Annotated in this window: 39 protein-coding genes (1 of these 39 only partly in view); 27 read left to right on the forward strand and 12 right to left on the reverse strand. The window is 69.9% G+C overall.

Features of this window, described 5'->3' with window-relative positions:
* From ACWDR4_RS07510 to ACWDR4_RS07550, 9 genes are all read left to right on the forward strand, one after another.
* Positions 1 to 822, forward strand: the 3' end of a protein-coding gene (locus tag ACWDR4_RS07510) for a hypothetical protein (RefSeq protein WP_450405062.1). The gene continues 1,887 nt to the left of window position 1, outside the view; 822 of the gene's 2,709 nt are visible here — the last part of the coding sequence; the start codon falls outside the window, past its left edge; the stop codon is at positions 820 to 822.
* Positions 819 to 3,035 carry a hypothetical protein gene (locus ACWDR4_RS07515; RefSeq protein ID WP_450405065.1) on the forward strand — a complete coding sequence of 739 codons (2,217 nt, stop codon included), beginning with the start codon at positions 819 to 821 and terminating at the stop codon, positions 3,033 to 3,035. The genes ACWDR4_RS07510 and ACWDR4_RS07515 overlap by 4 nt, the downstream gene beginning before the upstream one ends.
* Positions 3,032 to 4,978 (forward strand): hypothetical protein, encoded by a 1,947-nt coding sequence (locus ACWDR4_RS07520; protein ID WP_450405068.1) that lies wholly within the window; start codon positions 3,032 to 3,034, stop codon positions 4,976 to 4,978. The genes ACWDR4_RS07515 and ACWDR4_RS07520 overlap by 4 nt, the downstream gene beginning before the upstream one ends.
* A 272-nt stretch (positions 4,979 to 5,250) precedes the next feature.
* A complete protein-coding gene (locus tag ACWDR4_RS07525; RefSeq protein WP_450405070.1) occupies positions 5,251 to 6,609 on the forward strand; it encodes an alpha/beta fold hydrolase in 1,359 nt (452 codons plus the stop codon).
* Between the two features lie 351 nt (positions 6,610 to 6,960).
* The gene (locus tag ACWDR4_RS07530) at positions 6,961 to 7,371 is read left to right on the forward strand and encodes a hypothetical protein (RefSeq protein ID WP_450405073.1); all 411 of its coding nucleotides are present in this window, start codon (positions 6,961 to 6,963) and stop codon (positions 7,369 to 7,371) included.
* A gap of 399 nt (positions 7,372 to 7,770) precedes the next feature.
* The gene (locus ACWDR4_RS07535) at positions 7,771 to 7,974 is read left to right on the forward strand and encodes a cold-shock protein (RefSeq protein ID WP_450405076.1); all 204 of its coding nucleotides are present in this window, start codon (positions 7,771 to 7,773) and stop codon (positions 7,972 to 7,974) included.
* Positions 7,975 to 8,248: 274 nt separating this feature from the next.
* A complete protein-coding gene (locus tag ACWDR4_RS07540; protein ID WP_450405078.1) occupies positions 8,249 to 9,766 on the forward strand; it encodes a DEAD/DEAH box helicase in 1,518 nt (505 codons plus the stop codon).
* Positions 9,767 to 9,826: 60 nt separating this feature from the next.
* Entirely contained in the window at positions 9,827 to 10,117 is a 291-nt protein-coding gene (locus ACWDR4_RS07545) for an SCO5918 family protein (protein WP_450405080.1), read from the forward strand.
* Positions 10,118 to 10,772: 655 nt separating this feature from the next.
* Positions 10,773 to 11,111 carry a MerR family transcriptional regulator gene (locus ACWDR4_RS07550; RefSeq protein WP_450405083.1) on the forward strand — a complete coding sequence of 113 codons (339 nt, stop codon included), beginning with the start codon at positions 10,773 to 10,775 and terminating at the stop codon, positions 11,109 to 11,111.
* A gap of 220 nt (positions 11,112 to 11,331) precedes the next feature.
* On the opposite strand, the gene ACWDR4_RS07555 is transcribed toward ACWDR4_RS07550, so the two are convergent.
* Positions 11,332 to 11,799, reverse strand: a complete 468-nt coding sequence (locus ACWDR4_RS07555; protein ID WP_450405086.1) for an NUDIX hydrolase — start codon at positions 11,797 to 11,799, stop codon at positions 11,332 to 11,334.
* Complete coding sequence (locus ACWDR4_RS07560; protein WP_450405089.1) at positions 11,792 to 12,475, reverse strand: DUF5919 domain-containing protein; 684 nt, start codon at positions 12,473 to 12,475, stop codon at positions 11,792 to 11,794. The genes ACWDR4_RS07555 and ACWDR4_RS07560 overlap by 8 nt, the downstream gene beginning before the upstream one ends.
* A 398-nt stretch (positions 12,476 to 12,873) precedes the next feature.
* On the opposite strand from ACWDR4_RS07560, the gene ACWDR4_RS07565 reads away from it, so the two are divergent.
* Together ACWDR4_RS07565 and ACWDR4_RS07570 are read left to right on the forward strand one after the other, a co-directional pair.
* Entirely contained in the window at positions 12,874 to 13,242 is a 369-nt protein-coding gene (locus tag ACWDR4_RS07565) for a hypothetical protein (protein WP_450405092.1), read from the forward strand.
* Positions 13,243 to 13,992: 750 nt separating this feature from the next.
* Complete coding sequence (locus ACWDR4_RS07570) at positions 13,993 to 14,358, forward strand: hypothetical protein (RefSeq protein ID WP_450405094.1); 366 nt, start codon at positions 13,993 to 13,995, stop codon at positions 14,356 to 14,358.
* Positions 14,359 to 14,483: 125 nt separating this feature from the next.
* On the opposite strand, the gene ACWDR4_RS07575 is transcribed toward ACWDR4_RS07570, so the two are convergent.
* Positions 14,484 to 16,079, reverse strand: coding sequence for a carbohydrate-binding protein (locus ACWDR4_RS07575; RefSeq protein WP_450405096.1), 1,596 nt, complete (start codon positions 16,077 to 16,079; stop codon positions 14,484 to 14,486).
* A 290-nt stretch (positions 16,080 to 16,369) separates the two neighbouring features.
* Here ACWDR4_RS07575 and ACWDR4_RS07580 point away from each other — a divergent pair, with 290 nt between their 5' ends.
* Complete coding sequence (locus ACWDR4_RS07580) at positions 16,370 to 17,251, forward strand: calcium-binding protein (protein ID WP_450405097.1); 882 nt, start codon at positions 16,370 to 16,372, stop codon at positions 17,249 to 17,251.
* A gap of 109 nt (positions 17,252 to 17,360) precedes the next feature.
* Here the strand turns inward: ACWDR4_RS07580 and ACWDR4_RS07585 are convergent, their stop codons facing one another.
* From ACWDR4_RS07585 to ACWDR4_RS07595, 3 genes are all read right to left on the reverse strand, one after another.
* Positions 17,361 to 17,576, reverse strand: coding sequence for a hypothetical protein (locus ACWDR4_RS07585; protein WP_450405100.1), 216 nt, complete (start codon positions 17,574 to 17,576; stop codon positions 17,361 to 17,363).
* Positions 17,577 to 17,753: 177 nt separating this feature from the next.
* Positions 17,754 to 19,514 carry a lysyl oxidase family protein gene (locus ACWDR4_RS07590; RefSeq protein ID WP_450405103.1) on the reverse strand — a complete coding sequence of 587 codons (1,761 nt, stop codon included), beginning with the start codon at positions 19,512 to 19,514 and terminating at the stop codon, positions 17,754 to 17,756.
* 205 nt (positions 19,515 to 19,719) lie between these two features.
* Positions 19,720 to 21,402 (reverse strand): sigma-70 family RNA polymerase sigma factor, encoded by a 1,683-nt coding sequence (locus tag ACWDR4_RS07595; RefSeq protein WP_450405104.1) that lies wholly within the window; start codon positions 21,400 to 21,402, stop codon positions 19,720 to 19,722.
* 158 nt (positions 21,403 to 21,560) lie between these two features.
* Between ACWDR4_RS07595 and ACWDR4_RS07600 the strand changes: the two genes are divergently transcribed.
* From ACWDR4_RS07600 to ACWDR4_RS07660, 13 genes are all read left to right on the forward strand, one after another.
* Positions 21,561 to 21,974, forward strand: a complete 414-nt coding sequence (locus ACWDR4_RS07600) for an SsgA family sporulation/cell division regulator (protein ID WP_450405107.1) — start codon at positions 21,561 to 21,563, stop codon at positions 21,972 to 21,974.
* Between the two features lie 86 nt (positions 21,975 to 22,060).
* Positions 22,061 to 22,801: a response regulator transcription factor gene (locus ACWDR4_RS07605; RefSeq protein ID WP_450405110.1), complete on the forward strand. Its 741-nt coding sequence runs from the start codon at positions 22,061 to 22,063 to the stop codon at positions 22,799 to 22,801.
* Positions 22,802 to 22,881: 80 nt separating this feature from the next.
* Entirely contained in the window at positions 22,882 to 24,291 is a 1,410-nt protein-coding gene (locus tag ACWDR4_RS07610; protein ID WP_450405186.1) for a sensor histidine kinase, read from the forward strand.
* Between the two features lie 202 nt (positions 24,292 to 24,493).
* Positions 24,494 to 25,834 carry a DUF3500 domain-containing protein gene (locus ACWDR4_RS07615; protein ID WP_450405113.1) on the forward strand — a complete coding sequence of 447 codons (1,341 nt, stop codon included), beginning with the start codon at positions 24,494 to 24,496 and terminating at the stop codon, positions 25,832 to 25,834.
* A gap of 257 nt (positions 25,835 to 26,091) precedes the next feature.
* On the forward strand, positions 26,092 to 26,310 hold the full coding sequence (locus ACWDR4_RS07620; RefSeq protein ID WP_369030124.1) for a hypothetical protein: 219 nt from the start codon (positions 26,092 to 26,094) through the stop codon (positions 26,308 to 26,310).
* A 75-nt stretch (positions 26,311 to 26,385) separates the two neighbouring features.
* Positions 26,386 to 28,620: an MMPL family transporter gene (locus ACWDR4_RS07625; RefSeq protein WP_450405117.1), complete on the forward strand. Its 2,235-nt coding sequence runs from the start codon at positions 26,386 to 26,388 to the stop codon at positions 28,618 to 28,620.
* Between the two features lie 284 nt (positions 28,621 to 28,904).
* Complete coding sequence (locus ACWDR4_RS07630) at positions 28,905 to 29,906, forward strand: SGNH/GDSL hydrolase family protein (protein ID WP_450405118.1); 1,002 nt, start codon at positions 28,905 to 28,907, stop codon at positions 29,904 to 29,906.
* A 23-nt stretch (positions 29,907 to 29,929) separates the two neighbouring features.
* Positions 29,930 to 30,538, forward strand: coding sequence for an SDR family NAD(P)-dependent oxidoreductase (locus ACWDR4_RS07635; protein WP_450405121.1), 609 nt, complete (start codon positions 29,930 to 29,932; stop codon positions 30,536 to 30,538).
* Between the two features lie 180 nt (positions 30,539 to 30,718).
* Positions 30,719 to 33,019, forward strand: a complete 2,301-nt coding sequence (locus ACWDR4_RS07640) for an MFS transporter (RefSeq protein WP_450405123.1) — start codon at positions 30,719 to 30,721, stop codon at positions 33,017 to 33,019.
* A gap of 223 nt (positions 33,020 to 33,242) precedes the next feature.
* The gene (locus ACWDR4_RS07645; RefSeq protein ID WP_450405125.1) at positions 33,243 to 34,055 is read left to right on the forward strand and encodes a YceI family protein; all 813 of its coding nucleotides are present in this window, start codon (positions 33,243 to 33,245) and stop codon (positions 34,053 to 34,055) included.
* A gap of 170 nt (positions 34,056 to 34,225) precedes the next feature.
* The gene (locus ACWDR4_RS07650; RefSeq protein WP_450405127.1) at positions 34,226 to 34,951 is read left to right on the forward strand and encodes a hypothetical protein; all 726 of its coding nucleotides are present in this window, start codon (positions 34,226 to 34,228) and stop codon (positions 34,949 to 34,951) included.
* Between the two features lie 94 nt (positions 34,952 to 35,045).
* Complete coding sequence (locus tag ACWDR4_RS07655; protein WP_450405130.1) at positions 35,046 to 35,648, forward strand: YdeI/OmpD-associated family protein; 603 nt, start codon at positions 35,046 to 35,048, stop codon at positions 35,646 to 35,648.
* Positions 35,649 to 35,697: 49 nt separating this feature from the next.
* Positions 35,698 to 35,958, forward strand: a complete 261-nt coding sequence (locus ACWDR4_RS07660) for a hypothetical protein (RefSeq protein WP_450405133.1) — start codon at positions 35,698 to 35,700, stop codon at positions 35,956 to 35,958.
* Positions 35,959 to 35,997: 39 nt separating this feature from the next.
* Here ACWDR4_RS07660 and ACWDR4_RS07665 read toward each other — a convergent pair whose 3' ends face one another.
* Positions 35,998 to 36,912 carry an NAD(P)-dependent oxidoreductase gene (locus tag ACWDR4_RS07665; protein ID WP_450405136.1) on the reverse strand — a complete coding sequence of 305 codons (915 nt, stop codon included), beginning with the start codon at positions 36,910 to 36,912 and terminating at the stop codon, positions 35,998 to 36,000.
* A 34-nt stretch (positions 36,913 to 36,946) separates the two neighbouring features.
* Positions 36,947 to 37,951, reverse strand: a complete 1,005-nt coding sequence (locus ACWDR4_RS07670) for an RNA-guided endonuclease InsQ/TnpB family protein (protein WP_450405138.1) — start codon at positions 37,949 to 37,951, stop codon at positions 36,947 to 36,949.
* A 298-nt stretch (positions 37,952 to 38,249) separates the two neighbouring features.
* On the opposite strand from ACWDR4_RS07670, the gene ACWDR4_RS07675 reads away from it, so the two are divergent.
* Complete coding sequence (locus ACWDR4_RS07675; protein WP_450405140.1) at positions 38,250 to 41,375, forward strand: beta-N-acetylglucosaminidase domain-containing protein; 3,126 nt, start codon at positions 38,250 to 38,252, stop codon at positions 41,373 to 41,375.
* Positions 41,376 to 41,502: 127 nt separating this feature from the next.
* On the opposite strand, the gene ACWDR4_RS07680 is transcribed toward ACWDR4_RS07675, so the two are convergent.
* The 4 genes from ACWDR4_RS07680 to ACWDR4_RS07695 all read right to left on the reverse strand — a co-directional run bounded on the left by ACWDR4_RS07680 (position 41,503) and on the right by ACWDR4_RS07695 (position 44,422).
* Positions 41,503 to 41,790, reverse strand: coding sequence for an SCO5918 family protein (locus tag ACWDR4_RS07680; protein WP_235476686.1), 288 nt, complete (start codon positions 41,788 to 41,790; stop codon positions 41,503 to 41,505).
* Between the two features lie 132 nt (positions 41,791 to 41,922).
* The gene (locus ACWDR4_RS07685) at positions 41,923 to 43,470 is read right to left on the reverse strand and encodes a DEAD/DEAH box helicase (RefSeq protein WP_450405143.1); all 1,548 of its coding nucleotides are present in this window, start codon (positions 43,468 to 43,470) and stop codon (positions 41,923 to 41,925) included.
* A 308-nt stretch (positions 43,471 to 43,778) separates the two neighbouring features.
* Positions 43,779 to 43,982: a cold-shock protein gene (locus ACWDR4_RS07690; protein WP_006373337.1), complete on the reverse strand. Its 204-nt coding sequence runs from the start codon at positions 43,980 to 43,982 to the stop codon at positions 43,779 to 43,781.
* A gap of 161 nt (positions 43,983 to 44,143) precedes the next feature.
* Entirely contained in the window at positions 44,144 to 44,422 is a 279-nt protein-coding gene (locus ACWDR4_RS07695) for a PfkB family carbohydrate kinase (protein WP_450405147.1), read from the reverse strand.
* Positions 44,423 to 44,481: 59 nt separating this feature from the next.
* Between ACWDR4_RS07695 and ACWDR4_RS07700 the strand changes: the two genes are divergently transcribed.
* Complete coding sequence (locus ACWDR4_RS07700) at positions 44,482 to 44,820, forward strand: ArsR/SmtB family transcription factor (protein ID WP_450405149.1); 339 nt, start codon at positions 44,482 to 44,484, stop codon at positions 44,818 to 44,820.
* Positions 44,821 to 44,968 lie beyond the last annotated feature (148 nt).

A 44,968-nucleotide genomic window follows, 5' to 3' on the forward strand; every position in this document is an offset into this window, starting at 1 on the left:
GCGTACGCCTGGCCGGACGCCCCGTCCTGGGACGACGACCCGGCGAACCGCACGGACACCGCCGTACCCACTCCCCGCGAAGAACCCCCCGTGTCCACCCCGCCCCGCGCAGCGGACCGCACCGCCGCCACACCCCGCTGGCTGGACCGCGAGACCGCCGAGGGCGGCCCGGAACTGGTCGCCACCCTCGCCCGCGACCTCACCGACGCCGCCCTGAAGGCGATGGCGACCTACTGGGGCGCCGTGGAACGCGGCCAGGCCGGCACGCTCGCCGCGACCCGGATCGAGGGCCGGGTCGCCGAACTCCTCTCCACGGCCCGAAGGCACCTACGGCACAACGGAGTTCTGGCCGCGCCACCCTTCGCCGCCACCCGCCGCACCCGCGCCAACTCGGCCGGCCTGCTGGGCACCGACCCGCACGCACTGGCCGGACTGGTCGGCGCGGAGACCGACCGCCAGTCCGTGGTCCAGCTGTCCTCGCCCGACCAGGGCGCACTGCTGAGCCGCGATCCGGCGGCGGCCGTGTGGATCAGGTTCGCGCCCCTGGCCGTACGCGACGAGGTCGAGAAGGTCTGGCGTACGAACGGTACGGACCGCCCCGAGGAGGTGGAGTGGACGTCGTCCGGACGGTACGCGGGCCTGCTCCGGCTCACCCCGCTGCGCCCCGGAGTGGTCGACACCTTCCGCCCCCGCAACGACGACTACGGGGACGGAGACAACGGAAACAACGGGGACAGGGGCGGGCAGGGCTACGAGTACGGGAACGGACACGGCTACGAGTACGAAAGCCCGTACGACCGAGGGGACGGCGACAGCTGGTGACCCGCACCACGCATCCAGGGCCAGGTCCGGGAGGATCGGGACCGGGGCCGGGGGTCCCGGACGGACCCGACGACGCCAAGCTCGGCTTCAGCACCCCCGCCGGCCGCCGCCACATCACCCGGGTCCGCTTCGGCCCCGAGTCCCGGCGCGACCCGCAGCTGCCCCCGCTGATCCGCAACGCCCTGCTCGACGACCGGGGCCAGGGACAGCGCTGCGTACAAGTGCGGCTCTCCGCCGCCGACGCGACGGAACCGGCCGCCCGCGCCCTCCTCGACACCGAGGCGGGTACCGCGCTGCGGCTGCACCGGCTGGTCGACGGCACCGAGTTCGCCCCGCTCTTCCCCCGGCTCATCGGCTACGAGCTGGACACGGACGAGCCGTTCCTCCTGTACGACCCACCGCGCGGCGCCACCGCCGCGAAGACGCACGTCATGTCGTCGACCGACCAGCGGGTCCTCGCCCGCGACCTGATGCTCGCCCTGTGTCTGCTGGACGGCCAGGGTCTGGTGCCGCGCGGCATCTCACCCGCCAACGTGCTCTGGGACGGAACCTCCCTGCAACTGTGGGGACTTGAGGGCGTGACCGACGTCGGCCGGCCCCGGTCCGCGTGGGGCCGGGCCCCCTACTCCTCGCCCGAACAGCGCCAGGGCGAGGGCGTGACCGACTCCCGGGACGCGGTGTGGAGCGCGGCCCAGGTGCTCTACCGGCTGGTGACCGGCCGCCCCGGCCACGCCGACCGGGCACCGGCCGACCTCGGCGAACACCGGGTCCTGGCCGAGACGTTGAGGGACGCCTTCGCCCCCCGGGCGACCGGCCGCCCGACCCCCGCCCAGCTCCTCGACCTGCTGTCCCCGGGGGCGTCCGGCCGCGCCGCGCTCCTCGCACCCCCCGACGAGACGCAGCAGGACCGCCAGGTGTTCGAACAGGCCCTGCGCGCCAAACGACAGGCACCGGTGGCCCCTTCGACGCTGGGTACGGGCGCGGGAACGGCCCTGACCGAGAGCGAGGTGATCTGCCCGTACTGCCTGGAGACCATCCAGCTGGACCTCGGCGCGCTGTACGTCACCGACAGCCGGATGCAGTACCAGCCCCTGAACCTCGCGGGCGTCGGCAAGCTGCGCCGCCAGGACGTCATGCGCGGCGCGGTCCAGAAGTGCACGGCGGACCCGGACTTCCCCGAACACTTCATCCCCGTCCCGTACTTGACGTACGGCCGCCCGCTGACGGTGGCGATGGTCGGCCAGTCCTCCACCGGCAAGAGCCATCTGCTGACCCAGATGATCGCCGAGATCACCGACGGCGGCCTCGAACCCTTCGGTCTCAGCTGGCAGTCCGTCAACCCCGAGCAGCACGCCCGGTTCGTACGGGAACGGGTGCAGCCCCTGCGCAACGGCCGCGTCCTGGCCCACACCACCGTCCTGGGCCTGGACGGCTTCGCCCGCTTCGCCGAGTCCCTCCTCCTCACCGACGCCCACGGGCAGGTGCGTCCGGTCGCCTTCTTCGACCTGGGCGGTGAGGACCTCGTACGCACGGACGCGGCCCTGCGTTTCCTGCTCGGGGTGGACGCCCTGGTCTTCGTCGTCGACCCCGTACTGGCGCTGCCGCTCCCGCAGTTGGACCACGCGAGGGAACGCGGCGGGGTCGAGGTGAACCGGGACGGCGACCTCGCCTTCGCGACGGTGCTCGACCGGCTGCCGAAGACGGGCCAGTACCTGGAGGTGGCGGCCACGATGGTGCTGGGCAAGGCGGACCTGCTGCGCTTCCAGTCGCCGGTCGACCGCTGGCTGGGCCGGCCGGGGGCCACCTCGCTGGACGCCACGCTCATCCGCGAGGAGAGCCAGGACGTCCACGCGTTCCTGCGCCGGCACGCGGGCCAGGCCTGGCTGCGCCCCTTCGACGCGATCCGCCGGTGCACCCTGCACGTCGCGTCGGCCACCGGCGGCCAGGAGGACCAGGGCCGCTATCCGGCGGGCGCGGCACCCCGGCGCGTACTGGAACCGCTCCTCTCCCTGCTCGCGATGCACGGCCTGATCGACGTCCCGGGCGGCCCCGAGGCGTTCGCGCGGGGCGAGGCGGCGGCGTGGGAGGCGGTGCCGACGGATGGCGACGGGGGACACGGGCAGTTCGGCGTGCCCGGGGCGCGGGGAGCCGGGGGCCCCGGACGTGCACGGGATCGGGAGCGGCAACGGGAACGGGGAGAGGAAGAGCAGTGAGCGAGTTCCAGGAGATGCCGTCGGTGTCCTCGGCCGCATCGGCGCCTTCGGCGCATCCAGTCCCGTCGGTGCATCAGCTGGTCTTCCGGTGGGAGGGCAACCACGGCCGGCAGGGCACCGGCATGAAGGCGGTCGCCCACTCCTGTTCGGCGGAGCGGGCCGAGCAACTGGGCCGGGAACTGGGCCCGTTGCTGTGGGTGTCCGGCCCGGGCGCGGCCCGCCCGAGCGTCGTACGCACCCTGTCCCGCGACGGCGAGGTCCTGCTCGCCCAGCGCTGGCCCACCAAGGACCCGAACGGCCGCCCGAGCACGGTCAGCCATGTCCTGGTGGGCGCCCCGGGCATCCTGAAGACCCGTCAGTGCCTGGGTCTGGCGTACGGCGGCTGGGGGCTGCGGGAGTCCGCGGAGCAGGCGGCCGGCCCCCTGGCCGTGGTCGAGTGCGCGAAACTCGACGCCCTGGCGAGGCAGCGGCTGCCGGAGATGCTGGGGCGGCTGGAGAGCGTACGGCGTGCCCTGATCCTGGTCGCGGCGGAGTGGCTGCGCGATCCGGCACAGCGGGTGTCGCTGCTCGTGGGGGAGACGAGCCCGCCCGGCTGGCCGGACCGGGACGGCGCACCGCTGGTCTACCTCGGCCTGTTCCTCCTCTTCGGCTCCTGGCCGGGCCACGAGTGGACGTTCGCGACGTACGACACGGTCGACACCCACCCCCTGCGCCTCACCTCCGTCCCGCGCTGGGAACAGGACACCGGCGGCTCGGGCCCGCTGGCCCGCGTGGTGATGGGCCGTACGCCCGCCAACCCCCAGTTCGAACACCACGCGGCGGTACGCCTGGTCGAACACCTCCTGGCCCACCCGGAGTCGGGCCCGGGCGTACCCCAGCTGCTGGAGCAGCTGAACGGCGGCGCGACACTGGACTGGGCCCGGCGACGGGACCTGCTGGGGAGAATCCTGAGCGTGGACCGCCCGACCCCTGATCGCCGGGATGCCGGTCACCGGGATGCCGAGCGCCGGGATGCCGATCTCCGGTTCGATGAGCGCCAGGAGATGCCGGCACCGCGACCCGCCCCGCCCGAGAACCCGTACCAGGACCGGGACTCCGCGCCCTCACAGCACCCGTTCCAGAGGCTGACGGACCAGGACGTCGACCTGGAACGGCAGCCTCCGGCGCCCCCGCTCCCCGAACCCTCGTACCCGAAACCGCACTTGGAGCCCGCGCCCACGGTCACTCCGCCGCAGCCCAGCCGCGTGCCCGACCCCGAACCGTACGGACTCCACGAGGAGCTGTGCGGCCACCGGCGCGGGGATCTCCAGCAACGCACCATCCTGGAAGCGCTGTTGCGCCCGCTGCCCGACGAGGTGCTCCTGCGCGAGCTGCGCTCGGGCGAACTGCCGCCGGACGCACTGGACTTGGTGCTGTCCGAACTGGGCGACGACGAACGCTGCCGAAGGCGCCCCCCGGACATGCGACACACCCTGTGTGCCCAAGTACTGCACAACAACCTGTACTTGACCCACCACGGGCAGCCGGGCGAACTCGCGTCGAGAGCGGCCCTGGCGGACCGGGCGGCCAACCTCTTCACCTGGGCCGTGGCGCCCCTGGTCCGCGACGAACGCTATCTGCTCGACCTCCAGGAACTCCTGGCCAGAATGTGCCGCGACCTCCACCCCACCGCGGGCAACTGGCTCTGGCAGACCGTCATCTCCCCGCCGAACGGCGAGGTCCCCGACCTCCCGCCGACGGTGTGGCAGCAGAGCCTGCGCGTCCTGCTGACCCGACCGAACGGACCCCAGCCGGCCGTTCCCCCACCACCGCCCACCACCACACCGGAACCACCGGCCTCCACGAACCGCTTCTCCGAGCTGACGAACAACGTGGGCTGCGTGGTGGGCTTCTGCGCCGCCGTGATCGCCGTACTCATCGGGATCGCACTGATCGTCATGTAGACGAGCGGCCGGAGGTCACCAGCGCGACCAGGACCGCCACCCCCGGCTGCACTCCGTCACGCCTCGCCCTCTCCAATTAGACAGTGAGTCAAGTTACTCAACCGTAATCTACCGACTGCTACCCGAGGTAACCGACCAGTAGGTACGGTCCAGGCGAACCGCCGAACAACAGGTAACGAGAGGCGGCGACTTGCCCACCCGTGGGACGCGGGAGGACAGGACGCCACTCCCCCCATCCCTGCTCCTGCCAGCCGCTTCACAGGAGGTTCGCCATGCCCGCACGCAGACGGCTCCTGGCCGCAGCAGTAACCGCTGCGACCTGCCTGAGCGCTCAGGCACTCTCGTACACGACGACGACAGCCACGGCCGCAACGACCGCCTCCCCCACGGAGACGACGGAGACGGTCGTGTCCCGGGGCGTGGAAATCCCGGCGTTCTACACGCCACCGACCACGCTCCCCACCCCCGACGGCGCGCTGATCCGCACCGAACCCCTCCCCCTCGCCATCTCCCTCCCCACCCTCGACGGCCCCCTGCCCGGCCGGGCAACCCGCCTGATGTACAAGTCCACGGACTCGAACGGCGCCCCGGTCGCGGTCACCGGCGCGTACATCGAACCGACGGCGACCTGGAAGGGCGGCGGCGCGCGTCCGCTGGTCGCGGTGGCCCCGGGGACGATGGGCCAGGGCGACCAGTGCGCCGCGTCCCTGGGCCTGGAACACCCGCTGGTCCTCAACGGCCGTACGGTGTCCGTCGGTTACGAGGACATCGCGATCTACCGCCTCCTGGCGACCGGCGCCGCGGTGGTCGTCACCGACTACGCCGGCCTGGGCGCGACGGACCGCCTCCACACGTACGTCAACCGCCTCGACGAGGCCCACGCGGTACTGGACGCGGTACGCGCGGCCCGCAACCTCCCCGGCACATCGGTGACTTCGGATTCCCGGGTGGGCCTGTTCGGCTACAGCCAGGGCGGCGGAGCGACAGCGGCGGCAGCGGAACTCCAGGCCTCCTACGCCCCCGACATCACCTTGGCCGGCACCTACGCGGGCGCCCCACCCGCAGACCTGACGGCGGTGACAGAGGCGATCGACGGCAGCGAACTGACGGGCGCCCTGGGCTGGTCCCTGAACGGCTTCCTGCAGTCGGACCCGACACTGCGCCCGATAGCGGAGGCCCACCTGAACACGGCGGGCAAGGCCGCCCTGACGGACCTGTCGACGATGTGCGTAGGAGACGCACTCCTGAGCTACGGCTACACGAAGAGCACGAAGTGGACGACGGACGGCGAGTCCATCTCCGACATCGTCGCGTCCACCCCGGCCCTCCAGACCTTCCTGAACAGCCAGCGCATCGGCACACAGAAACCGTCGAGCCCGGTACGGATAGCGACGGGGACCAGCGACAACCTGGTCCCGCACGGCCAGGCCCGCCGCCTCGCAGCGGACTGGTGCGCGAAGGGCGCGAACGTCACGTACAGACCGGTGATCCTGCCGAACGTGATCAGCCCCCTGCTCAACCACTTCGCTCCGCTGCTGACGGACCAGGGCAGCGCGGTGAACTGGCTGACGGACCGCTTGTCGGGCAAGCCGGCGACGTCGAACTGCGGGGTGCTGCCGATCCTGCCGTGAGTCAACCACCTGACGATTAGCCCATAAGTGGACATAGCACCTGGGGCTCGATACGGTCGAAACGTAGGCGTCACAGCCGCGGAGGTCGCAGTCGGCAAGCAGATGGACGAGCGCCGGACACTGGAACGCACAGGCACGACAACCTTCACAACCGGCGCTCGACATCAGCCCATTCGCAGCACAGTCGACCGCCGTGCGAGGTAGGCACGGCACGCCACGACCCACGGCGGCAGGCGCACAATCCCCCACGCGACGGCACACCGCAGATGGCGAATTCGACGCCGTGCCCCGGGAATCACCCAGTTCGGCGTCCTCGTCAACGCGGCCCGAAGCAGACGAGTGGAGACCGCAATGCGGGATTTCAGCAGCAGAGGAAAGAAGGTCGCCTCCGCCACGGCCGTGGCGACGCTGGTGGTCGCGGCGTCCGCGGCAGCGACCGGTGCGACACAGGCCAATCCGGACAAGTCGAGGGTCATCGTCTCGGGTACCGCGAGTTGCGAGCGATTCGAGGACGCGTCAGTGACCGATGTGTCCATCACCCCCACCGGCAAGGACCCCAAGACGACCGAACTCTCCGGTGAGGACACGAAGGAGAAGTACAAGCTGACCTTCACGGGTGTCCCGAAGCTGCCGAAGGTCTGGCAGGCCAACGCCACGGTCAACTGCGTGGACAGCGAGGACGACACGCACACCTACAGCAAGAGCTTCAAGATCCAGCGGCCGGCGGGCACGACGGAAACCCAGACCCTCAACCTCAAGTAGGCCTCTGACCACAGAGAAGCGACGACCTGCTGCGACACTCGCAGCGGGTCGGTCGTGCACTCGGGGGGACTCAGGGGGAATCAATATCTGTCCCCGCCGTCGGAGAGTTTAATAGACCCCGCGGGGAGAGTTTCTGTCGCACCGCTCTCACGCCCCTCTCACGGTGGAGATCTTTAACGCACACAACCGCCGCAGCGTGCTACTGTCGATCTCGGTTGCAGTTTTGGTACCCAAAAATCTCAAGCGCTCCAGTCGGCCTCCGCGCCGCATTTCCACAGTTCGAGCGCTTCATATCTCCGGATCGATCATCTTCCGGCGGGTCATCATCGCGGCGACATGGCGTCCGTACCGTACGGATCCCGATGTACTGCCCCAGAGGGCCCCAGAGGAGATATGAACATGGCTGCTGGCACCGTGAAGTGGTTCAACGCGGCAAAGGGTTTCGGCTTCATCGAGCAGGACGGCGGCGGACCTGACGTGTTCGCCCACTTCTCGAACATCGCCTCCCAGGGCTTCCGCGAGCTGCTGGAAGGCCAGAAGGTCACCTTCGACATCGCGCAGGGTCAGAAGGGCCCGACGGCCGAGAACATCGTTCTCGCCTGACGTCGGCGCGCATTTCGTAGCTGGGATCCGCATCCCTAGGGGTGCGGTTCTCAGCTGCACATATTTCCCGCAGTGGTGTCACCTACGGGTTTTCCCATCTCAGCACTTGCGCCCGCGCAGAATATCTGCGGGCGAAATACCTGTCAGCGAAACATCTGTTCTGTAAGCGACAGCCGCTTTCGCATTCCATTCGGCCCGTTCCTGTGATTCCCTGCGCCGCTTTTCCGCTGCGGGAATTCCTCGATACGTGCCGTCGTATCAAGGAAGGTTCTGAATGAACCGCACACGTACGAACGACCGTTCCGCCCGCACCCGCGGCCGCACCGGCGGCCCCGCTTTCGGCGCTGCCAACGGCGCGAAGCGGGCCAGCCGGTTCGGCTCGTCGGCCCCGAGCCGGTCCGGCGGTCCGAGCCGCTCGGGCGGCGGCCACGGCCGCCGACCCGCCGCGATCCAGGGCGAGTTCGCCCTGCCGGAGACCATCACTCCCGCGCTGCCCGCCGTCGAGGCCTTCGCCGACCTCGACATGCCGGCCAAGCTGCTGACCGCCCTCGGCACGCAGGGCGTGACCGTGCCCTTCCCCATCCAGGGCGCCACCCTGCCCAACAGCCTCGCAGGCCGTGACGTGCTCGGCCGCGGCCGTACCGGCTCCGGCAAGACCCTGGCCTTCGGCCTCGCGCTGCTGGCCCGTACCGCCGGACTGCGCGCCGAGCCCCGTCAGCCGCTCGCCCTCGTCCTCGTCCCCACCCGCGAGCTGGCCCAGCAGGTGACCGACGCCCTCACCCCGTACGCCCGCGCCGTGAAGCTGCGCCTGACCACGGTCGTCGGCGGCATGCCGATCGGCAGGCAGGCCGGAGCGCTGCTCGGAGGCGCGGAGGTCGTCGTGGCCACGCCGGGCCGGCTGAAGGACCTCATCGACCGGGGCGCCTGCCGCCTCGACCAGGTCGCGATCACCGTCCTCGACGAGGCCGACCAGATGGCCGACATGGGCTTCATGCCGCAGGTCACCGCCCTCCTGAACCAGGTGCGTCCCGAGGGGCAGCGGATGCTGTTCTCCGCCACCCTGGACCGCAATGTCGACCTGCTGGTCCGTCGCTACCTGACCGACCCGGTCGTGCACTCGGTGGACCCCTCGGCCGGTGCGGTGACCACGATGGAACACCACGTGCTGCACGTCCACGGCGCCGACAAGCACCGGACGACGACGGAGATCGCGGCGCGCGACGGCCGGGTGATGATGTTCCTCGACACCAAGCACGCCGTGGACCGGCTGACCCAGGACCTGCTGAACAGCGGTGTCCGGGCCGCCGCCCTGCACGGCGGGAAGTCGCAGCCGCAGCGCACCCGGACCCTCGCACAGTTCAAGACCGGCCACGTGACCGTGCTGGTCGCGACGAACGTGGCGGCGCGCGGCATCCACGTCGACAACCTCGACCTCGTCGTGAACGTCGACCCGCCGACCGACCCCAAGGACTACCTCCACCGGGGTGGCCGCACCGCCCGCGCCGGCGAGTCCGGCAGCGTCGTCACCCTCGTCACCCCGAACCAGCGCCGCGAGATGACCCGCCTGATGGTGGCCGCGGGCATCACCCCGCAGACCACCCAGGTCCGCTCGGGCGAAGAGGCACTGACCCGCATCACCGGCGCCCAGGCACCCTCCGGCATCCCCGTCGTCATCACCGCACCGGTGGTGGAACGCGCCAAGCGCGGCACGGCCTCCCGTGGCAGGCGTCGGCCCGCGTCGAAGGCCCGGCGCGGGGGCGGGCGGCAGTCCGCCGTCGACTCGGCGGCCTGAGCAGCACGCGCCCAGGAAACCGAGCGATCAGGAAACCGACCCGTCCATCTGTGAGGCACCATGCGCTGTGTCATCGCCCGTTTCCCGTTCGACCTGACCAGGAGCGGTGTCCTGGAGTCGATGAAGGGCGTCAAGCCCGAGCAGGTCACCGGTGAGTCCGTGATCATCGGCCGCCGTACCTACCCCGTCAAGCAGGTCGGCCAGGTCATCACGCGCCAGGACCGCCGCGACTTCAGCAGCGGCGAAGTCGTCCGGGCCATGACCCAGCTCGGCTTCACCTGCCGCGGCCTTGGTGTCCCCGGCCCGCTCCAGCAGGCTTCCACGACGCCCGGCATCCCAGTGACCGTCTAACAGACAAGACAGAACAGGGCAGGACCGGGCCGGGCAGGACAGGCGCGAGCCGACACCCGAACCACGAGAAGGGCCCGACCGGCACACACCGGTCGGGCCCTTCCGCGTACCCAGGGAGCTGATGCTCTCCTCGGCGAGCAGGAAAATCTATGACGGCCGGAGTAGACATTGGGTGGTGGCGTGGTTATGGTTTCTCTCGTAGCCCAGAGAGACCGCAAGGCCTGGCAGAGACGAACTGCCGGCCGCAGTACCCGTAGTCGCAGTACGCATGACGGTGCGGTGGTGGAGTTCCGGAGCCAGGGTGATCGCAGGACGGCGACGGGACTGACGACCGGACCGGGTGGCCCGCAGTGATCAGGGGCCGCCGCGAGCAGTACCGAAAGGAAATCGATCGCCGAGGGACGAACGGAGGACGCAACCGCCATCAGGATCGCCCGGGCCGAAAGGCTGAGCCCGGGTACCGCAGGACATCGACAGTGAGGTGGTCTCCGGTCAGGCAATCGCGATCCCCGCACACCCGGCGGCAACTCGGCCGGGGCAGCGGAAACACAGGGTCGGCGTAGTAACAGCGCCGACAGATGGTGTAGTAGTTCCTTCGGGGCCCTGGTGCCGTACGGCACCAGGGCCCCTCCCCGCGTTCCATGAGAGAGGTTCAATGACAGCAGACGACTCGTTCGGCCGTCTCGACGACGATGACTACCCCGCCTACACCATGGGCCGGGCGGCAGACATGATCGGCACCACCCAGGGCTTCCTTCGCGCCCTCGGAGAGGCCCGCCTGATCACCCCGCTCCGCTCCGAGGGCGGCCACCGCCGCTACTCCCGCTACCAACTGCGCATCGCCGTCCGCGCCCGGGAACTCGTCGACCAGGGCACCCCCATCGAGGCCGCCTGCCGCATCATCATCCTCGAGGACCAGCTCGAGGAAGCCCAGCGCATCAACGCCGAATACCGCCGCGCCGCCGAATCATCCGCGCCGCCGCCCTCGGCCTGAACCGAGTACGCCCGTCAGGATCGGCGGGCCTCGGCCGTCGAGAGAAGTGCTACGCGGGCGCGGACCCCTCAGCCGGGTCCGCCCCGGCGTCAGCGCTGCACGCGGCCGGGCGGATACCGAGCCAGCCCGAGCACAGGACCGCCACGCCGCCTTGGAGACGCGGCCGTGGGCGTGGGCGTGCAGAATCCCGGCCCATACGATGCCTGCGCCGCCCCCTCGGCTACCGAGCAGCCGGCATGTTCCCGTCCCGCCAGTCGTTCACTCGCTTTCGGATGCTCGGGACCATCGGAAGCGCGTCGACCTCTTCGGGCAGGAACCAGCGGACGTCGGTGGATTCCTCGGACACGGCAAGTTGCCCGGCCACAGGGCGTGCCAGGAAGCAGACGGAGAATTCCTGGCGGACCTCGCCGTCGTCGTACTCGATGACATGACGGGGGTTGGTATACGTGCCGACGATGCCGACGATCTCGACGTCGAAACCGGTCTCTTCGCGGGTCTCACGAACGGCACAGTCCGGCAGTGACTCGCCGATGTGCATGACACCGCCGGGAAGCGCCCACATGTTGTTGTCTCTACGACGTTGCAGCAGGATGCGGCCGGAGTCGTCGACAACGACCACGGACGCGGCCGGGACCAGGCGTTGTGCGGCCGGAGCGTTCGGGTCGTCCTCGTAGTCACGCCTACCCACGGCCGTTTCCTTCCCATACCGGAGTGCCCCGGTTCCACAGTTCGTCGACGTGGGCGGCGAAGCGGTCGAACATGCCGTCGTTCTGGTGTCGACGCAGATGCAGCGTAGGAGCATCGTGCCCCACGCTGTGAGTCAGCAGGGGCGTCACGATCATGTCGTCGTCGAAGCGGAACACGGACAAGTACGCGTGTCCATCGCTGAACCTCGCGTTGATACCCGGCTGTTCCTTGATCTTCTCCAGTTCAGCGAGTGTCACGCGGATGCGGGTGGACAGGGTGAGCGCAACGTCTTCGTCCTGTTCGCGTGCGCGCGTGAGGTCACTGTCAGGGGCGCCGAGCAGAAAGCGCACTTGGCATCCTTGAGCGGCCTTGCGCTTCAGCGCGGTACCGAATCGAGCCTGCTCAAGCCAGAGAAAGTAGTTGGTGTAGCCGGCGAAGGTCAGCTCTCGTTCGGCCTTGGTGATCAACGACCGCCACACGGAGGCCGGGCAGCCGGACCGGTAGGGATAGACGGACACGACCTCGCGGTCCGGACCGACCTTTATCGCCTTCTTCGCGGCTGCTGGCCACAACACCGACTCGTCCTCCCCGAGTGCTTCGCAGACGGCCCACCGGTGGCGGGCGCGAGGTACCCGCCCGGTCTCCGTGATCCATCGGCCAACGGTCTTGATGTCCACGCCGCAGCTCTCCGCCAACTGCCGGTCAGTCATTCGGGCTTGGAGCATGGCGCGGCGTAAGGGTTCATTCACGGATGCCCCCGGGGACGTTAGGCACGCTTTTCACGGTATCCCTGCTCCATACCTAACGGCCGCGGAACGGAGTAGGAACGCACCGTCAGAGGCGGAAATGTGGTGGTCGACCACTCCACCATCGCCGACGCGGACCGACGTGCTGTACGTAGGGCCCGGGACGGTGGCCATCAACCGCAGGAGGTTGACGCAGTGAGCCGACCCATCGACACAGTCCACGACTGCCAGGAAGCACGACACCAGCGAGCCTGGCAGCGGACGCCGTGGCCGACTGGACGCAGAGTGGTCATCGGGCGGAGCCTGACCCGCGGATGGGAGATGTCGGCGTGACGGAAGACCTCGACGTAGTACGGCTTCTGCCGTGGGTGGGCTCCGGAGGCAGGCCCTGTTATCTGGCCGGAGGCGGCTCCGGCGGGTACGTCTCACGACTTGCGGACAACATGGAGGCGATGCAACTCGGCCTGGCCAGCGATCTGATCAAGGAAGCCCGGATCACGCTTGATGGCCGCAGCTGGACGCCGGGTGAACTCCAGTTGCTGGCCGTTCAGTTGACCGAGGCCCTCACCGACGTGCACCGCGTCGCGGAGAGCCGGGGCGGGCGCCTGTCCGTTCCTTCCTGGGACGATTCCGACCTGACTGAAGATGACGACGGGGACAACGACAGTTCCGCAGAGCCAACTGAGGCTGTCGGGTGACGACCTGCCGAGTGCGGTCTCGGATTACGGCTCCGGAGCGTTCCAGGAGGAACAGACGGGCAGAAGAACTACCTCCGAGGTCGTTGTGGTCGGCGGGCACCCTCTGTGGAACGTGCACAGGCACAGGCCGTATCTGGTGCCCTGTCTGCTGCGGGTTCGAGGGCTGCTGGACCTGCGCGCACACGTACATGGTGGCCTGTCCGTCCTGCTCTGAAGGGAAGCTGGAGCCGATCCGGTGGTGAGGCCCGGGCATCGACGACAACGCCCGCCCATACCCCGGCCGCATGACGAGACTGATCGTCGCAGCAGGTGGAGGAGGCCCGGTCCACGAGGGCCGGACGACTTCGTGGGGCTCGAACGGATCACCCCGGTGGGATCCTTCCGGCTTCCTCCCACCAACTCCTCAGTAACTGAGCGAGTTCGTGCTTCGGTGTGTTCTCCTGCTCGCCCTGCAGTCCGCTCACTGTCCCGTGCCCTGATCCGTTCGGCGCATAGTCGCAGGTCAAGGCCGTGTTTGGGCAGCCGTGCATGGATGCGTGAACCCGCGTGCCGCAGATGCTAGTGGACGCCGCAGACCTTCGTACGGGATGTGATCACAGCCGCGCGAGTGCTTCGCACCACACTCCCCGTCGCTCCCTCGGCGGGACGCTCCTGCCGCCGCGGACGGCATGGCGCGCCACGAGGGCCGGTTGGCAGGATTCAGGCCGATTCGGATTACAGGGGCCCGCTTCTGGCCGTATGGTTTCCGCCATGTTCGAGACGATTCGTTGGCGCTGTCACGTACACGCGAACGATCGCCGTGCCGCCGAGCGGGTGGTGGGACGTCTTGCGGCTCGGTTGGATCGTCCCCTCGAGATCGAGAACTACGAGCGGTACTGCAAGTTCCCCGAGCTGGCCGTGTTGCGGCTGGTCTCGCCGCTCCGGTGTCCCGCTCCGGAGCATGCGCTGATGACCGTCCTCGAGTGTGCGTGGAAGATCGCGACGCCCTGGAGCCTCGGCAGTCAAGGAACAAGCACCCACCACGAGTTCGAGGGCATCGCCGCCGCCAATATCGGTGCGCGCTTCAGCGTCCCGGGCATCGTGTGGATGGAGTTCCACGTCACCGACCGACCTTGACGAAGGCGGCAACCAGCCAACAGGCAGCCACCCGACCAACCCCGGCGTTACTAACATCGATGTTAGTAACCTCGATGTTAGTAACGCCGGGGCGCTGGCAGTCAGCGCCCGAATCCGGGCACCCCCTACCCCCCGAACACCACCACCAGCCGCCCATCCGAAGCGAACGACCAGTTCAGCCCGCCCCCGTACGCCGAGCACCGCGCCCCATTACTGCCCGACCAGAACTGGTTCGACGTGTCGGAGTCGCCGATGATCCGGTCGTTCGTGCCGGTCGCGCTGCGGCATGAGGTGTTCGTGCGGAAGACCGACGTGCCGCCGTCGAAGTTGAAGTTGCGTTCCGTGTTGTCGATGCTCACGTTGTCCGACACCGTCATCGTGCCCGGGTTGCTGTTCCAGGTGAAGCCGTGTTTGCCGTTGTTGTAGGCGATGCTCCGGCGGACCGTGTGGTTGACGGCGATGTCGTCGCCGCCGAGCTTGTAGCCGTTGCGGTCGCCGTTGCCGGCCTGGGAGCCGTCGGTGAGGGTGCCGTTCTCGTAGGCGAGGGAGTCCTCGACGGTCACCGGGCCGATGGGGCCCGTGTCGGTCTTGGTGTAGAGGTCCCAGCCGTCGTCGATGTTGTTGTGGGAGACGGCGTAGCGGAAGACGTTGCCCGCGCCTGTCGTCAGTTTCGCCGCGAAGCCGTCCGCGTCCTCGCCGTCCGAGTCGGCGTTGTCGTGGGACTCGGCGCTCACGATCAGGTTGTTGGCCGGCCAGTCGGCGGCCGGGGTGCTGGAGGCGATACGGCCGAGCTGGAGGCCCGTGTCGCGGTTGAAGCGGGTCACCGTGCGCTCGATGACGTTGTTGCTGCCGCCGACGTAGATGCCGTTGTCACCGGCCCGTTCGACGACCAGGCCCTTGATGTGCCAGTAGTTGGCGTTGAGTTGGAGGCCTCGGTTCGATGAACTCTCCGTCTGAGAAGAGAAGTTGAGGACCGGGGTCTCCCCGGGGTACGCGGACAGCGTCGTGCGGGCCGACGTCGTGCCGTTGTTGCCCGTCGGGATCGTGACCGTCGAGGCGTAGTTGTACGTGCCTCCGCGGACGTAGATCGTGCCGCCCGACGTGATACGGCTGATCGCCGAGGTGAGGGTCGTCGGGGCCGATGACGTGCCCGCCGCGCTGTCCATGCCCGACGGGGATACGTACAACGCCGACGCCGTGGGGGGTGTCGTGCCGTCGCCGTCCGGGACGTTCGCGTCGAGGTAGTCGATGTTGGGGAGGCCTGCTGCGGCTGTCGGGTTGAGGCGGATCGTGTTGCTGCCCGCCACCACCGGCACCGTCAGGGTCTTCGTCGTCCAACCCGTCCAGGTGCTCGTGCCCTCGAACGTCGCCGTCGTGACCGTCGCGCCGTTCACGATGACGCTCACCGCACGGGCCGTGGTCGTGCCGTTGGCGAAGCGGACGCCCAGTGTCGCCGTGCCCGATGCGGGTGCGGAAACGGTGAACTGGGCATACGCGCCTGCGGCGTTGGTGCCGTTGCAGAATCCGCTGCCGGAGTAGCCGGTCCAGTCGGAGTCGATCGTGCCGGTGCAGACCGACGGGGAAGTCTCGGCCTCGTAGCGGGTGGTCGCGGCCTGTGCCGGGGTGCCGGACAGGGCGACGAGGGTGCCTGCCAGCAGGCTGACGCACACCGTGACGGGTCTCAGATACCCCAGATTCCTCAAGTGGCTCAGGTGACTCATGGTTCTCCATCTCCAGGACGGTCGGATCGGTTGGATCAGCTTCCGGGCCGGATTGGAAAGCGCTTTCTCTCGGAAGTTAGAGCGGTAGTCCTGGGCGCGTCAATAGTCACGTACTTGATCGTTGTTCATATGGGTAGACGCCAGGAGAGGGGCGGTCCGTCCCGCCTGCCCGAACGCTTGGCCGTCCGCTTGGGCAAGCCACCACAACCCAAGCCGACCCCCGGCCGTCTCACATGGCGTCACCGAACTCTGAAAAGCCCCAAGTGCCCATGTGACCCCGGAGGTTACTCATGTCCTCATCCCCCACCGGCCGTCGGACCACCCGCGTCGCGTCGGCATCCGCATCGGCACTGGCCCTGACCCTCGCCCTCGGCGCCGGACTCGTGGCCGTCCCGCTCGCGCTGGCCGGTACGGCCGGTGCCGCGGCGCCGTCCGCGAAGGCCGAAACCGACTTCAGCGGCCGCGAGTTGACCTACACGGCCGCCGCCGGCCAGACCAACAAGCTGACCGTCGTCGAGGCCTACCCCGACGCCACGGACCACACGAACGTCACCTTCGCGATCGACGACGTCGTCCCGATCAGCGTCGGGCGCGGATGCGTCTACCCCAGCGCCGCCGACCACACGAAGGTCCTGTGCACGGTCATCACCGAGGAAAGCCAGAGCCCGTACCAGATCATGCGGGTGAACCTCGGCGACGGCAATGACGTGGTCGACTTCACCAACAAGAGCACCGAGGACTACCACACCACCGCGTTCGTCCTCGGCGCAGGCAAGGACAAGCTGACCGGCCGGGGCGAACTCGCCAACAACTTCGCGGACGGTGGGGCAGGCGACGACACCATCGTCGTGAGTAACTCGTTGCTCGTGGCCGGCGGTGCCGGCAACGACACCATCACCACCGCCGGTGACATCGCCCAGGGCGGCGCGGGCAACGACGTGATCCGCGGTGGCGCCGGGAACCAGGACCTGAGCGGCAACGACGGCAACGACACGATCTACGGCGGGACCGGCGGCGACCACATGTACGGCGGCGCGGGCAATGACGTCCTGTGGGGCAACAGCGGGGTCGACTACATGTGGGGGAACAACGGCAACGACAAGCTGTACGGCGGCCCCGGCAAGGACATCCTCTCGGGCGGCACCGGCCAGAACGTCGTACGTCAGGACTGACGGTTGACGGCAGCTGTCGGCGGACAGCAGCCAGAGGCCCCGGAGTTCCGTCTCCGGGGCCTCTCCGGTGTTCGGGCCGGTCGATCACCGCGTACGGGATCAAACGGGATCAAACCGCTGCCGCGGCCAGGCGGTGGAAGGCCTGAATGGTGTGAGGGTGGGCGATCTCGTCAAGGAGGTGTCGCCAGTCGGCGTCCGCCTCCGCGTTCATGCCCATGTTCACGTTCGTGTTCGTGTTCGTGTTCACGACGGTGACGGCGGGTGCGGCCGGGTGTGCCTGGTCCCAGGCCGTGAGCAGCGGGGTGAGGTCGGTCTCGGTAGGCATCCCTGGTTCCTTTCGCGGGGCTTCGGTTCGTTGGGTTCAACAATGCCGTTGCCCGGGCGGCCGGAACATGGAGCGACCCACCCGATCGGGGGTGTAGCTGGCTGCACCTCCGAGAGGACTGTTCTCCCCCTCGGAGGTACGGCGGCCACGCAGCCGGAATCGACTGCCTGACGTCGGTTACTTGACGTCGATCAGGTCGTGCGGCGGTACCGTCACCGTCCGTGCGCCCTCGGTGCCGCCGAGGATCACCTTGCGCAGGGCGACGTTGTTGTTGAGGTTGGTCTCCTGGAGGCGCTTCTCCGGGTTGGCGATGACCTGGATGTAGTACGTGCCGTTCGGGAGCCCGGTGATGTCGAAGGACTGGCCCGGACGGTACTGGGTGTACGTGTCGCCGGAGCCGACGTCCAGGACCTCACGTACCGAGAGGGAGTTCTTCTCGCCGCACGCCGTCGACAGGTCGGTGTTGAAGGGGTGCCAGTTGGCGTTCTTCACCGTGTAGTCGATCGCGTCGGTGTTGGCCAGGCAGAACGCTTCCTTGCCGCTGCGCACCTCCTTGGTCTGGTCGGCGCTCAGCAGGCGGTAGCTCGCGAAGTCCGTGAAGTGCCAGTGCTCGTGGCCGACCCGGGGGTCCCACTCCATGGTGCCGGTGGGCGTGTAGCCGACCTGCTTGCCGTTCGCGTCGTAGAAGTACTGGTAGGCGTCCATCAGGTCCTTGCCCCGCTGGCGGAAGCCGTCCACGACCAGGGGCGCGGGGCCCGCGTTCCAGACGTTCGCGCTGAACGCCAGGTAGTCCTTGCCCGCTACGTCACCGTCCTCGCCGTCCGTGATGGCGATGTCCCACGCCGGCAGTGAACGCAGGTCCGGCTTGGGCACGTTGGCCGGTACGCCCGCCCTGCCCGTGGGCCGCTTGGCGGCGGCCTTCAGCGCGGGCGCGACCCGCGAACCGTCGGTGTGGCCCGGACCGTCGCCCAGGTGGTGCGCCTTGCCCCGGTCGACAAGTGCGTTGGGGAAGGCGGGAATTGTGGGCGCGTCGGCGCCGCGCGGGCCGTAGTGGTGCGACGACGCGAGCGGGGCGGAGGGCGCCGAGTGCTGGGCCCCGGCGGACCCATGACCGCCATGGCCCCCTCCGTGGTGGGCCGAGGACCGCGCGGTCAGACCCACTCCGCCGCCTCCGCCCTCACCGCCGTCGTCCTCGCTCGGCGGCAGTACCGTCACCTTGATGGCCGCCTGGTCATTGGGCATGCCGAACAGGTCGCGGTACGCCTTCCCGATCGACACCTTCGCCGTGTACTCCCCCACCGGCAGATCCAGCGGTTTGTCGTAGTCGATCGAGGTGGCGTTGGCGGCCCAGCCCTTCTCCACGCCCCACACGCTGCCCAGCGTGAACGGGTTGCTGGAGCAGCTCTCCGGGAAGTGCGAGGTCGCCGGGGCGTCCGGGCGGATGCGTCCGGAGGCGTTGTTCGGGCAGAACGTGCCCTTGTTCTTCGCGACCTCCTCCCCGGCCGCGTTCCTGAACGACACCTCCAGGAAGCCGGGCAGGCCCGCGAAGTCCTTCACCATGCCGGGGGGCAGCCGCTTCGCCTGCACCTTCCCGCCCTTGCGGGTGATCTGCTCGGCGACGACCGGGTCCTTGTACGACTTCCGGGTCACCTTGAACTCCAGCGGTACGTCGTCCACCGTGACGTATGTGCCGAGGTCGAGGTAGACGCCGGGTTCCCCCTCCCAGCGCTGGGCCGTCACGGAGTCCGTCGCGGCCACGAGTCTGAGCTTCGGTTTGGTGGGCGCGGCGCTCGCAGCGGCCCCGGCCCCGGGCGCCGCTCCGGCCACCGACACGACGACGGCCAGCGCGGCCCCCGCCGCGAGCGCCGAGTGCTTCATCCGCTTACTGGAACTGGTACTTGCGCTGGTGCTGGTACTGCTGTCCTGCTGAGTGGTCATCGGTTCCTCGTCTGCCAGGTCTGCCGGTGCCATGGTCAAGTGGCACCGGGCTGGACACAGCCCACGACCGGCCGACGTACGTACGGACGCACCCCACGCGCCCAGGCCATGTCTGTGAGCAACCTGTGAGACAGAAGAAGCGCTGCCCAGGTTGCCTGACGAGGAGAACTTCAGCCGAACGCGGCTCGGCTCCCCGACCGCCGGGTCAGCAGGGCCCGGGGTCAGGAACCGGGGTCTCCTCAACAGGCGCGGGATCCACGGGAGTTGGAGTGACCGGGTCCGGGACCGGAACCTCCGGCGTCACGGGGCTCTCCGGAGCCTCGGGGGTCTCCGGAGCCTCGGGGGTCTCGGTGACCGGCGGCTCCGGTGTCTCCACGACCGGGGGCTCCTCCACGGGCGTCTCCACCACCGGGGGCTCCTCCACTGGCGTCTCCACCACCGGGGTTTCCGGTGCCTCCGGCGTCTCCACCACCGGCGTCTCCGGAGGCACGTACACCGGAACGTCCGGAGTCTCAGGAGTCACAGGCCCCTCAGGCGCCCCGGGCTCCTCGCTCACCGGCGGCGTCGGCTCCTCGACCGGGGGTTCCGGCACCGAAGGCTCGGGCTCAGGCCCGGGTTCCACGACAGGCGGATCCGGCACAGGCTCGACCGGCACACTGGGCTCACTCGGAGTACTGGGAGCACTGGGCTCACTCGGAGTCGTGGGAGCACTGGGCGTATCAACACCCGTACCGCTGCCCCGAGTCACCGTCGTGACCACCGAAGCGACCGGTATCCGTACCCGTACCGCCTCAGCCGCCCTCTCCGGGGCGGGCACATCCACCGGAGCAGCCCTCAACGGCAAGGGCACCGTCGCCGGTACCTCCGCCACCGGTGCCAAGGGCTTGTCCGCCAGTGGGACGCGGGACCGTTCCTGCAGCTGGACCTGCGGAGAGGTCAGCGCGAGGGTGACCACGACGGCCGCTGCCGCCGCCCCCGCGCTCACCGCGATCGCCTTGGGCACCTTCGAACCGCCGGCCACGGCATGACGTACCGCGTGCAGCACCCCACCACCCTGGCCGGCCACGGCACCCAGCGCGGTCGACGCACCGACAGAGCCCGCCGCGAACGACAGCAGGTACTTCCCCGTACCGCCCACCACGAGCACCAGCAGGGCCGGGCCGACGAGCGCGGGCAGCCGGTCGTTCGTGCGCATCAGCAAAGCGAGCCGGTGGCGGCAGTCGTCGCAGGTATCCGCGTGGGCGAGCAGCTGGTCGGACTGGCGGCGGGTCGCGGTGCCGCGTACGTACGCGGGCATGCGGACCCAGTACGGCTCGCAGGCCGTGCTGTCGGGGACGCCGGGCTGCTCGCGCAGGAAGGCCTGGCGCATGCCCTCGCGGGCGCGGTGGAGGAGTACCGCGGTGGCGCCCTCCTTGATGCCGGTGCCGATCTGGGGGCCGATCGCCGCCAGGGGCTGGCCCTCCGCCTCCGCGAGCCACAGCGCCTTGACCCAGCGGTCGGGGAGTTGGCTCAGCACCCGTACCAACAGGTCGACCGAGGAGACCTGTTCGGCGGGGTCGTCCACGTGCCGGCTCTGGGCGACGACCCGTTCCGACCGCTCCTGCCCGTCCTGCGGATCCTGCGGGGTCTCGCGCGCCGAGTTGCTGCCCACGGTGGCCGCCAGGTGCCGGACCGTCGTCATCAGGTACGCGGGCACGTTGTCGATCTCGTGCCCGGCGGACAGGCGTCGCCACACACGGAAGTGCGCCTCGGCGACCAGGTCCTCCGCGGCCCAGCTGCTCTTCGTGAGCGAACGTGCATACGCAACGAGACGCGGCTGCTGTTCCTCGTAGATACGGGCGTAGGCAGCGGTGTCAGTGGCGGCGGCCGTAGCCGTGTCGTCAATCATGGGCAGGAACGCTCCAGTTACCTGCGGATGGGGTGGTCGGGATGAGTTTGTAAGGCTAGATGACAAAAATCTCAAGTAATTACAGGAAGTGACACACGTCACATGCAGTGACTCCCGTAACGGCGTAATACGGGGGCTCTCCCCGGAGTCGAGGAGGCATGTACAGAACCCTGGAGCACTCCGCCCGCGCCCGTCTGATCACTCCTGGCTACCAGGAGCTTCCGCTCACCGTCACCCTGCGCTACGACTCCGCCGACCCGCTCGCCGTCCACATCGACTTCCCCGTCGATGTCTCGGTCGACGGGGAAGCGGTGACCTGGACCTTCTCCCGGTCCCTCCTGGGGGAGGGGCTGGAGAACCCGGCCGGGATAGGCGAGGTCCATCTGTGGCCGTGCGGACCGACGCGCACGGTCGTGGAACTCCACTCGCCGTACGGGCTGGCCGTGGTCCGGTTCCGTACGGCACAGCTCCAGCGCTTCCTCAACCGCTCGTACGGCGTTGTCGCACCGGGCATGGAGGACCTGGCGTCGGAGGTCGAGCGCGGGCTCGCCCTGCTGCTCGGCGGGGTCTGAACCCCGCACGCCCCCACCTCGACCCACCTCGACCCGGCTCAGCCCGCACACAGCCTGCCCACAGCCCGCTCAGGAATGCTCGGCACATGTCTGGCACGACTGACACCCCCAAGGCCGTGGCCCCCGAAGGCGCCGTACGTGTGCTGATCGTCGACGACGAGCCGGAGCTGACCGAGTTGCTGTCCGTGGCCGTGACCGGAGCGGGCTGGCAGCCGTTTCTCGCGGCGGACGGGCACAGTGCGCTGCGGATCGCGCGCGGCTGCGCCCCGCATGCCGTCGTGCTGGACGGGATGCTGCCCGACGTGGACGGGCTCCAGGTGCTGCGCAGACTGCGGCAGGAGCACGCCGGACTGCCCGTGCTCATGCTCACCGCCCGGGACGCCCTCGAACACCGCATCGACGGTCTGACGGCGGGCGCGGACGACTACGTCACCAAGCCCTTCTCCCTCGAAGAGGTCATGCTGCGGCTGCGCGGACTGCTGCGCCGGTCCGGCGCGGAGGAGGCGGCCGAGGACGAGTCCGTACGGGTGCTCGGCGATCTCGTACTGAGCGAGAAGACGCGTGAGGTGCAGCGCGGCGGGGTCGACATACCCCTCACCGCCAAGGAGTTCGACCTGCTCCGCTTCCTGATGGAGCACCCGCGTCAGGTGCTCAGCAAGGCACAGCTCCTCGACCACGTCTGGAACAGTTCCTTCGACGGCGAGGGCAATCTCGTCGAGGTCTACATCTACAGTCTGCGCGCGAAGCTCGACAAAGGCCGGGCGCCGATGATCCACACCGTGCGCGGGGCCGGGTACACCATCAGGGCTCCGGAGAACGGCAGTTGATACGTCTCCGAGCACGGCGGTCGCTGCGAACCGGCCTTGTGCTGTTCATCTCGGGCACCCTCGTGGTCGTCTGCACGGTCATGGCGCTCGCCACGGTCCTCGTCCAACGCGCCTATCTGCTGGGCGACTTGGACCAGCGCGTCACCGACGCGGCCAATCGCAGCCAGGGCGGACTACAGCGCCGGACGGGCGGCGCGACCGACCTGGGCTTCCTCAACGAGCGCGGCCAGCCCGCCGGTACGCTCGCCGCCCGTTTCGCCGCCGGGGACACAGCTGGCGGGGAGACCGACCCGGAAGTCATCGCAGCCGAGGTCGTCACCGCCGACGGTCTCCAGCGCACCCTCACCGCCGCCCAGCGAGCCGCCCTCGACGGCATCTCGCCGGACGGCTCCCTGCACACCCGTACGATCCCGGGCCTCGGCACCTACCGCGTCACGGCCATCGGCGGCGACGGGGTGCCCGTACTCGCCGGGCTGCCGATGGGCGACGTACAGGACATGATCAACCGGCTGGTGGTGGTCGAGGGGGCCATCGCCGTCGTCAGTCTCGGGGTGGCGGGGTGTGTCTCGGCGGTGGTCATACGGCGCCGGCTGCGGCCCCTGGACCGGGTCGCCGCCACCGCGGTCGAGGTCTCGCGGGTGCCGCTGGACCGGGGCGAGGTGGCCGCGCTGACCCGGGTGCCGGCGTACGACACCGACCCAGGGACCGAGCCCGGGCAGGTCGGCGCCGCCCTCAACCGCATGATCGACCACGTCGAGTCCTCGCTCGCGGAACGGCAGCGCGGCGAGGTGCGGATGCGGCGCTTCCTGGCCGACGCCAGCCATGAACTCCGTACGCCGCTCGCGTCGATCGCCGGGTACGCCGAGCTGATGAGCGGTGACGAGGAGGTGCAGGGTCTTGAGCCGGACCTGGCGTGGCGGCGGGTGTCGGCGCAGTCGGCGCGGATGACCGGGCTGGTGGAGGATCTGCTGCTGCTCGCCCGGCTCGACGAGGGGCGGCCGTTGCGGTCGGCGCCCGTGAACCTCGCGACGCTGGTCGCCGAGGCGGTGTGGGACGCGCGGGCGGCGGGCGCCGACCACGACTGGCAGCTGGCGCTGCGGCTCGACGGCCCGGCGACACCCGCGACGGTCGTGGGCGACGCGGGGCGGCTCCACCAGGTGGTGGCCAACCTGCTGGCCAACGCACGGGTGCACACGCCCGCCGGCACGAAGGTCACGGTCGTCGTGGAGGCCACCGGCACCGAGCGGGTGATCCGGGTGCGCGACGACGGCCCCGGCATCCCGCCCGCCCTCCTCCCGACGGTCTTCGAACGCTTCACCCGAGCCGACGCGTCCCGCTCCCGCGGCGGCCACGACCGTGACGGCGGCTCGGGCCTCGGGCTGGCCATCGCGACGGCGATCACGCGGGCGCACGGCGGCCGGATCGACGTACACAGCGAACCGGGCCGTACGGAGTTCACGGTGACGCTGCCGGCCGAGGGCAACGCCTGAGGCCTCCTCCCCTCAGCTTGCGCAAACGCTAAGGGTGTCCACAGAGAGCCAGTTCAGAGCCGGTGTGTACGACGTCCAACGCGCCCTTTCCGGCTCCCGGGCGGGGTCCGTTTCAGCCCTGCCTCAGTTGGCTGGACCAGGGTTGTCGACGTGCGGCCGGCCGGTCATCGGGGACGCGGCCACGACGAAGGGAACCAGTGCGATGACCGAGCACGAGACCGGGCAGCCAGGGGAGTCGGCAGCACCGGAACCCGCACGTCACGCACTCGCGGACCGGCGCAACTTCATGCGCAGGGTGTTCTTCGCCAGCGGTGCCACGGCCGTGGTGACGATGGGCGGCGCCGGCGCCTGGACCGCCCTCGCGGACGAGACGACGGGCACGGCGACGGCGGACGCCTCGGCGTCTCCCAGTGGGGCGCCGAGCGGGGGCCCGGGCGACGGTACCGGCGGCGGCCCCGGCAACATGACGATCACCGAGGACTTCTTCGGCCTGACCACAGACGGCAAACGAGTGGACGACCTGTTCACGATCCACTCGACCAAGGTCGCCACCGCCCCGGTCATCACCGCCGCGAACGCCTTCCTGGCCGGGCTCACGGACACCCAGAAGACGTCGACGCAGTTCACGGTCCACTCCACGGAGTGGCGACTGTGGAGCAACATCGACTCGTACGAACGCCAGGGCGTCTCGCTGGCTGACCTGACGGATACTCAAAAAGCCCTAGGCACCGCCCTGTTGAAGGCGGCCCTGAGCGCGGACGGCCTGGAGACCACGGAGAGGATCCGCAGGATCAACCAGGCGGCGGGCGAGGCGATCAACAACACGACGGCCTTCAACGAGGACGCCTACTACTGGACGGTGATGGGCACCCCGTCGGCGACCGAGCCCTGGGGCTTCCAGTTCGACGGCCACCACCTGGTCGTCAACTACTTCGTCCTCGGCGACCAGGTCGTCATGAGCCCCTGCTTCTGGGGCTCGGAACCGACGTCCATGGAGATCGACGGCGAGACGGTGTCGGTCTGTCAGGAGGAGGTCACGGCAAGCCTGGCCTTCATCAACTCCCTTACTCCGGCACAGCAGTCGACCGCGATCGAGTCGACGACGAAGTCGAACGAGTCGATGAAGGCGGGCGCGTTCGCCGACAACACGGTCCAGGAGTACGCAGGCCTGCGCGGCAACACCCTGACCACCGCCCAGCGGAAGAAGCTGCTCGGCATAGTCGAGGCCTTCGTCGGCCGTGCGAAGGCCGACGCGGCGAAGGTGACGATGTCCGAGGTGAGCAGGCACCTCTCCGACACCTACGTCACCTGGGCGGGCGGCACCGCCGACGACGCCGCCTTCTACGTCCGCGTCCACAGCCCCGTCATCTGGGTCGAGGTCGACTGCCAGGGCCCGGGCCCACTGGCGGGCGCGTACGGGGCCACGCAGGGGAGCGGGGCGACACAGAAGCACGTCCACTCGATCATCCGCACCCCGAACGGCAACGACTACGGAAAGGAGCTCCTCAGGCAGCACTACCTGACGTCACCTCACCACCACTGAGGTTTCTCTGTCACAAGGTTTCTCTGTCATAGCGGGAGCCGCACCCACGAGTCAGGGGTGCGGCTCCCGTGCGTTCAACGGCGGGTCCCGGCGCCTTCTGGCCGGGGGCAGGGACCGGAGCAAAAGGTGTAGCGGGCTACACCCCAGGTTCGGGAGAGCACTCCCTCGTGGTGGGGAGCCGTTCCCGGGATCGTTGATCTCGGAAGCAAACGGCTCCCCATCAGGCCCTTTCTGGGCCCCACCTGGAAGGAAACCCCATGAAGTCCCTGCTCGCCTCCAAGCCGGTCCTCTGGTTCCTGTTCCTGTTCAACCTCGTCGTCGCGGCCGTCGCGCCGTTCGTCGTCGACGGTTCGCAGGGCGTCATGACCGGTGTCGGCATGGGGGTCGTCTCGCTCGGAGCGGGCGTCAGCCTCTTCAAGAGCCGCGGGCAGCAGCAGGGACAGCAGGGGCGTGGGTCGCACCGTCAGCGGATCTGACCCCTTCCGAGCCCAGACGCTTCCCCGAAGAGGCATCCCCTCTGCCCGTTCCGCAGATCTTGGAGACCCCTGCCCGTGGCTACCTTCCTCTACAAGCTCGGCCGGCTGGCCTTCCGCCGACGGTGGTCCTTCCTCCTCCTATGGGTGGCCGTACTGGCCGCCGTCGGCTTCGGCGCCGCGTCGGCGCCCGCCGCCCCCGACGATCAGAACACCATGCCTGGGATCGAGTCCCAGAAGGCGTTCGACCTCATGGAACAGCGCTTCCCGGGGGCCGCCGCCGACGGCGCGAACGCCCGGATCGTGTTCATCGCGCCGAACGGTGAGAAGGTCACCGCCACCGAGAACCGCGCGGTGATCCAGAAGCTCGTGACGGACGCGGGCAAGGGTGCCCAAGTCGCCTCCGCCGTAAGCCCGTTCCAGGCAGAAGCCGTCAGCAAGGACGCGACCACCGCGTACGCCACCGTCACCTTCAAGGCGAAGGCCGACGACCTCACCGACGCGAGCAAGACCTCCCTCGAACACGCCATCGACACGGCCCGGGCCTCCGGGATGACCGTCGAGGTCGGCGGGGACGCGCTCGCGACCCAGCCGTCGGCGGGCGGCGCGGCCGAGGCGATCGGTATCGCCATCGCGGCCCTCGTCCTGCTCGTCACCTTCGGCTCGATGGCCGCCGCCGGACTCCCCCTCCTCACCGCCATCCTCGGCGTCGGCATCAGCATGGCCGGGATCATGGCCGTGGCCAGCACCTTCGGTCTGTCGGAGACGACCGGCACCCTCGCCACCATGCTGGGCCTGGCCTGCGGTATCGACTACGCCCTGTTCATCGTCTCCCGCTACCGGGAGGAGCGGAGCAAGGGCCACGCACCTCAGGAAGCCGCCGCCCTCGCCACCGGCACCGCCGGTTCGGCGGTCGTCTTCGCCGGCCTGACCGTCGTCATCGCCCTCGCCGGACTGTCCGTCGTCGGCATCCCGATGCTGACGAAGATGGGCCTCGCGGCAGCCGGCGCGGTCGTCGTCGGTGTGCTGATCGCCCTCACCCTCGTCCCGGCCGTCCTCGGCTTCTGGCCGAACGCCGTCCTGTCCCGCCGGACCCGCAAGCGCGGCCACGCCAAGGAGGACACCCGCAACAACGGCGGCAGCCGCTGGGCCCGTTTCGTCCTGCGCCGCCCGGTCCCCGTACTCATCGCCGCCGTCGCCGGTCTCGGCACCCTCGCGATACCCGTGATGGACCTCCAGCTGGGCATGCCCGGCGACGAGGCCAAGCCCACCTCCACCACCGAACGCCGTGCCTACGACGCCCTAGCCGACGGTTTCGGCCCCGGCTTCAACGGTCCGCTGATGATGGTCGTGGACGCCAAGGGGGCGAGCGACCCGAAGGCCGCCGTCGCCACGATCGAGAAGAAGATCGCCGCCACGGACGGCGTGGTCTCCGTCTCCCCCGCCCGCTTCAACAGCACCGGTGACACGGCGATCTTCACCGCAGTGCCTGCCACCTCGCCCACCGACAAGAAGACCCAGGACCTCGTCAAGACGATCAGGTCCGAACGCCCGGCCACGGAAGGGGCCACCGGCGCCGAGTTCGAGGTCACCGGCACCACCGCCCTCAACATCGACGTCGCCGAGAAGACCCAGTCCGCCCTGATCCCGTACCTGATCGTGGTCGTGGGTCTGGCGATCCTGCTCCTGCTCCTGGTCTTCCGCTCGATCCTGGTCCCGCTGAAGGCGGCCCTCGGCTTCCTCCTCTCGGTGATGGCCGCGCTCGGTTCCGTCATCGCGGTCTTCCAGTGGGGCTGGGGCGCCTCGCTCCTCGGCGTCGAGACGACCGGCCCGATCATGAGCATGATGCCGATCTTCCTGGTGGGCATCGTCTTCGGACTGGCCATGGACTACGAGGTGTTCCTGGTCGCCCGGATGCGGGAGGCGTACGTCCACGGGGACGAGCCCAAGCAGGCGATCGAGACCGGGTTCCGGTACAGCGCCCGGGTCGTCGTCGCCGCCGCGCTGATCATGATGGCCGTCTTCTCCGGGTTCATCGGAGCCGGCGAGTCGATGATCAAGATGATCGGCTTCGGGCTCGCCATCGCGGTCCTCTTCGACGCCTTCATCGTCCGCATGGCCCTGGTCCCCGCCGTACTGGCCCTGCTCGGCAAGGCCGCCTGGTGGATGCCCCGTTGGCTCGACCGGATCCTCCCCAAGGTCGACGTGGAGGGCGAGGCGCTCACCCACCACGCCACCCCGGCGACGGCCACGGCACCCACGCCGGTGCCGCCGCCCGGTCCGACCCCGGTGCTCGTACCCGACCGGAACTGACCCCCGTACCGGGGCCGCCGCAGTAGCCGGCGGCGGCCCCAGCGCCCGACCCGTGGGGACGGGGAACGGCGCGCACGTCCCGGGGCGGCGGAGGACAACTCCCCCCGTCCGCCGCCGCCCCGCGGACACCCCGACCAGAAACGACCTCCAGAACCTCCAGAGGCACAACACCGCCTGTGTCACCGCGCATCGGCCCGCAGCCGCAGTCCACGGCCCGCCGGCAACCGACAAGAACAGCACCGCAACGGCCCGGACCACTGAGACGGAAGCAGGACGGCACCCCGATGAAGACCCCCACGATGGCAGGCCTCGCCACTCTGGCGGCAGGCGGCGTGTTCCTCGCCGCGGTGACCCTCGGCAACGACGACGACCACGACAAGACCCCGGTGGCGGTGACCCACCAGAAGACCCCGGCGACCAACTCCCCCACGATTTCCACGACTTCACCGACTTCACCCGTCAACGGCCCGTACGTCGCCCTCGGCGACTCCTACACCTCCGGCCCGAACATCCCCTCCCAGGCCACCAGCACCCCCGCGGGCTGCGACCGTTCCGACCGCAACTACCCCTCCCTGGTGGCCGAGCAACTGGCCCTGGACCCGGCCGACTTCCGCGACGTGAGCTGCACCGGCGCCACCATCGCGGACCTCACCTCCGCCCAGTCCACCGACAACGGCGTCAACCGCGCCCAGCTCTCCGCCCTGTCGGACGAGACCCGCCTGGTCACGATCGGCATCGGCGGCAACGACATCGGCTTCAGCTCGCTGATCAAGCAGTGCGTGAAGTCGGGCATCCTCTACTACGCGATGGGCAGCGGCAAGTACACGGGGGTCGCCGCACCCTGCCGCGAGGAGTACGTCTCCGGTGGCACCGACGAGATACAGCAGCGGATCGACACGGCGGGCGACCGCCTCGCCACCGCCCTGGCCAGGATCAAGGACCGGGCCCCGCAGGCCGAGGTGTACGTCGTCGGCTACCCGGCGATCCTGCCGCCGACGGCGGCCGACTGCGGTCGCGAACTGGGCCTCGCCCCCGCCGACGTGCCCTTCCTCCACAAGGAGGCGCAGTCCCTCAACACCACCCTGCGCGAACGGGCGGCGGCGGCCGGTGCGGTGTACGTCGACACGTACAAGCCCTCCGTCGGCCGCGACGCCTGCTCGGACCGTACGACCCGCTGGATCGAACCGATGATCCCGCTCGCCCCGGCGGCCCCGGTCCACCCCAACGCCCGAGGCGAACGCGGGATGGCGGACGCCGTACTCGACGCCGTCGACGCCCCCAAGTAAGCCCACAGCCCACGGAGCCCCCCATGAGGGACAACATGACCGACAACAACAGCACCGGCGAACTCCACGGCCGCAGGGTCGTCGTCACCGCCGCCGGTTCCGGCCTCGGCCGGGCCACGGCACTGGAGTTCGCCGAGGAAGGCGCCCACGTCCTGGTCACCGACCGCGACCGGGACGCCGTACGCCAGGTCGTGAAGACCATCGAGTACGGCGGCGGAACCGCCCTCGCGATCGTCGGCGACCTCGGTGACCGGCGGGTCGCGGACCAGGTCGTCGCCACCGCGCTGGAGGCCTTCGGCGGCATCGACGTCCTGGTGAACGACTCCGGGGGCATGGACCCCCTCACCATGGCCGCCCTGCCGCACCTGCTCGCGGACGGCGGCGGCTCGGTCGTCTTCGCCACCGCCGAGGCCCGCGCCGTGTCCCGGCACAGGATCGCCGAGCTGGTCGAGAAGCTCGCCGCCATGTACCGCGACCAGGGCATACGGGCCAACGCGATCACCACCGGGCCCACCGCCGAAGGCACCGAGCCCGAGGAACAGGCAGCCGCGATCGTCTTCCTGGCCTCGGACGCCGCCCGCGACATCAACGGCACGGTCCTGCCGGTCGGCAGCGCCCGGACGGCGATCTGACCCCCGCCCCGCCGTCGGCCGGGGCCGGGCCCGGGGAAGACACCTCCCCCGGGCCCACGCCCGCCCATGACCCACATCCCCACAGGACGTCCACGAACTACTACTTGCGCCGTATTGCTTGACTTAAGCAAGAACTTTAGTGTGAGGGGGTAGCTCTACGTCCCCCACGGAGGCCCGACCATGTCCCACGCAATCCCCCGCCCCGCCGACGTCGGAAGGTCCGCACCGGCGCGGCCCAATGCCGTCGTAGCGGTGCTGGCCTTCGGCGGCATCGTGGTCGCACTGATGCAGACGCTGGTGATCCCGATCGTCCCCGAGCTGCCGAAGCTCCTGGACGCCCCGTCCTCGGACACCGCCTGGGCGGTCACCGCGACCCTGCTGGCCGCCGCCGTCGCCACGCCGATGATGGGCCGGCTCGGAGACATGTACGGCAAGCGCCGCATGCTCCTGGTCAGCCTCGTCCTGCTGGTCGCCGGTTCCGTCACGGCCGCCCTCAGCGACTCCCTGGTCCCGATGATCGCCGGACGGGCCCTCCAGGGTCTGGCCTCCGGTGTCATCCCGCTCGGCATCAGCATCATGCGCGACGAACTGCCCGCCGAGCGGCTCGGCTCCGCGACCGCGATGATGAGCGCCTCGCTCGGGGTCGGCGGCGCCCTCGGTCTGCCCGCCGCCGCGCTCATCGCCGACAACTTCGACTGGCACATGCTGTTCTGGAGTTCGGCCGCCATGGGCGTCGTCGCCCTCGTGCTGGTCCTCGCCTTCGTGCCTGAGTCCCGGGTCCGCACCGGCGGGCGCTTCGACCTGATCGGCGCCGCCGGTCTCGCGGCCGGACTGATCTCCCTGCTCCTCGCCATCTCCAAGGGCGCCGACTGGGGCTGGGGCAGCGGCACGACCCTCGGCCTCTTCGCCGCATCCGTCGTCGTCCTGCTGGCCTGGGGCTACTTCGAACTGCGCACGAGCCAACCGCTGGTAGACCTGCGCACCACCGCCCGCCGCCAGGTCCTGTTCACCAACCTCGCCTCGATCGCCCTCGGCTTCGCCATGTTCGCGATGTCCCTCGCCCTTCCGCAGCTCCTGCAGTTGCCTGAGGCGACCGGCTACGGTCTCGGTCAGTCACTGCTCGCGGCCGGCCTGGTCATGGCACCCTCCGGCCTGGTGATGATGGCCACGGCCCCGGTCTCCGCCGCCGTCTCCAAGGCCAAGGGCCCCAAGGTGACGCTGATGATCGGCGCCCTGATCGTGGCCTCCGGCTACGGCCTGAACATCGTGCTGATGACCGAGCTGTGGCACTTCATCGTGGTCTCGTGCGTCATCGGCGCCGGCATCGGCTTCACCTACGGCGCGATGCCCTCCCTCATCATGGGCGCCGTGCCCGCGTCCGAGACGGGCTCCGCCAACAGCCTCAACACCCTGATGCGGTCCATCGGTACGTCGTCCGCCAGCGCGGTCGCCGGTGTCGTCCTCGCCCAGATGACGACCGACTTCGGCGGCACCGCGCTCCCGTCGGAGAACGGCTTCAAGACGGTCCTGGCCATCGGCGCCGGCGCCGCCCTGGTCGCCTTCGCCATCGCCTCCTTCATCCCGGGCCGCCGCGCGGCGACGGAAGGAACGGCCCCCGAGCCGCCCACCACCGAGCAGAAGACCCTGACCCCGGCACCGGCAACACCCGCCCTCACCGGTACGGACACCCCGCCCGCCGCCGAGTCCGCCGAGTCCGCCGAGGGCATCCCGGTGCGCGGCCGGGTCCGCGGCGCGGAGAGCGCACCGGTACCGGGCGCCGCCGTCACCCTCATCTCCCTCGAAGGACGCCAGCTGAGCCGCTCGGTCACCCAGTCCGAGGGCACCTACGCCGTCCAGGCGCCCACCCCGGGCTCGTACGTCCTGATCGCCTCCGCCGACGGCTACCAGCCCCAGGCCTCGACGGTCACCGTGACCGAGCAGCCGGTGTCGTACGACGTGCTGCTGAGCGGCACGAGCGGGCTGGTCGGCGTGGTCCGCTCCGCCGACAGCGGTACGCCGGTCTCCGGGGCGGTGGTGATCGTGACCGACGTGCGGGGCGACGTACTGGCCGGTGGACAGACCGACGTACTGGGCGAGTTCACGATCAGCGACCTGGTCCCCGGCCCGGTCACCCTCGCCGTCAACTCGGCCAAGCACCGCCCGCTGGCCCTGCCCGTCGAGATCGGCGGCGCCGGGAACACGCGCGTCGAGGTCGAGCTGAAGCCGGGCGCGAACGTCCGGGGCACGGTACGAGGTGCCGGGCTCCCCCTGACGGACGCGAGCGTCACGCTGATGGACGCGGCCGGCAACGTCGTCGCCACGACGACCACGGGCCTGGACGGGGCGTACGCCTTCTCCGACCTGGACACCGGCGACTACACGGTCATCGCGACGGGCTACCCGCCGAAGGCCAGGCCGGTGACGGTCTCCGGCGCCGGAATCGACGACCACGACGTCGAACTGGCCCACCAGGGGGACTAGGGAGACCAGTTGACCCCGGTTCACGCGCGGGCGCTCAGAGCGGAGGCGGTGCGCGCGTGGACCGGTCGGGCCAGGGCCCCCGGTGGGCGGCGAGGGACGGCAGGGGACGGCCGTACACCCCGCCGCCGGGGATCCCGCCCAGGGGTGCACCTCCGTCATCACAATCCACCCCGCGGAGGTGCACCCCACAGACGCACAGCGGCAGACGGAAGAGAGAACGACGATGGCACTGAGCGCATCGATCCGTACCCGGGACGGCTGGGCCGTGCCCCACGCGGTGATCACGGTGACGGACATGACCGGTACGCAGATCCTGCGCGCCGAGGCCGACACCGAGGGCGCCGTACGCGACGGCACCCCGCTGACGCCCGGCCCGTACACGGCGATCGTCACGGCCGTCGGCTACTCCCCCGTCGCCTCGACGGCGCTGGTCACGGCGGGTGGAGTCGTACGGCTGGGCCGGATCACCCTGAACCGCCAGGCGGACACGGAGCTGCCGCCGCCGGGCCCGTGGACCGTCGACCCGGTCCACTCGTCGGTGGAGGCGGTGGCGCAACACCTCGGCCTGTCGAGCGTACGGGGCCGCTTCGGCGCGTTCTGGGCGCACATCGACATCGCCCAGGATCCCGGCAAGTCCCGGGTGGAGGCGGTGATCCGCGCGGCCTCGATCGACACGGGCAACGCCCTGCGCGACGACCACCTCCGCTCCCCGGACTTCCTGGACGCGGCCAGGCACCCGGACATCACGTTCACCTCGACGGGGCTCACCCCGGCGGGCGGCGACCGCTGGACTGTCCACGGCGACCTGGCACTGGCCGGCGTCGTACGGCCGGTCGACCTGGACCTGGCCTACCTGGGCACGGGTCCGGACCCGTGGGGCGGCGTACGGGTGGCGTTCCGCGCGACGACCGAACTGCGGCGCGACGACTTCGCGATGAACTACAACCAGGTGGTGCGGGCGGGGATCGCGGCGGTGGGGGCGACGCTGAAGGTGGAGCTGGACGTACAGGCGGTGCAGGGGGAGAAGCTCCCCTGACAGCCGAATGGCGGCGGGCAGCGGAGCGAGCCGCCACACGGGCAGAAAGCGCAGGTCAGAGGCGCGCCGCAGTGCGCAGCGAAGGTCACTGAGAGCCAGCGAGCGGTTGCGGCCGGTGGCCGGTGTTCGCACGGTGGGCCCAAAGAGAGCAGCTCTCGAAAGGACTGCGCATGCGCGCCCTCGTTTCCCGTTCCGGCCCCCGCTCCCGCGGGCTCCTCCTCCCGTCGTCCGTCGTCTGTGCCGCGCTGATATTCGGCCCGGTCGGCGCGGCAGTCGCCGTCACCGACGCGAGCCGCGACGCCTACGCCTCCATCGGCGCCGACACGACGTCCTCCACATACGCGGACCGGGTCCTGCAGCGGCTCGGCGCCCTGGAGCGCGCCGACCGCAGCAACGTCCTCACCCCGGTACTGACCGTCCTGACCGACCTGACCGAGCAGACGGGCACCGGCCGTATGACCGCGCCCCAGGCGGCCGGTTTCGCGACGGCGGTGGAAACGGCGAAGGCCTCGCTGAAGCAGCGCCTGGCGGACCGGATCGGCACGTCGAACAGGGCCGCGACCGTCCGCGCCGCCGCCCTGGCCGACCCGATCTCGGACCTCCTGGACCAGCTCTCGGCCACCCTCGGCGGCCTCCTCGACACGGTGACCGGCCTGGTCGGCGGCCTGCTGGACACGGTCACGGGCCTGCTGGGCAGCCTCCTCGACACCCTGGGCGGCCTCCTCGGAGGCCTGCTGGGCGGCCTCCCGCCGCTGCCGGTGGAACTGCCCCCGCTCGAACTCCCGCCGCTGGAGCTGCCGCCGGCGGCAGCTGTGCCGGCGCTGCCCGCACTGCCCGCGCTGCCGGCTCTGCCCGCGCTGCCGGCAGCGGGGGCCGCCACGGACACGGTCCGCTGACGACCCCGTAGCCCTACGCCCCGTCCCGCCCTGCCTGATCCGAGGCAGGGCGGGACGGGTCGGGGCGGGTCAGGGCGGGTCGGACCGGGTCCGGATGTGGTTCGCTGCGGGGATGACTCAGGACCTGGAGACCCTCGCGTTCGCATCCGCCGAGGCATTCGAGGCATGGCTCGGCGAGAACCACGCGACCTCGCCCGGCATCTGGCTCAAGCTCCGCAAGAAGACCTCAGGAGCCAGCGGAACCGGCACGCTGGACTACCCCCAGGCGCTCGACGTGGCCCTCTGCCACGGCTGGATCGACGGCCAGAAGGCAGGCCTCGACGACCAGTGGTGGCTCCAGCGCTTCACCCCGCGCAGGCCGCGCAGCAAGTGGTCGAAGATCAACCGGGACAAGGTGGCCGCCCTGATCGAACAGGGCCGGATGCGTCCGGCCGGGCAGGCCGAGATCGACCGCGCCAAGGCGGACGGCCGCTGGGAGGCGGCGTACGACAGCGCGAGGACGGCCACCGTGCCGGACGACCTCTCGGCGGCCCTGGCCGCCGACCCGGCCGCGGCGGCGTTCTTCGAGACCCTGGACCGCCAGAACCGCTTCGCGATCCTGTACCGCATCCACGAGGCCAAGCGCCCCGAGACCCGGGCGCGCCGGATCGAGACGTACGTGGCGATGCTGGCGAAGGGCGAGAAGCTCCACCCGTGACCGGCCGGCGCGGCTGCGGCTCATCACCCGAAGCCCGAAGGAGTACCGCATGTCCGGCGAGAACGAGAAGGACCGTGGGCCCCGGAACCGCACCCACGACCCCACCGGGAACCTCACCGAGACCTTCGCCTTCGCCTGCCTCGACTGCGGCACGGCCTGGAACCGGACCTTCGAGGTCATCGTCCTCCCCGACCCGGCCGGCTGCCTCAACCCCCTGGAGTACGTCGACGAGGACGGCCGCGCCATGCGCTCCCCCCTGACCGACGCCGTGTGCGCCGCCTGCGGCAGCCGAAAGGTACGCGTGGGCTGACCCTCACCTGGGTGAAGGACGACCCCCAGTTACTGCTGCCTACTCCTGCTTCTCGTCGAAGGAGGCGAAGTACGCGGCGGCCATGTCCTCGTCCCCGTGCCCCTGCTCGGCGGCCCGCCGGAACCGCTCGGCGCTCGCGGCGGCCACATCCAGCCGTACGCCGTTCCGCTCGCCCGCCTCGACGATCAGCCGGGCGTCCTTCGCGGCCGTGGACACCGCGAAACTCGCCGGAGTCAGCCGGTCGTTCAGGATCAGGCCGGCCTTGGCCCGCAGATAGCCCATGTCGAGCGGACCGCCCTCGATCGCGTCGAAGAAGTTCTGCGGGTCGACGCCGAGGGCCTGGGCGAGGGCCAGCACCTCGCCGGTCGCGCTGGTGGCGGCCAGCACCCAGCTGTTGGCGACGAGCTTGAGCCGCGTGGCACTCCCGGCCCCGCCCTCCGCACCGGTCCACACCGTACGGGCGCCCACCGCGTCGAGGACGGGAGCGACGGCCGCCCGGTGCTCGGTGGGCCCGGCGGCGAGCACGAGCAGCTGCCCGGCCTCGGCGGGCTGCCGGGTCCCCAGCACGGGCGCGTCGAAGAAGACGAGCCCCAACTCCCCTGCCAGTACGCCCAGTTCACCGATGGCGTCCACGCCCGCCGTCGTCGACTGCACCCACGCGGCCCCAGGCCGGAGCGCGGGCGCGGCCTCCCGCATGACCTCCCGGACGGCATCACCGTCGTACAGCATGGTCAGGACGACATCGGCGTCCCGTACGGCGTCGGCGGGCGTGTCGGAGAGCATGATCCCGCCCTCGACGGCCAGGGGCTCGGCCTTGGCGCGGGTCCGGTTCCACACCCGGACGACATGCCCGGACCGGGCGAGGCTACGGGCCATGGCGGCGCCCATGATGCCGGTGCCGAGGACGGCGACAGTGAGGGCGACGGTGCGAGCGGGGGTCTCGGTGTCGGTCATGAGTTCAGTTAACCAATTGACATCCTCCCCCTCTTTAAAAGAGGGGGATTCCAACCCGGTTGGGTTGAGGTTCACGGGCGTTCGAACGGCTGGTGGCCGTTGTCACCCCTCCGGCACCGGTTGAGCACCGGGGGCGGGGGATCCCGCCCTGTCCTGCCGCGACGTTGTGTGCTGCGTTCTCATCGGCGTTGCAGGTGAAGCCGCAGGACACGCAGACGAACTCGGCTTGGCTCTTGCGCGACCGCGCCTTGAGCCTGGCGGCCTTCGCGTACCCGGCCGCCTTCTGGGGGCTGTCCTTCCTGGCTCTGGCCGCCCGCCGCTCATGTTTTCGGACCTGGGCGCGTTCCTTGACGGTGAGTTGTGGGCAGCTCAGCTTCCGGCCGTCCGACAGGGCAGCGGTGATCGTGACACCCCGATCGATGCCGATCACCTCACCCGTGCCGGGCGCCGGGGTCCGCTCAGGGACGACTGCGAACGCAATGTGCCACTGCCCGTTGCGGAAGGTGACCCGGAACGTCTTCGCGTCGGGCAGCTTCGCACCTTTGCCCTTGACGCTGAGGCGGAACCGGACCCAGCCGCAGCCGGGCACCTTGACCTGAGCCCACCGCCGGTTGAGCCTGTGCACGACCACCGACCGGCCCATGACCTGCTTGCCGGTCTTCGCGTTCAGCTTCGGCGACCCGTCCGCGTTGTATTCCGGTACGCGGTCGGTGCCGATGACCCGGAAGCCCTCGTGCCGGTACTTCCTGCGCCAGGTCGGATCACCGAACCCGGACGTGAACTTGGCGTTCTTGGCCTTGGCGAAGTCCTTCAGTGCCTGCTGCTGCACGTCCGCGTTCCCCGAACCCAGCCACTCGTTCTCCCGCCGGGCCGCAGTGAGCTGACGGCACTGCTCCGCGAAACCGGGCGCGCTCCTACGCCACCGCCGCCAGTGCGCGTGCTGTTCGACGGCAAGGTTCCAGACATACCGGGCGTGCGCGCAGTGCGTGAGCATCCGCTCGGCCTGCGCGTGCGACGGATACATCCGGAAACGTGACATGCCACGAACCCAGCCACCCCGTTCCCCTCCCGCGCACGCCTTCGACCAACGTCACCCGTGAGAGTGACCGGCATGCTTTTGCCTTCCAGGGCAACCCCGATCACAGGGCCCTCAACCAGCCGGCACCACGAGCGGCTCAAGGCCAGCCCTCACCACCGTCTCTCCCAAGACGCCGAATCGCCCTGACGTCGATTCGGCTTCCCCTGCCCGGCAATCAAGGTGGACTGGGTCTTGCCAGCTGGTGAATCCATCCACCAAGATTCCGCCCGATGGATAAAATATTGAACCGGAGCCGGCCGTGACCCCGGCGCTGAAGTCAGCGAGCGGCCTCTTCGCCGCGACCCTGACCCTCTGTGTGCTGGGCACAGCCCCGGCCCCCGCAGCGACGGCGACACCGCACTCCGCCACCGCCGCAGTCCCCCTCCCCCACATCTGGCCGACCCCCCAACAACTGAGCCCCGGCCACGGCACCCATCCGCAACCGGTCCCGAAGCAGGTCGTCGAGGTCATCGGCAAGGCCACCGACCCGGCGGCCCGCACCCTCGTCGAACGCGTCCTGCGCGACGCCGGCGCCCGCACGATCCGTACGGTCACCGCGGGCCGCCCGATACCCCCCGCCGCCCTCACGGTCTACGTCGGCGGCCCCACGGAAAACCCGGCAACGGCAAAGGCGCTCAAGCACCTCGGCGCCAAGCCCCCCACCCAACTCCCCTCGGGCGGCTACACGCTGGCCACCGGCAAGGGCACCGTCGCCCTGTCCGGCGTGGACACGACGGGCACGTTCTACGCGGCCCAGACCCTCCGCCAGCTGATCACCCACAACTCAGTCCCCTCCGCAACCGTCCGGGACTGGCCGACAACGTCCCTGCGCGGAGTGATCGAGGGCTTCTACGGCGCCCCCTGGACCCAACAGGACCGCCTCTCCCAACTCGACTTCTACGGCCGTACGAAGCAGAACGTGTACGTCTACTCCCCCAAGGACGACCCGTATCTGCGCGCGAACTGGCGCGACGAGTACCCCCCGGCCCAACTGGCCACCCTCAAACAACTGGTGGACCGGGCGACCGAGAACCACGTCCGCTTCACCTACGCCCTCTCCCCCGGACTGTCGGTCTGCTACTCCTCGGCCGCCGACGTCAAGGCCCTGGTGGCCAAGTTCGAGTCGCTGTACGCGATCGGCGTGCGCTCGTTCGCCGTACCGCTGGACGACATCAGCTACACGGCGTGGAACTGCGCGGCGGACAAGGAGAAGTTCGGCACGGGAGGCGGAGCAGCGGGCGCTGCCCAGTCGACCCTCCTCAACAACGTGGTCAAGGACTTCGTCGACGCCCACACGGACGTGACCCCGCTGGAGATGGTCCCGACCGAGTACTCCGACCTCGCCGACTCCCCGTACAAGACGGCACTGCGCGAGCAGTTGAACCCCTCGGTCGTCGTCGAGTGGACAGGCGTAGGAGTAATCGCACCGACGATCACCACCGAACAGGCCCGCCAGGCAAAGGAGTTGTTCGGTCACCCGATCCTCATCTGGGACAACTACCCGGTGAACGACTACACCACCAGCCGCCTCCTCCTGGGCCCCTACACGGGCCGCGAGGCAGGTGTGCCCACCCAGGTCACGGGCATCACCGCCAACCCGATGATCCAGGCGGAGGCCAGCAAACTCGCCCTCTTCACCTCGGCGTCCTACGCCTGGAACCCGAAGGCGTACGACCCGAGGGCAGCGTTCCTCGCCTCGGTAAGGGACTTCGCGGCCACATCATCCGCCCCCAAGTCGACGGCAGCCGCGCTCCGGGTCTTCGCGGAGAACAACTACTCCTCCCTCCTGGACTCCACCGAGTCCCCGACCCTGACTCCCCTCCTCAAGACATTCACGACCGCGTACGAGAACGGAGACGACCTCGCCAAGGCGGCCGACGCACTGACGGCCTACTTCAAGGCAATGACAGAGGCCCCCGCAGACCTCCGAGCGAACCTCGCCAACTCCCGGTTTCTGACCGAGACTTCGACCTGGCTCGACAAACTGGGCGCGTACGGAGAGGCAGGCACGACAGCCGTAGACCTGATGCTGGCGCAGACGAACGGCGACACGGACTCCGTCTCGACCCTCTACGCCCGCCTCCAGTCACAACGCAAGCAACTCGACGCGGTCCCGCAGCAGATCGCCCCCGGCGTACTGGACCGCTTCCTGTTCGACACGACGCTGAGAGCGGCCCCCGACCCGGGCCCGGACGCGTCCTTCACTCCAACGTCCTTGTCCCTGACCTCCGGCACCAGCGCCACCTCAACCCTGACAATCACCGACAACCGCTCCACGACGGCCAGGACAACAACCTGGAAGATCAAGGAGGTTGACGGCCTGACCGTCACCCCGTCCTCCGGCACGGTCACCGTCCCGGCGGGCGGAAAGGTCACCGCGACCCTGACGTTCACGGCGGCGAGCGGGGCGGACGCGGGCACAAGATCGGTAGCGGTCACGGGAGATGGGCTGGTAAGCCGAGCAATCCCGGTGCAGATAGCCGCAGTCGGCGGCAGCGAACGGGCCCTGACCGCCAACTTCAGTGGCGCATCGGTCAGTTCGGTGGACCTGACCTCCGGTAGTTCCACCGAAATCCCGGTCGGCAACAACCCGGGGGAGGTCGTGATCAGCCCGGACGGCCGTACCGCCTATGCGGCGAACCAGGGTTCGGACACCGTGAGCGTCATCGACGTCGGCACGGCGAAGGTCACGGCGACCGTGGCGGTAGGGGACGTACCGGCGGGCCTCGCGCTCACGCCCGACGGCCGCACCCTCTGGGTCGCGGACTACTCCGACGACGCGATCCAACCCATCGACCTGGCCACGAACACAGCGGGCACGAAGATCGCGGTGGGCGACGGCCCGGAGAACATGGCGATCACCCCGGACGGCACCACCCTGTACGTGGCGAACATCCACGACAGCACGGTGAGCCCGGTGAACCTGTCAACGGGCAAGGCGGGAACGCCCGTTGCCGTCGGACCGAACCCGTTCAACGTGGTCGCGGCTCCCGACGGGCGGACGGTCTACGTGTCCAACTCCGGCGGCTCGACGGTCACTCCCATCGACACCGCCACGAACGACACCCGCCCGACCTTCCTGGTCACCGGCCAGGCGTACGGCCTAGCCGTCTCCCCGGACGGCCGCACCCTCTGGGTCAGCGCGAGCAACGGCGACACGATCACCCCGCTCGACACGGTGACCGGCGCCCCGGGCACCCCGACCACCGTCGGCCGCTCCGCCTTCGACATCACCCTCAACTGGAACGGCACCACGGCCTACGTCACCACAGCCGACGCAGGCACCTTGGTCCCGGTGACAACGGCAACGGGCAAGGTAGGCACCCCCCTGAAAACGGGCGCATACCCGCTGGCCGCGGCAGTGACGGGGGTGCCGGTCAGCTAGGCAGATCTGGCAGTGGACGGTTCTGGCGAAGTCGCGCGGTTCTACAGCGCGCCCCAAAGGGGCGCGGGGAACTGCGCGACCAGCCACAACGAGCCCGCAGACGAAAAGCCGGCCCTACAGCGGAGCGTTACTGCATCTCGGCCCAGGGATCGATAACCGCCGGACGGGCCGGCGCCGGCGCCGCAGTCGCCCGGCAGGTGAACCCCAGCCGATTCAACGCAGCGATCATCTCCTTCTCGGTGAAGTCACGCCGGTCCAGCCGAGTAATCACCGCACCGACCTGCTTGACCGGGTAGTCCACCCCACCGATGACGACGGCCGCACTGGTGATGGGCTCGGGAGCAACCCCGTCCATCTTGTGCGTGACCTCACTCATGATCAGGTCGAACGGGAATCGTGCGATCACACAACGCATGGTGCCTCCGCAGGTCGGGAAGGGTCCGGAGCCAGTGGCCCTGGGGCCGGCTGATCCGGTGCCGGTGCTGATACGGGTGCTGTACAGGTGCTCGTGCTGAAGCGGGAACTACTGCTGGAGCCGGAGCTGGTGCTAGCTGCTCTGCCGGGCGTCGGAACCCGGACGCCGGCGGGGCGCCCGACGCCGACGGCCACGTGGCTCTCCGGCGCCGTCCTGCTCCGTACGGGCGGACGCGCTCCCACCCGGCGTACGAGGCGGCTTGGCACCGCCACCGGTCGGACGCGAGGCCTTCTTGCCGCTGCCGCCACCCGACGTACGCGATCCGGCGGCGCCACCGGCACCCTCCGCACCTCCACGGCGTGACCGCGAACCCGACGAGGCCGCGCCCGTGCCCGTGCCCGCGCCGGAACCCGAGCGGGAGCCGGACCGGGACCGCGAGGACCTGGACCGGCCGGAGCCGTCGCCCTTCGACGGGGACGGCGGGGTCGGGGCCGGGACCGGAATGACGACGGGTATGCCCGAGGGCGTACGTGCGCCGGTGATACGGGTCAGCTCGGCGGCGCCGGGGCCGACCTTGGCGGTGTTCGGGTTGACGCCCGCCGCCCGGGTCAGGCTCCGCATCTCACGGCGCTGCTCGGGCAGGACCAGGGTGACCACGCTGCCGGAGGCTCCGGCACGGGCCGTACGGCCGCCACGGTGGAGGTAGTCCTTGGCGCCGCCGGGCGGGTCCACGTTGACGACCAGGTCGAGGTCGTCGATGTGGATGCCTCGCGCGGCCACGTCGGACGCGACCAGCACGGTGACCTCGCCGGTCTTGAACTGGGCGAGGGTGCGCGTGCGTTGGGGCTGGGAACGGCCGCCGTGCAGGGCCGCCGCACGGACACCGCTCTTCAGCAGGTGCTTGGTGAGACGGTCGACGCTGCGCCGGGTGTCCATGAACATCAGGACGCGCCCGTCGCGGGCGGCGATCTCCGTGGCGACCGTCTTCTTGTCGACGTCGTCGACGTAGAGCACGTGGTGCTCCATCGTCGTGACGGCGCCGGCGTGCGGGTCGGTCTGGTGCACCACCGGCTCGTGCAGATAGCGGCGGGCCAGCCGGCCGACGTCCGCGTCGAGCGTGGCGGAGAACAGCATGCGCTGTCCCTTGCGCGGCACCTGGTCGAGCAGATACGTGACCTGCGGCAGGAAGCCCATGTCGACCATCTGGTCGGCCTCGTCGAGGACTGTGACGGAGACCCGGTCGAGCCGGCAGTCACGGCGGTCGACGAGGTCGCGGAGCCGGCCGGGCGTCGCGATGACGACCTCGGTGCCGGCGCCCAGCGCACGGGCCTGACGGGAGATGGGCAGCCCGCCGACGACCGTGGTCATCTTCAGCTTCAGGGCGCGGGCGTGCGGGGTGAGCGCGTCCACGACCTGCTGGGCGAGTTCACGGGTCGGTACGAGGACGAGGGCCAGCGGGCGTCCCGCTTCGGCGCGCTGTCCGGCGAGCCGGGCCAGCATGGCCAGGCCGAAGGCCAGGGTCTTGCCCGAGCCGGTCTGACCGCGGCCCATGACGTCGTGGCCCGCGAGGGTGTCCGGCAGCGTGGCCGCCTGGATCGGGAAGGGGACGGTGATGCCCTCGACGGTGAGGGAGGCCAGCAGCGAGGGCGGCAGGCCCAGGTCGGCGAACGACCGGTTCATGCAGAACCTTCCTCAATGCGGCACGTCGACAGAGTTCACGGCAGCGCTCAACGTCCGCCGCGACAACGGCGGCACACAGGACAGAAAGGCCGTGGGGACGGGCCGAAAGGAAACGAGCGGTGAAGGGGATACTGAGACACCCCAAGAATCAGGGACGGCGACGACCGGTGTCCGGTGCGGAACCGTCCCGAAAAAACTGTGAGCCGGGGCCCACACCCCTAGGTGCGGGCCCCGGCCACATCACGTGTGTTGTCGATCTACTAGTTGACTATGACTAGCTGACTAGTGGACCGGCAGGTTCACGCGGATCAGGCGGGGAGGATGTTCTCCGCCTGCGGGCCCTTCTGGCCCTGCGTGACGTCGAACGTCACCTTCTGGCCCTCGTGGAGCTCACGGAAACCCTGGGTGGCGATGTTCGAGTAGTGGGCGAAGACGTCGGCGCCGCCGCCATCCTGCTCGATGAAGCCGAAGCCCTTTTCCGCGTTGAACCACTTAACGGTACCGGTGGCCATGTCAAATCTCCTTGGGGCATGCTCGGGGGCCCGCACCGTGCGGACCCCGCGTCGCCGCAATGATTGCCCCGCCGGAACTAACACCGGAAATCTTTGGGAACCACAACTGCAACTGAAAACCACGCTAGCACAGAACACGCCCCCACGGACGTGCGGCAATGTCACACGTCCGGCGGGAATAGTCGCTCCAGGTCACCCCGGTCAGGGACGGTGGGAACGTCCTCCCGGGTACCAAGGGTAGCCGCGGCCATCAGACGCCCCAGCCGCAGCCCGGCCAGGGCGTCCCGCCCTTCGAGCAGCGCGGCGAGGTACCCGGCGGCGAAGGCGTCGCCCGCGCCGACCCGTTCGACGACACGGGAGTCGGGCGTGGCCACGAAGACCTCCGTGCCGTCCGCCCCGTATACCGTCGCGCCGCGCCCGGCGTCCTTGACGACGATCACGGAGAGTCCGGGTGGGCGGTAGCCGGATCCGCTGATTCGACGTGTGTGAACATAGACGTATGTCGAATATGCCGAGTACGGCGGTGTCGGTGGCGGCCTGCTGTCCGCCGCTGACCGAGCGGGCGCTCACCGCCGAGGAGGCCGAGCGGACCGCCGCGATGTTCAAGGCGCTCGGGGATCCCGTCCGGCTGCGTCTGTTCTCGCTGGTCGCCTCGCACGAGGGTGGTGAGGCGTGCGTGTGCGACATCTCCGACGTGGGTGTCTCGCAGCCGACGGTCTCCCATCACCTGAAGAAGCTCAGGGAGGCGGGTCTGCTGTCGTCCGAGCGGCGGGGGACGTGGGTGTACTACCGGGTCGAGCCGGCGGTGATGGCGATGATGGGCCGGTTGCTGGCGTAGCCCGGGCCGGATTTTCCTCGCCCCCGCCGCCCCTACCCGTCCCGTCCCTGGGGGCTGCGCCCCCAGACCCCCCTTTCGGCCTGAACGGCCTCGTCCTCATGCGGTCAGTGGTGAGTTGGGTGACCGGCCGCGGTTGTTCCGACCAGAC

Source organism: Streptomyces sp. NPDC000878, assembly GCF_053599695.1.

Coding starts and splice junctions, on each gene's coding strand:
- ACWDR4_RS07595 (WP_450405104.1), bottom strand. CDS start 21,402: ATGATTGACGACACGGCTACGGCCGCCGCCACTGACACCGCTGCCTAC.
- ACWDR4_RS07655 (WP_450405130.1), top strand. CDS start 35,046: ATGTGGTTCGCTGCGGGGATGACTCAGGACCTGGAGACCCTCGCGTTC.
- ACWDR4_RS07580 (WP_450405097.1), top strand. CDS start 16,370: ATGTCCTCATCCCCCACCGGCCGTCGGACCACCCGCGTCGCGTCGGCA.
- ACWDR4_RS07575 (WP_450405096.1), bottom strand. CDS start 16,079: ATGAGTCACCTGAGCCACTTGAGGAATCTGGGGTATCTGAGACCCGTC.
- ACWDR4_RS07620 (WP_369030124.1), top strand. CDS start 26,092: ATGAAGTCCCTGCTCGCCTCCAAGCCGGTCCTCTGGTTCCTGTTCCTG.
- ACWDR4_RS07630 (WP_450405118.1), top strand. CDS start 28,905: ATGAAGACCCCCACGATGGCAGGCCTCGCCACTCTGGCGGCAGGCGGC.
- ACWDR4_RS07590 (WP_450405103.1), bottom strand. CDS start 19,514: ATGACCACTCAGCAGGACAGCAGTACCAGCACCAGCGCAAGTACCAGT.
- ACWDR4_RS07600 (WP_450405107.1), top strand. CDS start 21,561: ATGTACAGAACCCTGGAGCACTCCGCCCGCGCCCGTCTGATCACTCCT.
- ACWDR4_RS07670 (WP_450405138.1), bottom strand. CDS start 37,951: ATGTCACGTTTCCGGATGTATCCGTCGCACGCGCAGGCCGAGCGGATG.
- ACWDR4_RS07610 (WP_450405186.1), top strand. CDS start 22,882: ATGGCGCTCGCCACGGTCCTCGTCCAACGCGCCTATCTGCTGGGCGAC.
- ACWDR4_RS07685 (WP_450405143.1), bottom strand. CDS start 43,470: ATGAACCGGTCGTTCGCCGACCTGGGCCTGCCGCCCTCGCTGCTGGCC.
- ACWDR4_RS07640 (WP_450405123.1), top strand. CDS start 30,719: ATGTCCCACGCAATCCCCCGCCCCGCCGACGTCGGAAGGTCCGCACCG.
- ACWDR4_RS07545 (WP_450405080.1), top strand. CDS start 9,827: ATGCGCTGTGTCATCGCCCGTTTCCCGTTCGACCTGACCAGGAGCGGT.
- ACWDR4_RS07525 (WP_450405070.1), top strand. CDS start 5,251: ATGCCCGCACGCAGACGGCTCCTGGCCGCAGCAGTAACCGCTGCGACC.
- ACWDR4_RS07535 (WP_450405076.1), top strand. CDS start 7,771: ATGGCTGCTGGCACCGTGAAGTGGTTCAACGCGGCAAAGGGTTTCGGC.
- ACWDR4_RS07700 (WP_450405149.1), top strand. CDS start 44,482: ATGTCGAATATGCCGAGTACGGCGGTGTCGGTGGCGGCCTGCTGTCCG.
- ACWDR4_RS07690 (WP_006373337.1), bottom strand. CDS start 43,982: ATGGCCACCGGTACCGTTAAGTGGTTCAACGCGGAAAAGGGCTTCGGC.
- ACWDR4_RS07530 (WP_450405073.1), top strand. CDS start 6,961: ATGCGGGATTTCAGCAGCAGAGGAAAGAAGGTCGCCTCCGCCACGGCC.
- ACWDR4_RS07585 (WP_450405100.1), bottom strand. CDS start 17,576: ATGCCTACCGAGACCGACCTCACCCCGCTGCTCACGGCCTGGGACCAG.
- ACWDR4_RS07635 (WP_450405121.1), top strand. CDS start 29,930: ATGAGGGACAACATGACCGACAACAACAGCACCGGCGAACTCCACGGC.
- ACWDR4_RS07570 (WP_450405094.1), top strand. CDS start 13,993: ATGTTCGAGACGATTCGTTGGCGCTGTCACGTACACGCGAACGATCGC.
- ACWDR4_RS07680 (WP_235476686.1), bottom strand. CDS start 41,790: ATGCGTTGTGTGATCGCACGATTCCCGTTCGACCTGATCATGAGTGAG.
- ACWDR4_RS07605 (WP_450405110.1), top strand. CDS start 22,061: ATGTCTGGCACGACTGACACCCCCAAGGCCGTGGCCCCCGAAGGCGCC.
- ACWDR4_RS07665 (WP_450405136.1), bottom strand. CDS start 36,912: ATGACCGACACCGAGACCCCCGCTCGCACCGTCGCCCTCACTGTCGCC.
- ACWDR4_RS07650 (WP_450405127.1), top strand. CDS start 34,226: ATGCGCGCCCTCGTTTCCCGTTCCGGCCCCCGCTCCCGCGGGCTCCTC.
- ACWDR4_RS07615 (WP_450405113.1), top strand. CDS start 24,494: ATGACCGAGCACGAGACCGGGCAGCCAGGGGAGTCGGCAGCACCGGAA.
- ACWDR4_RS07660 (WP_450405133.1), top strand. CDS start 35,698: ATGTCCGGCGAGAACGAGAAGGACCGTGGGCCCCGGAACCGCACCCAC.
- ACWDR4_RS07550 (WP_450405083.1), top strand. CDS start 10,773: ATGACAGCAGACGACTCGTTCGGCCGTCTCGACGACGATGACTACCCC.
- ACWDR4_RS07645 (WP_450405125.1), top strand. CDS start 33,243: ATGGCACTGAGCGCATCGATCCGTACCCGGGACGGCTGGGCCGTGCCC.
- ACWDR4_RS07540 (WP_450405078.1), top strand. CDS start 8,249: ATGAACCGCACACGTACGAACGACCGTTCCGCCCGCACCCGCGGCCGC.